General features: G+C 49.9%; 56 protein-coding genes, 1 other RNA gene and 1 pseudogene (1 of these 58 running past the window's edge). 34 read left to right on the forward strand and 24 right to left on the reverse strand.

Annotated features, from left to right (window positions below; genetic code table 11):
- Positions 1-185: 185 nt before the first annotated feature.
- The 3 genes from A8O25_RS22920 to A8O25_RS07880 all read left to right on the forward strand — a co-directional run bounded on the left by A8O25_RS22920 (position 186) and on the right by A8O25_RS07880 (position 2671).
- Positions 186-422 (forward strand): hypothetical protein, encoded by a 237-nt coding sequence (locus A8O25_RS22920; protein WP_153042645.1) that lies wholly within the window; start codon positions 186-188, stop codon positions 420-422.
- Between the two features lie 868 nt (positions 423-1290).
- Positions 1291-1626, forward strand: a complete 336-nt coding sequence (locus A8O25_RS07875; RefSeq protein ID WP_066833113.1) for a YbaB/EbfC family nucleoid-associated protein — start codon at positions 1291-1293, stop codon at positions 1624-1626.
- On the forward strand, positions 1616-2671 hold the full coding sequence (locus A8O25_RS07880) for a glycosyltransferase family 2 protein (protein ID WP_193788618.1): 1056 nt from the start codon (positions 1616-1618) through the stop codon (positions 2669-2671). The genes A8O25_RS07875 and A8O25_RS07880 overlap by 11 nt, the downstream gene beginning before the upstream one ends.
- Here A8O25_RS07880 and A8O25_RS22445 read toward each other — a convergent pair.
- Complete coding sequence (locus A8O25_RS22445) at positions 2636-2854, reverse strand: PspC domain-containing protein (RefSeq protein WP_074987952.1); 219 nt, start codon at positions 2852-2854, stop codon at positions 2636-2638. The two genes, A8O25_RS07880 and A8O25_RS22445, sit on opposite strands and share 36 nt — an antisense overlap.
- A gap of 113 nt (positions 2855-2967) precedes the next feature.
- Between A8O25_RS22445 and A8O25_RS07885 the strand changes: the two genes are divergently transcribed.
- The 3 genes from A8O25_RS07885 (at position 2968) to A8O25_RS07895 (ending at position 6445) form a co-directional block, all read left to right on the forward strand.
- Entirely contained in the window at positions 2968-4782 is a 1815-nt protein-coding gene (locus tag A8O25_RS07885; protein WP_153042646.1) for a tetratricopeptide repeat protein, read from the forward strand.
- Between the two features lie 143 nt (positions 4783-4925).
- A complete protein-coding gene (locus A8O25_RS07890; protein WP_066833117.1) occupies positions 4926-5909 on the forward strand; it encodes a pyruvate dehydrogenase complex E1 component subunit beta in 984 nt (327 codons plus the stop codon).
- Between the two features lie 113 nt (positions 5910-6022).
- Positions 6023-6445 (forward strand): hypothetical protein, encoded by a 423-nt coding sequence (locus A8O25_RS07895; protein ID WP_066833207.1) that lies wholly within the window; start codon positions 6023-6025, stop codon positions 6443-6445.
- A gap of 72 nt (positions 6446-6517) precedes the next feature.
- Here A8O25_RS07895 and A8O25_RS07900 read toward each other — a convergent pair whose 3' ends face one another.
- On the reverse strand, positions 6518-7225 hold the full coding sequence (locus A8O25_RS07900) for a class I SAM-dependent methyltransferase (protein WP_066833209.1): 708 nt from the start codon (positions 7223-7225) through the stop codon (positions 6518-6520).
- Between the two features lie 230 nt (positions 7226-7455).
- Here A8O25_RS07900 and A8O25_RS07905 point away from each other — a divergent pair, with 230 nt between their 5' ends.
- From A8O25_RS07905 to A8O25_RS07945, 9 genes are all read left to right on the forward strand, one after another.
- On the forward strand, positions 7456-8676 hold the full coding sequence (locus A8O25_RS07905) for a sensor histidine kinase (protein WP_066833212.1): 1221 nt from the start codon (positions 7456-7458) through the stop codon (positions 8674-8676).
- 94 nt (positions 8677-8770) lie between these two features.
- On the forward strand, positions 8771-10285 hold the full coding sequence (locus A8O25_RS07910; RefSeq protein ID WP_066833214.1) for a sensor histidine kinase: 1515 nt from the start codon (positions 8771-8773) through the stop codon (positions 10283-10285).
- Positions 10282-10995, forward strand: coding sequence for a sensor histidine kinase (locus A8O25_RS07915; RefSeq protein WP_066833218.1), 714 nt, complete (start codon positions 10282-10284; stop codon positions 10993-10995). Before A8O25_RS07910 ends, A8O25_RS07915 begins: the two co-directional genes overlap by 4 nt.
- Before the next feature lie 74 nt (positions 10996-11069).
- Entirely contained in the window at positions 11070-11483 is a 414-nt protein-coding gene (locus A8O25_RS07920; protein ID WP_066833221.1) for a response regulator, read from the forward strand.
- Between the two features lie 54 nt (positions 11484-11537).
- Positions 11538-11969 carry a response regulator gene (locus A8O25_RS07925; protein WP_066833225.1) on the forward strand — a complete coding sequence of 144 codons (432 nt, stop codon included), beginning with the start codon at positions 11538-11540 and terminating at the stop codon, positions 11967-11969.
- Between the two features lie 9 nt (positions 11970-11978).
- The gene (locus tag A8O25_RS07930; protein ID WP_066833228.1) at positions 11979-14324 is read left to right on the forward strand and encodes a hybrid sensor histidine kinase/response regulator; all 2346 of its coding nucleotides are present in this window, start codon (positions 11979-11981) and stop codon (positions 14322-14324) included.
- 462 nt (positions 14325-14786) lie between these two features.
- Positions 14787-15308, forward strand: a complete 522-nt coding sequence (locus A8O25_RS07935) for a DinB family protein (protein WP_066833231.1) — start codon at positions 14787-14789, stop codon at positions 15306-15308.
- 70 nt (positions 15309-15378) lie between these two features.
- Positions 15379-15864 (forward strand): nucleoside deaminase, encoded by a 486-nt coding sequence (locus tag A8O25_RS07940; protein ID WP_241498961.1) that lies wholly within the window; start codon positions 15379-15381, stop codon positions 15862-15864.
- A 419-nt stretch (positions 15865-16283) separates the two neighbouring features.
- A complete protein-coding gene (locus tag A8O25_RS07945) occupies positions 16284-17045 on the forward strand; it encodes an OBAP family protein (protein WP_066833245.1) in 762 nt (253 codons plus the stop codon).
- Positions 17046-17688: 643 nt separating this feature from the next.
- Here the strand turns inward: A8O25_RS07945 and ffh are convergent.
- Entirely contained in the window at positions 17689-19026 is a 1338-nt protein-coding gene (gene ffh / locus A8O25_RS07950) for a signal recognition particle protein (protein WP_066833250.1), read from the reverse strand.
- 244 nt (positions 19027-19270) lie between these two features.
- Here ffh and A8O25_RS23765 point away from each other — a divergent pair, with 244 nt between their 5' ends.
- The 6 genes from A8O25_RS23765 to A8O25_RS07975 all read left to right on the forward strand — a co-directional run bounded on the left by A8O25_RS23765 (position 19271) and on the right by A8O25_RS07975 (position 26705).
- Positions 19271-19408 carry a hypothetical protein gene (locus A8O25_RS23765; RefSeq protein ID WP_241498962.1) on the forward strand — a complete coding sequence of 46 codons (138 nt, stop codon included), beginning with the start codon at positions 19271-19273 and terminating at the stop codon, positions 19406-19408.
- Positions 19405-20589 (forward strand): glycosyltransferase, encoded by a 1185-nt coding sequence (locus A8O25_RS07955; RefSeq protein ID WP_241498963.1) that lies wholly within the window; start codon positions 19405-19407, stop codon positions 20587-20589. The genes A8O25_RS23765 and A8O25_RS07955 overlap by 4 nt, the downstream gene beginning before the upstream one ends.
- Positions 20590-21052: 463 nt before the next feature.
- Positions 21053-22201: a DUF7033 domain-containing protein gene (locus A8O25_RS07960; protein WP_066833253.1), complete on the forward strand. Its 1149-nt coding sequence runs from the start codon at positions 21053-21055 to the stop codon at positions 22199-22201.
- The gene (locus tag A8O25_RS07965; RefSeq protein WP_066833256.1) at positions 22177-22377 is read left to right on the forward strand and encodes a hypothetical protein; all 201 of its coding nucleotides are present in this window, start codon (positions 22177-22179) and stop codon (positions 22375-22377) included. Before A8O25_RS07960 ends, A8O25_RS07965 begins: the two co-directional genes overlap by 25 nt.
- A 126-nt stretch (positions 22378-22503) precedes the next feature.
- Positions 22504-23997 (forward strand): lipopolysaccharide biosynthesis protein, encoded by a 1494-nt coding sequence (locus A8O25_RS07970; RefSeq protein WP_066833265.1) that lies wholly within the window; start codon positions 22504-22506, stop codon positions 23995-23997.
- 77 nt (positions 23998-24074) lie between these two features.
- Positions 24075-26705: a LamG-like jellyroll fold domain-containing protein gene (locus tag A8O25_RS07975; protein ID WP_066833268.1), complete on the forward strand. Its 2631-nt coding sequence runs from the start codon at positions 24075-24077 to the stop codon at positions 26703-26705.
- Positions 26706-26718: 13 nt separating this feature from the next.
- Here the strand turns inward: A8O25_RS07975 and A8O25_RS07980 are convergent, their stop codons facing one another.
- The 4 genes from A8O25_RS07980 to A8O25_RS07995 form a co-directional block, all read right to left on the reverse strand.
- Positions 26719-27720 carry a glycosyltransferase family 4 protein gene (locus A8O25_RS07980; RefSeq protein ID WP_161947717.1) on the reverse strand — a complete coding sequence of 334 codons (1002 nt, stop codon included), beginning with the start codon at positions 27718-27720 and terminating at the stop codon, positions 26719-26721.
- Positions 27721-27820: 100 nt separating this feature from the next.
- The gene (locus A8O25_RS07985) at positions 27821-28717 is read right to left on the reverse strand and encodes an FkbM family methyltransferase (protein ID WP_066833270.1); all 897 of its coding nucleotides are present in this window, start codon (positions 28715-28717) and stop codon (positions 27821-27823) included.
- 23 nt (positions 28718-28740) lie between these two features.
- Complete coding sequence (locus tag A8O25_RS07990) at positions 28741-29760, reverse strand: Gfo/Idh/MocA family protein (protein ID WP_066833272.1); 1020 nt, start codon at positions 29758-29760, stop codon at positions 28741-28743.
- A 79-nt stretch (positions 29761-29839) separates the two neighbouring features.
- Positions 29840-30991: a DegT/DnrJ/EryC1/StrS family aminotransferase gene (locus tag A8O25_RS07995; protein ID WP_338152738.1), complete on the reverse strand. Its 1152-nt coding sequence runs from the start codon at positions 30989-30991 to the stop codon at positions 29840-29842.
- 204 nt (positions 30992-31195) lie between these two features.
- Here A8O25_RS07995 and A8O25_RS08000 point away from each other — a divergent pair, with 204 nt between their 5' ends.
- Positions 31196-32098, forward strand: coding sequence for a DUF6565 domain-containing protein (locus A8O25_RS08000; RefSeq protein ID WP_066833276.1), 903 nt, complete (start codon positions 31196-31198; stop codon positions 32096-32098).
- A 93-nt stretch (positions 32099-32191) separates the two neighbouring features.
- Here the strand turns inward: A8O25_RS08000 and A8O25_RS08005 are convergent, their stop codons facing one another.
- The 6 genes from A8O25_RS08005 to A8O25_RS08035 form a co-directional block, all read right to left on the reverse strand.
- Positions 32192-33091, reverse strand: coding sequence for a glycosyltransferase family 2 protein (locus A8O25_RS08005; RefSeq protein WP_066833279.1), 900 nt, complete (start codon positions 33089-33091; stop codon positions 32192-32194).
- Positions 33081-33794: a cell division ATP-binding protein FtsE gene (locus tag A8O25_RS08010; RefSeq protein WP_066833281.1), complete on the reverse strand. Its 714-nt coding sequence runs from the start codon at positions 33792-33794 to the stop codon at positions 33081-33083. Before A8O25_RS08010 ends, A8O25_RS08005 begins: the two co-directional genes overlap by 11 nt.
- 3 nt (positions 33795-33797) lie before the next feature.
- Complete coding sequence (locus A8O25_RS08015; protein ID WP_066833283.1) at positions 33798-34001, reverse strand: fructose-6-phosphate aldolase; 204 nt, start codon at positions 33999-34001, stop codon at positions 33798-33800.
- 91 nt (positions 34002-34092) lie between these two features.
- On the reverse strand, positions 34093-34749 hold the full coding sequence (gene fsa / locus A8O25_RS08020) for a fructose-6-phosphate aldolase (protein ID WP_066833286.1): 657 nt from the start codon (positions 34747-34749) through the stop codon (positions 34093-34095).
- Positions 34750-36047: 1298 nt separating this feature from the next.
- Positions 36048-36147, reverse strand: an RNA gene (gene ffs / locus A8O25_RS08030) — signal recognition particle sRNA small type.
- 452 nt (positions 36148-36599) lie between these two features.
- Positions 36600-37256: a hypothetical protein gene (locus A8O25_RS08035; RefSeq protein ID WP_153042647.1), complete on the reverse strand. Its 657-nt coding sequence runs from the start codon at positions 37254-37256 to the stop codon at positions 36600-36602.
- Between the two features lie 468 nt (positions 37257-37724).
- On the opposite strand from A8O25_RS08035, the gene guaA reads away from it, so the two are divergent.
- The 4 genes and pseudogenes from guaA (at position 37725) to A8O25_RS08055 (ending at position 43000) form a co-directional block, all read left to right on the forward strand.
- Positions 37725-39254, forward strand: coding sequence for a glutamine-hydrolyzing GMP synthase (gene guaA, locus A8O25_RS08040; RefSeq protein ID WP_066833303.1), 1530 nt, complete (start codon positions 37725-37727; stop codon positions 39252-39254).
- Positions 39255-39281: 27 nt separating this feature from the next.
- Positions 39282-40970, forward strand: coding sequence for an ABC transporter substrate-binding protein (locus A8O25_RS08045; protein ID WP_153042648.1), 1689 nt, complete (start codon positions 39282-39284; stop codon positions 40968-40970).
- A gap of 153 nt (positions 40971-41123) precedes the next feature.
- A pseudogene (hemL, locus tag A8O25_RS08050) lies at positions 41124-42418 on the forward strand (glutamate-1-semialdehyde 2,1-aminomutase).
- Positions 42419-42595: 177 nt separating this feature from the next.
- Positions 42596-43000: an acyl-CoA thioesterase gene (locus tag A8O25_RS08055; RefSeq protein WP_066833305.1), complete on the forward strand. Its 405-nt coding sequence runs from the start codon at positions 42596-42598 to the stop codon at positions 42998-43000.
- 159 nt (positions 43001-43159) lie between these two features.
- On the opposite strand, the gene A8O25_RS08060 is transcribed toward A8O25_RS08055, so the two are convergent.
- Positions 43160-44149, reverse strand: coding sequence for a GlxA family transcriptional regulator (locus A8O25_RS08060; protein ID WP_066833308.1), 990 nt, complete (start codon positions 44147-44149; stop codon positions 43160-43162).
- Between the two features lie 283 nt (positions 44150-44432).
- On the opposite strand from A8O25_RS08060, the gene A8O25_RS08065 reads away from it, so the two are divergent.
- From A8O25_RS08065 to A8O25_RS08095, 7 genes are all read left to right on the forward strand, one after another.
- The gene (locus A8O25_RS08065) at positions 44433-44693 is read left to right on the forward strand and encodes a hypothetical protein (RefSeq protein ID WP_066833310.1); all 261 of its coding nucleotides are present in this window, start codon (positions 44433-44435) and stop codon (positions 44691-44693) included.
- 90 nt (positions 44694-44783) lie between these two features.
- Positions 44784-45320, forward strand: a complete 537-nt coding sequence (locus tag A8O25_RS08070; protein ID WP_206598668.1) for an SRPBCC family protein — start codon at positions 44784-44786, stop codon at positions 45318-45320.
- A gap of 9 nt (positions 45321-45329) precedes the next feature.
- A complete protein-coding gene (locus A8O25_RS08075) occupies positions 45330-45758 on the forward strand; it encodes a VOC family protein (protein WP_066833316.1) in 429 nt (142 codons plus the stop codon).
- A 73-nt stretch (positions 45759-45831) separates the two neighbouring features.
- Positions 45832-46338, forward strand: coding sequence for an SRPBCC family protein (locus A8O25_RS08080; protein WP_066833319.1), 507 nt, complete (start codon positions 45832-45834; stop codon positions 46336-46338).
- Between the two features lie 193 nt (positions 46339-46531).
- Positions 46532-46966 carry a VOC family protein gene (locus A8O25_RS08085; RefSeq protein WP_066833320.1) on the forward strand — a complete coding sequence of 145 codons (435 nt, stop codon included), beginning with the start codon at positions 46532-46534 and terminating at the stop codon, positions 46964-46966.
- Positions 46967-47056: 90 nt separating this feature from the next.
- Positions 47057-47473: a DoxX family protein gene (locus A8O25_RS08090; protein WP_066833325.1), complete on the forward strand. Its 417-nt coding sequence runs from the start codon at positions 47057-47059 to the stop codon at positions 47471-47473.
- A 59-nt stretch (positions 47474-47532) separates the two neighbouring features.
- On the forward strand, positions 47533-47721 hold the full coding sequence (locus A8O25_RS08095) for a hypothetical protein (protein WP_241498964.1): 189 nt from the start codon (positions 47533-47535) through the stop codon (positions 47719-47721).
- A 118-nt stretch (positions 47722-47839) separates the two neighbouring features.
- Here A8O25_RS08095 and A8O25_RS08100 read toward each other — a convergent pair whose 3' ends face one another.
- Both A8O25_RS08100 and A8O25_RS08105 read right to left on the reverse strand, forming a co-directional pair.
- Positions 47840-48532: a hypothetical protein gene (locus tag A8O25_RS08100; RefSeq protein WP_066833331.1), complete on the reverse strand. Its 693-nt coding sequence runs from the start codon at positions 48530-48532 to the stop codon at positions 47840-47842.
- A 413-nt stretch (positions 48533-48945) separates the two neighbouring features.
- Positions 48946-49701, reverse strand: coding sequence for a hypothetical protein (locus tag A8O25_RS08105; RefSeq protein WP_066833338.1), 756 nt, complete (start codon positions 49699-49701; stop codon positions 48946-48948).
- A 332-nt stretch (positions 49702-50033) separates the two neighbouring features.
- On the opposite strand from A8O25_RS08105, the gene A8O25_RS08110 reads away from it, so the two are divergent.
- Positions 50034-50693, forward strand: a complete 660-nt coding sequence (locus tag A8O25_RS08110) for a hypothetical protein (protein WP_161947718.1) — start codon at positions 50034-50036, stop codon at positions 50691-50693.
- 99 nt (positions 50694-50792) lie between these two features.
- Here A8O25_RS08110 and aroF read toward each other — a convergent pair whose 3' ends face one another.
- The 8 genes from aroF to A8O25_RS08150 form a co-directional block, all read right to left on the reverse strand.
- Positions 50793-51806 (reverse strand): 3-deoxy-7-phosphoheptulonate synthase, encoded by a 1014-nt coding sequence (gene aroF, locus A8O25_RS08115; RefSeq protein ID WP_066833344.1) that lies wholly within the window; start codon positions 51804-51806, stop codon positions 50793-50795.
- A gap of 174 nt (positions 51807-51980) precedes the next feature.
- Positions 51981-52778, reverse strand: a complete 798-nt coding sequence (gene trpA, locus A8O25_RS08120; protein WP_066833347.1) for a tryptophan synthase subunit alpha — start codon at positions 52776-52778, stop codon at positions 51981-51983.
- Positions 52765-53967 (reverse strand): tryptophan synthase subunit beta, encoded by a 1203-nt coding sequence (trpB, locus tag A8O25_RS08125; protein ID WP_066833350.1) that lies wholly within the window; start codon positions 53965-53967, stop codon positions 52765-52767. The genes trpA and trpB overlap by 14 nt, the downstream gene beginning before the upstream one ends.
- A gap of 401 nt (positions 53968-54368) precedes the next feature.
- Positions 54369-55004, reverse strand: a complete 636-nt coding sequence (locus A8O25_RS08130; RefSeq protein WP_241498965.1) for a phosphoribosylanthranilate isomerase — start codon at positions 55002-55004, stop codon at positions 54369-54371.
- A gap of 40 nt (positions 55005-55044) precedes the next feature.
- Entirely contained in the window at positions 55045-55866 is an 822-nt protein-coding gene (trpC, locus tag A8O25_RS08135) for an indole-3-glycerol phosphate synthase TrpC (protein ID WP_066833353.1), read from the reverse strand.
- Entirely contained in the window at positions 55850-56860 is a 1011-nt protein-coding gene (gene trpD, locus A8O25_RS08140) for an anthranilate phosphoribosyltransferase (RefSeq protein WP_066833355.1), read from the reverse strand. Before trpD ends, trpC begins: the two co-directional genes overlap by 17 nt.
- A complete protein-coding gene (locus A8O25_RS08145; protein ID WP_066833357.1) occupies positions 56857-57480 on the reverse strand; it encodes an anthranilate synthase component II in 624 nt (207 codons plus the stop codon). The genes trpD and A8O25_RS08145 overlap by 4 nt, the downstream gene beginning before the upstream one ends.
- Before the next feature lie 107 nt (positions 57481-57587).
- A protein-coding gene (locus tag A8O25_RS08150) for an anthranilate synthase component I family protein (RefSeq protein WP_066833359.1) crosses the window boundary here: on the reverse strand, positions 57588-57671 show its end. Its footprint extends 1329 nt past the window's final position; the window shows 84 of its 1413 coding nt (coding positions 1330-1413); its start codon lies beyond the right edge, outside the window; the stop codon is at positions 57588-57590.

Here is a 57671-nt window from a genome sequence, read left to right on the forward strand (position 1 = left end):
GTTAGACAGGCTTACAAGGGCCTTATTGTATAATAAATCTTGTTCCTTCCTTTCTTCTCTTTTATACAAGTTAATTAGTTTTTACAAACATAGGATTGTATAAAAGTCATCTCGGCCGACGGCCTTCGCCGTCTTTTACACGAGGCCGTTAGGTCTAATTTTAAACATGAAGAACCGTTATCGCTTTGCAGAAAAAAGAATCAGCACGAGTAGCGGAAGCGGAAAAAAAGAATCAGCTAAACCTGGAAATTAGCTTAGCAGAAGTCAGTGAACGCACCCCGACTTTGACCAGCAGAAGTCGCAGAAGAGGAATTGACGTGGCTTTTGCGCAAAAAGAATTTATCTTCAGTGCGCGCAGCCCGACTTCAGAAATGCGTTTCTGGCCTCGTTTTCGGAAATCAGGGCAAAAACGGACGGACTGAAGAAACAGAATGAAAAAAAGATGATTGCGCTCGGCTGGCTGTTTTCGGGCTCTTTTCGCAAAAACAGGCCAAAAACAGAAAAGACGTGCGGTCATTGCAGAGAAAAAACTAGACCTAACATGTGTAAACGCCAGCTAGGCCGACGGCCGTCGCCGTCGCTTACACAAGTACGTTATGTGCAATTGTAAATAGAAGTTCTCGCGGCGGCAAGCAAAAAATCAGCAGAAGCCCACGAAAAATCGGGAATTGCTGCAAAAGTGAACCGGCAAAACGTTAGATTACCTTAGCAAAAGAAATGGAGCGCCGCCCGACTTTGACCAACTGATGTTGCAAAAGTCGCAGAAGAGGAGTTGACGCAGCATGCGTGCAAAGAATTTATCGGCAATGCGCGCAAACCGACGGACTAGATTGCGTATTCGGCCCGCTTTCTGGAAATTAAGCCAAAACGGGACGGATAAAGAATTTGTCTAACTCTTCGCTTTTCTGTTTTCGGGCTGTTTTCCTAAAAGTAGGTCAAAAACAGATAAGAAAATAAGCGCGTGGCAACTTAACAAAAAAGGCCTCCGCCCAACAAGGCATAAACGGCAGCCTTCGGCCAAGGGCTATGCACGACTCATGCACGAGATCATTCCAATATAAAAATACAATGGGGTTCTAAGGGAGAAGATTTTTAGAAGCAGAACCCGTCAGAGCGTTAAAACCATATTGAACGTCAAAGTCTGGTAGACGATAACACTACCAGCGTCTCCCCTACCAGCATTGCGTGAAATCCCTTACTTTTGGGAGCGCGAACAGAAACCTGAGGCAAGTATCTTCTGCCGGGGTTTCAGCGTTATGTTGTAAAGAACTTACTAGAAAGGAGAAATATATGTTTGACATGTTTGGGATGATGAACAAGGTGAAGGAAATGCAGGCCAAGATGAAAGAGGCGCAGGAAAAGCTGAAACACATCACGGTCTCATCAGAAGCCGGAGGCGGCATGGTCAAAGCCACTGTGAACGGGGAGCGGCGGCTACTAAAGCTGGAGTTTGACGAGACGCTCATGAACCCCGGGGACAAAGAAATGCTGGCCGACCTGGTGGTGGCGGCCGTAAACAAAGCCATGGACGAAGCCGGTGAAAAAGCCAAAGAAGAACTCAAGAAAAACACAGAGGGCATGCTCCCCAACATTCCCGGCCTAGACCTCAGCAACTTTGGACTTTAATTCCCAGCCCACGGTGGCGGTTGTCATCCTGAACTGGAACGGACGCCGCTGGTTAGAACAGTTCCTGCCGGGGGTGATCCTGCACAGTGCAGGGGCTGACGTATTCGTGGCCGACAACGCTTCTACAGATGACTCTGTAGATTTTCTGCAGCAGTATTTTCCGGAGGTTAAACAAATTGCCCTGCAGGAGAATTTCGGATTCTGCGAGGGCTACAACCAGGCGCTCCGGCAGGTGCAGGCAGATTATTATGTACTGCTCAATTCAGATGTGGAGGTGACGGCCGGTTGGCTTTCCCCGTTGGTCCACCTGCTAGAGACAAACCCACAAATTGCGGCCTGTCAGCCCAAGATCAAGTCGTTTCACCAGCGCACCCACTTTGAGTACGCCGGTGCGGCGGGTGGTTTTTTAGACGCCTACGGCTATCCCTTCTGCCGCGGCAGGCTGTTTGACACCCTGGAGGAAGACCGGGGGCAGTATGATGAGGCGCGGCCGGTGTTCTGGGCCACCGGGGCCTGCCTCTTTATCAGGGCCAGCGCCTACTGGCAGGCGGGCGGACTTGAAAAGGAATTCTTCGCCCACATGGAAGAGATAGACCTTTGCTGGCGACTGCAGAACCTGGGCTACCAGATTTTCTACCACGGTCAAAGCACGGTCTACCACGTGGGCGGTGGCACCTTGCCTAAAGCCAATCCCAGAAAAACATTCCTTAATTTCAGGAACGGGGCAGCGTTGCTGTACAAAAATCTATCTGATCAGGAGTTAAACCGTATCCTGTACACCCGCTTGGTTTTAGACGGAGTGGCGGCGGCCCAGTATTTCCTGAAAGGGCAATGGCAAGAGGTAGCGGCAATCTGGCGTGCGCACCGGGCATTCTTTGCAATGAGGAAAACTCTGGATGCAGCCCGGCAGGGCCAGCCGCATAAAAAGCCAACGGCTCAGCTCACCGGTTGGTACCCCCAAAGCGTAGTGTGGCAGTATTTTGGAAAAGGCAAGAAGAAGTTTACGCAGCTAGACGTCCCAGACAGTGCTTCGCTCCCGGCGTAAATGTTTGCGCACGTTCAGCCAAAAGGCCAGGATCAGGTACACCAATACCGGAGACCCAAACGTTAGGAAGGAGAGATAAATAAAAGAAAGCCGGATGCTGCTAGAAGCAAAACCCAGTTTTTCGCCCAGATTGGAGCAAACCCCAAACGCTTGGCTTTCCAGGAAATATTGTAGTTGCTTCATGACTCACAGGAATTTAGAAGCCTAAGTTAAATAAATTTACGTTCACCGTCAACTTTTCAAACCCTTGAAAGGCCAATCCAGTACTTGATGACAGTGTTGGCGCTTTTATACGTATGATTCCAGTTTTAGATATGCCCTATTCCCTTCCTCGTCTTCTTAACCTACGGCTTCTCCCCTTCTTGTTCCTGCTCCTCCTTTTTTCTGGCTGCACCCTCTCCCGCCTGGCCAAAAAAGCCGAGCGCGGGCAAAAGCTCTGGGCGCAGCCTGAAGTACTGATGGTGCGGGGCCGGCAGGTACCCGTAGAAGTCACGGCCCAACTGCCTAAAAATCTGCTGCGGGATGACTATCAATACGGCATCAGGGTGTATTACAAAGCAGACAAAGGCGTAGAAGACCATATTGGCTCGCTGGCGTTTGACTTCGGGAACTACAACTTTGTAGAGGGCAGGCCTACCATGTCAAGTTCTTTCACCCTGCCCTATACCCCTTCTAAAATTACCGGGAAACTGTATGCCCAGGGCGTGGTGACCAGCCCCAAAGGGCGGAAAAAATACCTGAAACCAGTGGTGCTGGCCCCCGGCATCAGAACCACGCCGTACCTGGTGCAGCACGTGCATTCCCCGGCCTATGTCTCAGATTCAGCTAAAAAGGAGAAACCGGGCCCGCTCAAAATCCCCATTTTCTTTGACCAGGCGCTGGCTACGCTGCGCACCGGCTTAGGGACCAACCTGCAGCTGCTGGACCAGTTCCTGACTTCTAACCAAAAGACCAAGCAAATAGAGATTCTGGCTACCCACTCTCCAGACTCTTTAGAAACCACCACGCGCAACTTGGCATCAAGAAGGGCCGTGGCGGTAGAGAATTTCATTAAGAAGAAAATAGACACAGAGTCTTATACCAACACCGTTTCCTCTGTCAGGTTTAACCTGCGCACCATCCAGAAGAACTGGCAGGCGTTTCTGGGGCGGGTCCAGAATTCGGCGCTGCCGGAAGAGCAGATCCAGCAGATCCTGGACATTGTAAACGGCCCCGGCTCTTTTATAGAGAAAGAGCGCAAGCTGCAGGAACTTGCCTCTTATGAATATATTGAAATGTACGTGTACCCGGTACTCCGTTACGCCGAGGTAACCATTGACTACCAGCCCAACCTGCGCCGTGATTACGAGGTTTACCTGCTGGCCAAGAAGATTGTAGAGAACCGCGCCAACGCTGATGCCCTTAACGCCGAGGAAATGCAGTACGCCGCGGGTCTCACCCCACTGCTCGCCGAAAAGAAAAAGATCTATGAAAGCGCCATAGAAAACTACATGACGTGGCAGGCCCTGAACAACCTGGGCATGGTCTACTTTGAGCAGGCGCAGAAAGAACTGAAACCGGCGGCCCGGCAGCATCTGCTGGAGAGTGCCATCCTTAACTTCCGGTACGCCGCCCACCGGCAGCCCACCGCGCAGCTCTTTTATAACCTGGGGGTAGCCCACCACCAGCACGGTGATGCCCTGGAGGCGCTGCAAAGCTTTGACTATGCCGTAAAACTGGGCGGGCCTCTGCCTGTACTGCAGCAACTGTTCACAGACAAGGCCGCCCTGGAACTGGAAGTGGGCCAGTATGATGATGCCGCCCGCAGCCTGGCCTACGCCGGCTCTGGCTACGCCGCCCAGTTCAACCGTACCATGCTGTACCTGCTCAAGGAGAACTATGACGGTGCCGCCCAGCTGGGCCAGAAGCTGCTGGAGACCTTTCCGGCAGATGCCAGCACCCACTACCTCATGGCCATCATCTACGCCCGCAGCCAGCAGGAGGCCCAGATGGCAGACCACCTGAAGAAAGCGGTGGCGGCCAAACCGGCCCTGGCCCAGAAAGCCATTGAAGACCTGGAGTTTCAGCGGTACCACCAGTCAGCGGCCTTTGCCGGGGCCCTAAAGATTTAAAGGCTCCTGTTTCTGGCCTGTTTTTGCCAAAACAGGCCAGAAACAGGAATATACTCCCCCACCCGCCCTCCTTCTGCCCCCTGGCGTTTTTTTATTTGTGGCGCATGTCTTAATTTTACCGGACTGATAAGAAAATTCTTACTATGCGAACCATACAATTCAGAGAGGCTCTGCGTGAGGCAATGAGCGAGGAAATGCGCCGCGACCCAAAGGTGTTCCTGATGGGCGAGGAAGTTGCCCAGTACAACGGTGCCTACAAAGTGAGCCAGGGCATGCTGGACGAGTTTGGTCCAGACCGCGTGATTGACACCCCTATTGCCGAGCTTGGTTTTGCCGGTATTGGCGTGGGGGCCGCCATGAACGGGCTCCGTCCTATCATTGAGTTCATGACCTTCAACTTCTCACTGGTGGCCATTGACCAGGTGATCAACTCGGCTGCCAAGATGATGTCTATGTCTGGTGGCCAGTACTCTTGCCCCATGGTGTTCAGAGGCCCCACCGGCAACGCCGGCATGCTTTCCAGCCAGCACTCTCAGAACTTTGAGAACTGGTTCGCCAACACCCCTGGCCTGAAAGTGGTGGTTCCGTCAAACCCGTATGACGCCAAAGGCCTGATGAAAACGGCCATCAGAGACAATGACCCGGTGATTTTCATGGAGTCTGAGCTGATGTACGGTGACAAAGGTGAGGTGCCGGAAGAAGAATATTTAATTCCCATCGGCGTAGCCGACACCAAACGCAAGGGGAAAGACGTCACCATTGTTTCTTTTGGAAAGATGATGAAGGTTGCCCTGCAGGCGGCAGAGGAGCTGGCCAAAGACGGCGTAGACGCCGAGGTAATTGATCTGCGCTCTGTACGGCCCATTGATTATAAAGCCATTGTAGAGTCTGTGAAACGCACCAACCGCCTGGTGGTGGTAGAAGAGGCGTGGCCGCTGGCTTCCCTCTCCTCAGAAATTGCCTTCCATGTGCAGCACCAGGCGTTTGACTACCTGGATGCCCCGGTGAAGCGCGTGACCTGCCGTGACGTTCCGCTACCATATGCCCCAACGCTGATTGAGGCTTCGCTGCCTAACGTGAAGCGGGTGATTGATGCCGTGAAAGAAGTAACCTACGCCAAAGCGTAAGACTATATATACCAATTACAAGAGCCGGCCGTTTCATGATGGACGGCTCTTGCTTTTTCAGGCGTTTTGGGCCTGTTTTTCAAAAAGTAGCTTAAAAACAGAGATACCTGCAAATGAACCTTAAACCCGTTGTATGGGGCGCGGTGCTCAGCCTGGCCGCCTTTACGGCCTGTGATAAAACCTCAGAACTGTTTGAGGTAGAAATGCCTTTGGCCGTCTCTGACACCAGGAACTTCCCTGAAAGGCCCGTGCGCGTAGACACCACCATCACCCTGCAGGCGTTGTTCACCCCGGAGAATGGCTGCGGCAGACGCTCCAGAATAGACACCGCCACGGTTAGCCGCGTCTTTACCATGAAGCTCTACGTGAAGTACCCGGAGGAAGGCTCAGATGTGGTTTGCACAGACGTTGCCCGGCCGCTGTACCACACCATTTCGTTCCGGCCCAAAGAGACCGGTAAATATGAGTTCAGGTTCTGGAAAAGTGATACAGAATATCTTACCAAAACCATTGAGGTAGTGCCCATAAAGAAGTAGTGCCTATCAAGGCAGTTTCTGTTTTGGGGCTGTTTTTCTGAAAACAGCCCCAAAACAGAAATATCAAGAAGGTTAGGCAACGGTGAGGCGGGCCAGGTAGTGCGCGTCTTCCTCCTGTAACAGCAGTTCAGCCTTCAGGCCTGCCTCCTGCGCATATTGCTCCAGCAGACTATAGTCAATGAACAACCAGTCAAACGGCTGGCTCCGCTCCTGCTGGTACTCCATCACATAAGTGAGTTCGCCGTAATAGGCGCCATTCAGATCCAGCAGCACAGAACCGTCTTCTTCTTCATAGAGATATAAAATATCTGAGGACTCCAGCAGGATCTGTCCGCCGGGGGCAAGCCACCGTTTGCAGATGTCAAGAAACTGCGGCAATTGCTCCAGGGTGCCCGCTATGCCAATCCCGTTCATGAGCAGCAGCACCGTGTCAAAAGAAGGGGTTGGGGGCAATTGGAACATGTCTCCCACCACCACCTGTTGCACACCCCGGGCTTTTTGCACTTGCGCCGCTTTCTCAGAGATTTCCAGGGCCGTCACCTCCAGCCCTTTTTGCTGCAGGGCCACGGCATGAGAGCCCGCCCCTGCCCCTACGTCTAAAACCCGTCCCGTACAGAGCGAGAGGGCAAACTGCTCCCGCTCCGGCATCTCCTCTTCTTTCCTGAACAGGTAATGCACGGGCAACTCATCTGGGTCAACCTGGTCTGTGTACACCTGTATGACGGCTTTCTTGTTTCCTTCCCAATACGCTTTGATGGCGGCACCTAACGGATCTGACATACCTGTTTTTGTTCTTGTTTTGGCTTACGGAGACAAAGATAAGCAGCCACCCGTTGAAACAACTTCCCTGGCCGAATTTGTCATGCCCGCACCATTAGCGGTCTTTACCGTGCAGAACCTCCCCTTCATCGAAATATACCATTCTGCCCAGACAGATAAATTAATTTTGGAATAGGCTCAGGAATGAAAACGTACCGGGCCGTAAAGAACTATCCCCCTTAAAATTATATATGCAAAATCAAGGCAATGAGCGTTTATTTGAGTTAGAAGATGAGCGCCTCAGAGTTTTATATGATTACCAGATATTAGACACGGCACCAGAAGAGAAATACAATGCCCTCCTCAACCTGGCCGTCTCTATTTTCAGGGTTTCTATAGCTACTATCGCTTTTATAGACAGAGACCGCACCTGGTTTAAAGCGCGGGTGGGGGTGCCGGTGCCTGAGATTGAACGGGCCAACACTCTCTGCCACCTCACTATCCAATCAGATTCTATCCTGGAGATACCAGACATTGCGGCCACAGAATATTTCACCACCATTCCCATGACCGCCCAGATGGGTGTTAGGTTTTATGCCGCCGCGCCCATTGTCAACGCCTATGGCATCCGGCTGGGCACCATCTGCCTTTTCTCAGATGAGCCCAGGCAGCTAACCCCGCAGGAGCGGCAAATGCTGCACACCCTGGCCCAGCAGGTCATGGCACTGGTAGAGCTAGACGCTCAGAAAAGAAAACTGGAGGCCGAAAACCAAAAAGCAGCCGCCAGCGCCCAGCGGCTGGCAGCCTATAAAGCTGAATTAAACCAGTTGTCTTATACCTTATCACACGAATTGAAAACCCCGCTCAGGGCAATCCATAACCTGGCTGAATGGATCTCTGAAGACCTTACAGAGGAAAGCCATGAACAGGTGAGACAGAATCTGGCGTTGCTGCGCGGCAGGGCGCAGCGTTTGGAGAACCTGTTCAACGGGCTTATCACCTACTCAAGGGCCCGCGAAGTAACTGCCCCCTTAGAGACGGTAGCTACCTCCCTCATGCTCCAACAGCTATGTGACACGTTGAGAGAAGACCATCTGGTAACTGTTACCTTGGCTACTGACCTGCCTGTCATTAGAACAGAGCGCCCGGTGCTGGAGACCATTTTTTCCCAGCTCCTGGAAAACGCCATTCTTCACAACCCGGGCCGTGCTGTAGAGATAGAAGTGGGATGGCGGCAGCAAACGCCGTTCCTGCTGGAGTTTTATGTACAGGACAACGGCGTAGGTATAGCCCCAGTGTTCCATGAGAAAATTTTTGGCATGTTCAAGACCCTTTCCTCAAAACACGAGCAAGAGCGAAATGGAGTAGGTTTGGCTTATATCAAGAAATTATTGAATGAAAGACAAGCAACAATATGGGTAGATTCCATTCCTGAACAAGGCTGCCGCTTCTCTTTCACATGGCCTTGCTAAAAATTATGCAAAAAGGAATAATTCATGGCTATATACCTTATCTTTGAGATCGTCAACTGTGGCTGAATACACTCCAGGCGCAGGTACCAGATCCATGAAAATTATCACCACCATTCATCTTGCCATAGGTTTTATACTGGCCATGTTTTGCATTGTGACTTTTGGTTATATCAAGCAGACCCAACGGGTGCAGAAGAGCGTGGAGGCGGTGCTGGCGACCTCTGATGTGATCAGGGAAGGCGAGTCGGCCCAGAAAATGCTCCTTGACCTTGAGACCGGCATGAGAGGGTACCTTTTAACCGGGAGGCAGACTTTTCTTTCGCCTTACAACAAAGGGCAGGTGATTTTTGCCAGAACTGTACGGCGCCTGGATTCCCTTACAGAGGCCTATCCCTCCCAAAACCAGTTGGTGCACCTCATTGAACAGGATGCCCAGGAATGGATTATCAATTTCTCTGAACCCCTGATTGCTGCCCGGGCCAAGGTCCACCTGAGCTCTTCGCACAAACAATACTATGATTCTCTTTTCAATGCCACCGCCCAAAAAGCGAAGGGGAAGCTCATCATTGACCGGGCGCGCAAGAAGTTTGAGCTCATTGAGGCCGAAGAAGAGATCATCAAAAGGGCCAAAGTACGGGAAATGAATGACTCCCTGATGCAGACTAATGATATTGCGCTCGGGTTGACCCTGCTGGCAATCCTGGCGGGGAGCCTTACCGCCTATCTGCTGGGCAAAACCATCAGGAAGCGTTTCATGAAAATGACTGCTTTGGCCAACAGCATTGCCAATGGCAATTACCAGGTAACGCTCACTGACACCCGCCATGATGAAATCAGCAGCCTGACCCACTCTCTTAATAGAATGGCGCATAAACTTCAGCAGAGCTTTGACCATTTGACTAAGATGAACCGGGAACTGGACCAGTTCGCCTATGTAGTTTCACATGACCTGAAAGCCCCTCTCAGAGCCATCAACAACCTGGCTGAGTGGATTGCAGAGGACCTGGATAGCCAGGAGCCGGAAATCACCAACAACCTCACCATTTTACGGGGGCGGGTACAGCGCATGGAGAACCTGATCAACGGTATTTTAGAATACGCCCGGGTAGGGAGAAAAGAGATCAAAAAATCTACCTTTTCAGTTAACAGCGTTCTGAAGGAGGCATTAGAGAATCTGTCTCCACCAGCTTCGTTTCAGGTGAAAATTGCGGCAGATATGCCTACCCTCACCGCTGAGAAGACCTTGGTCTATCAGGTTTTCTCAAACCTGCTGAGCAATGCCTTTAAATACCACCACACCCAGAACGGCTGTGTAGAGGTACGCGCCAAAGAGCTGGAAAACATGTATCAATTTGAGGTGCAGGATGATGGCCCGGGCATCCCGAAGGAATACCACCAAAAAGTATTCGGGATTTTCCAAACTATGGAGGCCCGTGACGTAAAAGAAAGTACTGGCATAGGCCTGGCTATCGTTAAGAAGATTATTGAGGAAAAAGGAGGCAGCATCTGGATTGAGTCTGACAAAGGGCAGGGAACTACTTTTGTATTCACCTGGCCTAAGGAAAAAAAAGACTTGCCTGTGCTTCTTGAAACCGCCTATGTATCATGAAGGAACACGCGCACACCTGCCAAGAACAGTTAAAACAGCTACAGACTGAATTTGACGAGTTTGCTTATATTGTGTCACATGACCTAAAGGCACCGCTCAGAGCTATCAGCAACCTGTCTGGCTGGATCAAAGAAGATCTGGGGGAAGCCCTGGAGCCTGATATTGCCCATAACATTCATCTTCTCCAGAACCGGACAGAGCGAATGGAGCGCATGATTTCAGCCCTCTTGTCATTTTCCAGAGTAGGCAGGCAAGACTTAGAGGTAAGGGAAGTGGCCGTGCAGGAACTGATAGAAAAAATTGCGGCCCCGTTTCAGGAGAAATCAGGCTTAAAGGTTCATCTTTCGCAGCTGCCTACCCTTACTACCTATTGTAGAAAACTGGAGACGGTGTTTTGCCACCTCCTGCAGAATGCGGTGCAGTTTAATGAGCAGGAAACGCCAGAGGTATGGATTTCTGCGAAGCAACTCCCAACGCATTTTCTTTTCTCTGTCAGAGACAACGGCATTGGGATTCCGGCAGACTCATTGGGAAAGATATTCAAGATGTTTTACACCGTGCAGCCCAAAGACCGGCAAGAGAGTTTAGGGGCAGGGTTAACCATAGTACACAAGATAGTAAGATTTGCGGGCGGTACCATTGAGGCAAAATCAGACTTGAACCAGGGAACCGAGATGCTTTTCACCTGGCCCCTTTCCCTTACTGCTTGATTGTTTCACCTTACAATACCCTCGCCGCCTACAAAAGTATGGCAGACGCCGAACCAAGAAGATAACTTACACCCATGGAAGAAAGAGTAGTACCCATTTTATTAGTGGAAGACGATGAAGTGGATATCATGAATGTGCAACGGGCATTTAAGAAGAACAACATAAATAACCCGCTTTACATTGCCAATAATGGTTTAGAGGCCTTGGAGATGCTGCGCTCTGACGCCCTGCCGCAAACCCCCATCATCATCCTGGACATCAACATGCCCAAAATGAATGGCATAGAGTTCCTGCAGGAGTTGAGAAAAGATCCGGCACTGAACCACATCAGTGTCTTTGTCATGACTACCTCTAATGAGGACAGCGACAAGTTCAACGCATACAACCTCAATGTGGCCGGCTATATCTTAAAGCCGTTATCCTTTGAGAAGTTCATCACCGCCGTTGGCACCCTTGACCGCTACTGGAAGTTATGTGAACGGCCCTAACAAGGGCTGAAAAGAGAAGATTACGTTTGATTCTATGTTTATCCCACCAATCCATTGAAAAATAAGCAGACCCACATCTTACTCGTGGAAGATAATCCACTGGATGTAGCCAATATTCTGCGGGCGTTTAAAGCCCAGGGGATTGAGAACCCTGTACATGTGGCAGGCACTGGCAAAGACGCTCTGTCTATGTTGCTGGGCACCGGCAACACCAATGCCTTGGTGCCCACCCCTAAAATAATCCTGCTTGATCTCAATTTACCAGGCATGGGTGGGTTAGACTTCTTAAAAGCGTTAAGACAGGAAGAATCATTAAAAGCCTGCAGCGTATTTGTAATGACAGCCTCAGATACCACCAAAGACGTGGTAGAGGCCTATGATCTCAACGTGGCCGGCTATCTGGTTAAACCAATACAGTATGAATCACTCCTTGAGATGATCTCTGTGCTTAATTCTTTCTGGGATTTAATTGAGTTACCAAATTAACATTGTAGTATGGTACTAGACCAGGTGGTGAAGTTGCTCATTGTAGATGATGATGAGGTAGATCAAATGATCATTAAGCGGTCCTTGCGCACCGCACAAATGAAGGCAGAGGTACGTACGGCGTCTATGGGGGTAGAGGCTCTGGAGGCCCTGCAGCAGCACGTATTTGATTTTATCTTTATAGATTTCATCCTGCCCGACATGAATGGGCTGGAATTACTTCAGAAAATAAGGGAGCAGGGCATTACCACGCCGGTGCAGGTTGTGACCTCCCAGGGAGATGAGCGCATTGCCGTGGAGGCAATCAAGACCGGGGCCTCAGATTACCTGCCCAAAACCCTGCTTACCCCAGAAGGCATTTCCCAGAGCATACGCAGTGCCATTCGCCTGCACAAAATTGAACAGGAGCGTCTACATACCCAGGAGCAACTCTGGCGCACCCAGAAGCAATTAGACACGGTGGTGAACAGCGCCCCCATTATTTTGTGGGCCATTGACAAAGACGGCATCTTTAACATGTCCCGCGGCAAAGGCCTCTCTCTCATAGGCAGAATTGACAACCAGTCTGTGGGACTGTCTATCTTTGAGGCTTATCAGGAGAATCCACAAATCATTGCCGGGGTAAAAAAAGCGCTGAGCGGCACAGAGGCAAAATGTACCGTTGACGTAAATGGGGTCTGGTTTGACTGCCTGTACCTGCCTATGAAAGATGACCTGGGGAACGTAACCGGAGCCATTGGCGTGGGGTATGACATTACTGAACGGGTCCTGGTGGAAGAGGAACTTAAAAAGGCCAAAGACACCGCCCTCAGTATGGCGCAGGTGAAAGAGCAGTTTCTGGCCAATATGAGCCATGAAATCAGAACTCCCATGAATGGGATTCTGGGCTTAACAGAAGTGTTGGCCAAAACGCAACTGAATGACCACCAGCGGGATTTTCTGAAAGCCATCAATACCTCTGCCAACAACCTCATGGTCATCATCAATGACCTGCTAGACTTCTCAAAAATTGAAGCTGGCAAAATCACCCTGGAAATTATCCCCTTTGACCTGAGGCAACTGATCAAACAACTTTTAGACATTCTGGAGATCAGAGCCAAAGAACGTAAAAACACCTTAAAACTGCTGCTGGACGAAGAAATTCCGCAGTTTGTGATGGGTGACCCGTTCCGGCTGAGCCAGATTCTGAACAACCTGATAGGCAACGCGATCAAGTTCACTGAAAACGGTGTGATTAAACTGAGCGTGGAGGTGATCAATGTACAGAATGGTCAATATCTGCTGGAAATGACGGTAAAAGACACGGGCATAGGCATTCCAGCGGAGAAATTGGGAACCATCTTTGACAAATTCACCCAAGGCAGCAGTGATACTACCCGTAAGTTTGGCGGCACCGGCCTGGGCCTTTCCATTGCCCGGGAGTTGATTGAAGTACAAAACGGCAACATACAGGTTGAAAGTCAGGTGGGCCAGGGCAGCACTTTCCGTTTTCAGCTTCCGTTCAAGAAAGCCGACAGGAAACCAGAAGTACCCGCAGTAGCCGCAGAGTCTTCCGCTGATCAGTTTAAGCACCTGCAACATGCCTCTATTCTGCTGGCCGAAGACAACCCCATTAACCAGTTGCTGGTGAAAAAGGTGTTGGGGGACCATGAAATTCTGTTGGAGGTGGCTAATAATGGCCAGGAAGCGGTTGACCTTCTGGCCCAGAAGACCTATGACTTGGTGCTCATGGACATGCAGATGCCTGAAATGGACGGGTATGAGGCCATGCAGTACATCAGGCAGCACATGCCAGAACGGAAAAGCATCCCTATTATAGCCTTGACTGCCCACGCCTCACAAGGCGAGGCAGACAAGTGCTTAGCCGCCGGCGCAGACTCTTATGTGTCAAAACCTTTCCAGGCGGAAACATTATTGAAGGAGATTGCCCGCTTTTTACCTAAAACCGCAGCAGAAGAACAAGCAGCAGCTGCTACCCTGCCAGAGGAGGCTTTAGAGATCAACCTCTCTTACCTGGCACAGTTTGCCAACGGCAATGCAGAGTTCATGACAGACATTCTGAAGATGTTCATTGACCAGACGCCAGGACAGGTGCAGGAAATGACCAGAGCCGTTTCTTTCTCCAACTGGGCCGAAACCAGAACCATTGCCCATAAAATAAAACCGTCTCTGGCCTTGGTGGGCATTTCTAAAATTGAAGAGATTAATTCAAAAATTGAGCAGTATGCCCTGCACCGGAAAAACACTGAGCAGCTTCCCTCTTTGGTTCAGCAAATGGTGACCCTGGTAGAAAAAGCCGTTGATCAATTGCAGAATGAGCTGAAAACCTTAAAAGAAAAATCAGCAGTAAGGTAACAGCCATCCTATCTAGAGCTATTTTACCTTCTACTCGTAGTCCTCACGGCGTGTAGAAGCTGCCTAGCCGCCCCTCGCTTAGCGTAAACTTTTTGATATGCTAGCAAGGCAGGATAGAGTCTGTTTCTGGGCTGTTTTTTGAAAAACAGCCCAGAAACAGCAGCTCAAGCAATTGCTTTGGCCATAGAGAAAAGGAAGCACCGCCCCAAATTTAAAGAAGAAGATACCAGCCAACTACTTGTTTAGAAAGCACGTTTTTAGAGCATGTTTAAGGGGTGATTGTACCGGCGAAGAGTGTCCGCGAAAGGTTCTGTGTTCACAGTTTAAGAGCCGCCTTGCAGCGTAAAGGGCTAGAAGATGTAACCGCAGGTTCTTCTTCAGGGCTTTTTGCAGGATTAAACGCTGTTTTAAACTTAGTTTAGAGCCTCTTTTACCAAAACAGCTTATAAAGATATCTTTCTCATGGAGCCAGTACTACATCCCCTTTTTCAGCAGTTAGAAGAGCAGCGGCAGTTTCTAAGCCAGTGGGTGAGTGCCGCCTCCCCTGCCAAACAGGAAACCAACCCCGCACCAGATAAATGGTCGGCGGCCCAGGTGCTCTACCACATTGGGTTTATTGAGCAGAAGGTATTGGAGGAGCTCCAAAGACGCCTGGCCTCCCAAAAGCCTCTACGGCCCACCTCCCTTAAAACGTGGTACAGGTCAGTGGTGTTAAAGCTGTTCCTGCGCCTTCCCCTTAAGTTCAAAGCCCCCCAAGTAGTTCGTGAGGTGCCCTCCGTGGCGCACGTACCGGCAGTACTGGAGCAGTGGCAAAAGACCCGGGTACAGCTCAGGGCCCTGCTGGAACAATTTCCCGTGGATTTGTTAAACAAGGAGATTTTTTTTCACCCCATTGCCGGCATGCTTACCTTGCCCCAAACGCTCGCCTTTCTGCACCAACACCACCGCCACCACATTCCTCAGTTGAAGAAGCTGTTGCATTAACAGGACTCCCACGCGTTTTCTGTACATTTGCATCCTTTTTACGTAAACCAACTGATTTAACTGTAAGAGAATGTCATCGCCAGAATCCAGGAGAAAAGAATACATGCGGGAAGCCATCAGGCTTTCAATTGAGAAGATGAAGGAAGGCAAAGGCGGTCCTTTTGGGGCGGTGGTAGTAAAGAACGGCGAAATCATTGCCCGCGGGTTTAACAACGTAACATCCAGCAACGACCCAACAGCCCACGCAGAGGTAGACGCCATCCGGAAAGCCTGCCAGACGCTGGGCACCTTCCAACTCACCGGCTGTGAGCTCTACACCAGCTGTGAACCCTGCCCCATGTGCCTGGGAGCCATCTACTGGGCCCGCCCAGACAAAGTGTATTATGGCAACACCAAAGCAGATGCCGCCGCCATTGGCTTTGATGATGCTTTTATTTACGAAGAATTAGAAAAACCCCTGCCCCACCGCCACCTGCCCATGGAGCAGTTCCTGCGGGAAGAAGCCCTGGAAGGATTCAAGGAGTGGGAAAAGCTGGAAGGCAAAACTGAATACTAAATAGTCTAGGTTTCGGTTTGCTGAAGCAGTTGTAACCCACCCCTACCCCTCCTAGGACGGGAATTATCTGCTAAAGACTCAAGTTCCACGAAAGCTCGTCCTAAGCCTCCGCTATTCGAGATTTGAAATCCCGAATAACAAAGGAAAGATAACAGTTAAGCGTTCTACATCCTTGTTAGTATCCATAATGAGTTAACTGCTTCAATAAACTGCAACAAGGGTTAACTAATATTCCTCAGTCGCTTCTATTAATCTACGTCCCGTTTTTGGCCTGTTTTCTGGAAAGTAGGCCAAAAACGGGACGTATTTATTCTGCATCGGTGCAGCCGAAAACAAAGTTTGTGATAAGATCTGAGGCAGCGCATTCAGCCGTCGTCTTTAAAAGTCCGTAGAAAAATCAGCACCTATTCTGTTGAACCATGGAAAAAAGATGGACTGGCCGGTTTCTGTATTGCCTTGGGTTCTCACTCCTATCCGCCTGCGGCGGAAAAAACACCGACTCTTACGTAGAGGCCCCTGGCGCAGAGAAAACAACCAAAACCAAAGTCCTGGAGACGGGCGCTGATCTGCTGCAAGACAAAACCCCGCTGTCAAAAGTAAATGCCTACCTCAACGGTTTCCATTTCTACAACGGCAACCTGCAAGGCCAGATGGAGGCGCACCATTACGTCACGCAGCTCAATGAGGATCTGCACCAAGCCATCATGTATGACGGAAACGGCCCAGACGCCAAACTCATGGGCGTAGAGTACATTATATCTGAGCGCCTGTTCAAGAAGCTGCCCCCAGAGGAACGTAAACTCTGGCACAGCCATCACTACGAAGTCAAATCTGGGGAGCTGATTGCCCCCGGCATCCCAGACGTGGCAGAGCATGAACTCATGGAAAAGCTGGTGAGCACTTACGGCAAGATCATCCATACCTGGCATACAGACCGTGATCTGGAGTTGCCGCTGGGTAGCCCCATGGTCATGATGGGCTTTACCAAAGACGGGCAGCTCCACCCAGAACTGGTGCAAGACCGGGACCAGCGGTTTAATGTCTCAACCGCAGAGAAGCGCAGACAGCGCGAAGACATACCTATGCCAAAGGTGATAGAAGGAGCCAATGCCTGGGAAAAAGGCGAGGTTAGACAGTTGCAAATCACCAACCACTATGAGGCGCCTGAGCACCAGCACTAGAGGAGAATTAAGAATTGAGAATGGGGAATTAGGAATTTTATGGTGCAATGTGGAACTCTGCTTTCTTTTCTATTCTCTTCATGCTTTTTCCCGCTCTTCCGGAGTTCTACTCCGGAAGCAATCTGCCGGGGAGTTCTACTCCCCTTTTTTTCTGTAGTTCCTGGCGGAGTAGAACTCCGCAGCAGGCAAGTTCGGGAGTAGAACTCCCGAACAGCTGAGCAGCTGAGGTAGTTGGGCTACACCTTTTCTCTTTTGCAATCCTAAAAGGAACTTGGTGGTGAACAGCAATAGTATTTCCCCCTTGCACTTCCGGAGTTCTATTCCCGACCAGCTGGAAACTCCTTGCTCTTCCGGAGTTCTACTCCCCTTCTTTGCTCGTGGTTCCCGGCGGAGTAGAACTCCGCAGCAGGCAAGTTCAGGAGTAGAACTCCCGAACAGCAAGTAACTCCAAACAGCAAATGGCCCACGAACAGCAAGTACAACAAGTACAGCTAATCAACACCTTATAAGCATGTTTCAACATTTCTTGCCACTCCTGTTTTTGGCCTGTTTTCGCAAAAACAGGCCAAAAACAGCAATGCCCGAACCGTAGAGGTTCGGGCATTGCTCTAAAATAGAAGAACTAATATCTAACAACGAAGAGCTACCGCCGGCCCATCATGCTGCCCAACTTGGCCAGCCCTCCTTTAGTGCCCGCCATTTTGTTCATGCTGCGCATCATTTTCCGCATGTCATTGAACTGCTTCATCAGGTTGTTCACCTGCTGAATGGTAGTTCCAGAACCTTTGGCAATGCGGTTGCGGCGGCTTCCGCTGATCATGTCAGGGTTGAGGCGCTCTTCCTTGGTCATGGATTTGATAATGGCCTCAATGGGTTTGAAAGCGCTTTCATCAATCTCCACGTCCTTCAGCATTTTGCTCACGCCCGGGATCATGCCTACCAGGTCTTTGATATCACCCATGCGTTTGATCTGCTCCAGCTGAGACAGGAAGTCGTCAAAGTTGAACTGGTTCTTGCGGATGTTCTTGTTGATCCGCTTGGCCTCTTCCTCGTCAAAAGTCTGCTGTGCGCGCTCCACCAGGGAGATCACGTCGCCCATGCCCAGAATACGCTGTGCCATCCGGTCTGGGTAGAACAGGTCCAGGGCTTCCATCTTCTCACCGGTGGAGATGAACTTGATGGGTTTCTCTACCACAGCCCTGATGGATAGGGCGGCCCCACCTCTTGAGTCACCGTCTAACTTAGTCAGCACCACGCCGTCAAAGTTAATGCGCTCGTTGAAGGTTTTAGCGGTGTTCACGGCATCCTGACCGGTCATGGAGTCTACCACAAACAGGGTCTCGGTGGGTTTAATGGCCTCTTTGATGTTGTAGATCTCCTGCATCATGGCCTCATCCACGGCCAGACGGCCGGCGGTGTCAATGATGACAACTTTCTTGCCGGTGCGCTTGGCATGCTCTACGGCGTTTCTGGCAATCTGCACCGGGTCTTTAGATTCGCGCTCCGCATAAAACTCAACGCCCACCTGCTCGGCCAGAACATTCAGCTGGTCAATTGCCGCGGGGCGGTACACGTCACAGGCTGCCACCATGACGCCTTTGCCTTGCTTTTTCAGAAAACTGGCCAGTTTACCGGTGAACGTGGTTTTACCAGATCCCTGCAGACCGGCAATCAGAACAATGGCGGGTGAGCCGTTGAGGCTGATGTCTTTTTTCTCGCCGCCCATGAGTTCAGTGAGCTCCTCATGCACAATCTTCACCATCAACTGGCCCGGTGACACGGCAATCAACACGTCACGGCCCATGGCCTCGTCTTTGATCTTGTCGGTCACGGTTTTGGCCACCTTGTAGTTCACGTCTGCGTCTACCAGGGCGCGGCGCACCTCTTTAATGGTTTGGGCTACGTTGATCTCAGTGATGCTGCCTTGGCCTTTCAGGGTTTTAAAGGCGCGGTCCAGCTTATTACTTAAATTCTCAAACATGTGGTTTGTATGGCTGAGTTAGGTTCTGTTCAGGTTAAATCGTTCCTTGTTTCTGTAGGAACTATTTACAAAAATACGCAGAAATTTGGCAAGTTCACCATATTTTAGCCTAAGCTCCGTATATTGGAACGAGCCGTACATTTCGGCACCGCCGCTGTTTTAGGGCTACTTTTGCAAAAACAGCCCCAAAACGGCAACCGACAGAGATAAGACCTTACCACCGTACAATAGAAGAAGAGTACTTTTGGAATCAAGAACACACACCACCCAACCCAATACCCTATTCATCACCTACTACTGGCCCCCGTCTGGCGGCGCCGGCGTGCAGCGATGTCTCAAATTTGTGAAGCACCTGCCCGAGTTTGGGGTGCAGCCACCGTGATCACCGTAGATGAGAGGCAGGCCTCTTATCCTGTGATAGACGCCACCTTAGAGGCCGAGGTGCCGGCCTCTGTGCAGGTCATCAGGACCAGAACCCGGGAGCCGTTTGAGTTTTACAAGAAGCTCACCGGCAAGAAAGACATTCCGTTTGGCGGCTTTGCAAACACCGGGAACGAGAGCTGGAAGCAGAAGCTTTTCAAATTCCTGCGCGGCAACCTGTTCATTCCTGACCCGCGCGTAGGCTGGAACCGTTTTGCCCTGGACGCCGCCACCAAGGTCATGAAGCGGAAGGAGATGCACGCCGTGGTCACCTCCAGCCCGCCCCACTCTACCCAACTGATTGGCCTGAAGCTCAAAAAACAGTTCGGGTTGAAGTGGATTGCCGATTTGCGCGACCCCTGGACCGATATTTATTATTATCAGGACTTGAACCACACCGCGCTGGCGCAGAAGATTGATGCCAAATACGAGCAGGAGGTGCTGGAAAACGCAGACGCCATTCTGGTGGTGAGTGCCGACATGAAACGCCTGTTCCTGAACAAATCCACCACCCTGGACCCTAACAAGATCCATGTCATCCCCAACGGATATGATGAGGCAGATTTCGTGCACCCCTCTGCCCCGTCAAAAGAGGAATTCACCATCACCTACACCGGCACCATTACAGAGGCTTATAACGTGGAGGGGTTCTTCCAGGCGCTTTGTGACACCATGACCAAAAACCCGCTCATCAGGTACAAGCTCCGGTTTGTGGGCAAGGTTTCTGCAGAAGTGAAGCGGCAGGTAGAGGCGGCGGGGTTGGCCTTGATCACAGAGTACATTGACTATGTGCCGCATGATGTGTCTATTCAATACCTCATGTCCAGCACCGTCTTGTTCATGGCCATACCAGACGTGCCCAACAACTTCGGGATATTGACGGGTAAGCTGTTTGAGTACCTGGCCGCCAACAAACCCATTATGTGCATTGGCCCCATACACGGCGATGCTGATAGAATCATTGATGAATGCGGTGCCGGACGGGTCTTTCACTACACCGGCTATGACTTGATGCTGGACCAGCTCATGCAGTTCAGCAAAGCCTGGAAAGTAAACCCCAACCTGGACCTGCCCATCATCAACTATACCCAATACTCCCGCCGTGCCCTCACTGAGAAACTGGCGGAATTGCTGGTGTCTTAGCATTTCTGTTTTGGGGCTGTTTTCTGAAAAACAGCCCCAAAACAGAAACGCCTTGTGCGGCTAAAGCTTCCCCTTACCTTCTGTTACCCTTCTGAAAGGGGTTTAGAAGCGAGCACCAACAGCGGTTACCTCTCAGTTACCCTGTTGCGTCTTTTCCCTTCCCTAGCTTTCTGAAGAATGCTGTTTAGGGTTTTGAACCTGGCGGGAAAGGATGGCATTGCAAAATTCCTTACCATTCCAGGGTTTCTGTTTTAGGGCTGTTTTTTTGAAATCAGCCCCAAAACGGAAACCCTGGCACCATTACCCAAGGACTTTCTTTCAACACTTGAAACAGCTGCCGGAATAGAAATGGCTTTCATTATAAAATGAAAAGAAGTAGAATGTTCCAGAAACGTGCAGAACCTTTTAGTTCTTCTTACCTTTATTCTTAAGCCATAGACTCACCGCATTACTTCTAGCCGCCTTGCAACGCCTCCTGGATTACGTACTCTTCCATTTCAAGCGGGTTTACCATCTGCCGGAGCCGCTGGAAATCAGCTATGGCCTGGACGGCCGCAGCCGGGTGCAAGTCTTGCCCGCTGAAGGCAGTTTCTTTGAGAGCGAACTGCCCAGGCCAGACCAGGTGGGTAAAAAAGACTGGAAAGGCACCTCTCTCCCTCTCTTTTTCCAGAGTACTACTACGCAAGAATGGTTTACCCCGCAGACAGACGGGCAAGTACAGGTGCACTATGACCTGGTGGCCAGTGCCTTCTTTCTGTTGAGTGGCTGGCAGGAGTACTATAGCCCTGAGCGGGATCAGTTTGGGAGGTTTCCCTACCGCGCCTCTCTTCAGGCAGAAGAAGGTTTTGTTACCATACCTGTGGTGAACTACTACTTTGAGATCCTGAAAGAAGCGGTAGAGATAGCGTATGGTCAGAAAATTCAGCCCCGGCTCTGGCAAGGGAAACCGTTTGCCACCTGCCTCACCCATGACGTTGACTACCTGCAGAGTGCCTGGAAAGTAGCCGGAATTTCCGCATTGCGGAAAGGGAACATTCTCCGGTTGGTGCGCCTGGCCTACCAGAAGCTAGCCCAGAATGACGCGTGGTTCAATCTGTTGCAGGTAGAGCAGGAGCTTGAAAAACTTCAGGCAAGGGCCACTTTCTTTTTTTTAACGGAGTCTGCCAAATCTGAGGGGCACCCTAACGCTGACTATGACATCGCCTCGGCGGCTGTTCAAGCAGAAATCAGCCGCCTGGTCTCCGCCGGACATGAAATTGCGCTGCACGGCAGCCACGGCACCGGCACCTCTGCCGCGCAGCTTCTGGGGGAGCGGGAGAAAATACCCGCCCCCGTACAAGGGAACCGCTTTCACTATCTGCGCTTTGATCCGGGTGCCTCTCCAGCGGTGCTGCTCTCCTCCGGCATCACCTATGACAGCAGCCTCGGCTTTCCGGAAAACTACGGGTTCCGGCACAGCTACTGCCACCCCTTTCGGTTGTTCAGTTTTAAAGAGCGCGCCATGCAGGAGACGTGGGAGCTGCCCCTGAACCTGATGGACATCACCCTGCACCACCCCCGTTACCTCCAGCTGCGCCCCGGCACGTTATGCCTGCCGTTACCCCCCTGCTGAACGAAATTATCAGGTTTCATGGGGTCTTTACCCTGCTCTGGCACAATGAGAACTTTACGCCCTACGCTCTTCCGCAAGGGGTCCAGATCTTCAGAGACCTCACCCGCTACTGCTCCAGGGCCGGAACGGCTTTCCTAACAGCGTCAGAAGCCGTTGCCCACGCCTCTATCTCTTAAATTTACCCGCTGTCTATTTTCAAAGCATAGTTAAAGCCTCAGCAGAAGCTGTTATTTTTGCGCCTTCACCCGTGCTGTTTTTGACCTGATTTCAGAAAAACAGCCCTAAAACGCCGCCCTCCTTTCATGGATGTCATCCGCAAGCAGAGTTACCTGAACACCTTGATTTCTACCGTGGGCATGGTGGTAGGGTACCTGAACACGGTTCTGGTGCTCCCCCACTTCCTGAATGACCCTGACAAGGTGGGGTTAACCCGTTTTCTGATCAGCGTAGCCCCGGTGTTCGCCCAGTTTGCCGCGCTGGGGTTTACCAATACCAGCGCCCGCTTTTTCCCTTATTTCCGGGACCGGGACAAGCAGCACAACGGGTTCCTGTTTCTCATGCTGGTGATCCCGCTGGCGGGGTTTGTGGTGGTAACGGCGCTGTTCCTGCTCCTGAAGCCTGCGGTGATAGACTACTTTGGAAAAAACTCGCCTCTGGCGGTGGAGTACTACTACTATATTATTCCGCTGAGCTTCTTCACTCTGCTGTTTCTGTTGCTGGACGCTTACCTGCGGGCGCTCTACAAAAGTGTGGTCCAGACGTTTCTGCAGGATTTCTTGGTGCGAATGCTAACCATGGTAACGGCAGCCCTGTATCTTTTTGGGTGGGTAGATTTCCAGTGGTTTGTGATTCTGTTCATTGCCGCCAATTCAAGCAGTGCCCTCATCTGCATTGTGTATCTGCTCTGGCTCCGGCAGTTTTTTGTTCGGCCCGGCCGAAACATGTTTCAGATTGTACCCATCAAGGAGGTGGTGCAGTACGGCTTTTACTCGTTTTTAGGAGGGATTTCCAGTACGGTCATTACGTTTACAGATTCAGCCATGATTATGGCCATGTCCCCCCGCGGCCTCGCTGATGTAGCGTTTTATACCACGGGGTATTTTATCACCAGTGCTATATTGGTGCCGTACCGCAGCATGAACAAAGTTCTGACCGCCCAGGTGGCTGACCTTTTCAAGCTGGGCGATTTCCCGGCGCTGGGGCACCTGTACAAGCGCATGACCCGGGTAAACCTGGTGATTGGGTTGCTGCTGTTTCTGGGCATCTGGTGCAACGTTGACAATATCTTCTCCTTTATGCCGCCAGAGTACAGCGCCGGCCGGTACGTCATCCTGTTCATGGGCATTGCCCGTATCTTTGAGTTAGGCACGGGCCTGAACGCCATGATCCTGATCACGTCCCACAGATACCGCTATGACCTGATCCTGAACATTCTGATGGTTGCCCTGGTCATCACCACCAATTATCTGTTGATTCCGCCGTTCGGGATCAATGGAGCCGCCTTTGCTTCTATGCTGGTCTTTGTGGCCGTGAATATGCTGCGGGTAGCCTTTGTCGCTTTCTTTTTCAAAATGCAACCGTTTGGGTGGGACTCCCTGGCCCTGCTGGCTATTGCCGCGGTGGCTTTTGTTGCTTCCTGGCTACTGCCCCGCCTGCCCCACGTACTGCTGGATATTGCCGTGCGTTCTGCCTTGATCACCGGTATTTATGCAGGCTTGGTGCTGATGAGCAAGGTGTCACCGGAGGTCAATGAAGGTATGAAAAAGACAGTAGCAAAACTTAATATGAATCTTTAGAGAATAACCTTATAGGAAGATAAATTTTTATTTATCTTCAGCTTCCTAAAAACATAAAAGTATACAAATAAATTATTGTGAAATATATTTATCATTTCCTCGTTTTCTTTATTTTCTTAAATTATACAGCTTATTCTCAAACGTTTACAGACAAACTAATTGCTCACTATCCTCTTGATGGTAACGCAAATGATGTCAGTGGACATGGCTATCATGGTTTTGTGAATGGGGCCGTTCTGACTACAGACAGGTTTAACAACCCCAACAGTGCCTATTACTTTGATGGGATCAATGATAATATAATCATACCTAACAGTTTTGACCTTTTACCTAAAACCATAAGCTTCTGGTTCAATGCGCAAACCATAGATTCTAATTCCAGGGTTGTATATGTCTCTGATAATCCTAATCTTAACTACGGCATTACAGCTATAGTTATAAAAACTATAAGTGGAAAACCTACCATATCTACCCATATAACATCTTCAAGAGACACGGCACTTATTATGCCTAATGCCTGGTACAATTTTATCATTACAGTCAATTCAGACTCTACTCATTTTTATATCAATGGAACTAAGTTAAAAAGCAGAAAAATAACTGGCTTTCCAAAATCAAACACTGGTGAAAATAAAACCTTTTTGGGTTCTCATAGACAAGGCAATACTACAAGTATCTATTTTAACGGTAAAATAGATGATGTAAAGATTTATAATAGAGAATTCACTAAGGAAGAAATTAAAGCTCCTTTTATCAATCCCATGCCTTTAAATCTAGGCAAAGATTTTTGTTTAAAAGCAGGACAGACATCCTCTATATCCATTCCTGGATTTGACAGTTACTCGTGGAGCAATGGTTCTACAGGATCTACATTATTAATCAATAAACCAGGGACTTATAGTTTAAGTGCAGTTGAGAGCAATGGGAACAGATATTTTGGTTCAATTACAGTTACGGCTTGTCCTGTACCTGATTTCACCTACACGTTTGACTGTTTAACTAATACCTATTTACTTCAGACCAATATTAGTTTTCCTTATGATCAATTTCACTGGAAATATGAAGGTTTGTTGGTGTATAATAAGCACAAAGAAACAGTTCAATTTCTTAATGAAGGAATCAACCGTGTCACACTAAATGTTTATAAAAACGGGGAAGAGTTTACCATTACTAAAATCATTGACTTTACCAAGAGTGTAACACCTCACCTTGGCCGCGACACCTCTCTATGTTCTGGACAGACGCTTTTACTCCAACCAGCTACTCTTCCTGGAACTACTTTAAAATGGTCTGACGGCTCAATTGGTCCATCAATGACAGTCTACTCTGCTGGGAACTATTGGGTAGAAGCCACTAGAGGAAACTGTACTATTAAAGATGAAATAGCTGTTACTTATACTCCTTCATTTACAGTTATGTTAGGCAATGATGTAGCATTATGTACAGGATCATCTGTAACACTAAAACCTTCGGCACCTAATGGGGTTAAGTGGAAATGGTCTGATGGCTCTAGTAATTCTTCCTTAACGGTACAACAGCCTGGGGTATATTGGGTAGAGGCTACTTTAGGAAACTGTACAGAAAGGGATGAAATAGTAGTCACCCAATTACCTGTACCTTCTGTCAATTTAGGGGTTGATAAAGCGGTCTGTACAGGAGAAATAGTACAGTTAGACGCCTCCTTTCCCAATGCTACTTACCGTTGGCAGGATGGTTCTACCAGCCCTACCTATCTTGTTTCTAAATCTGGAATATATCAAGTTACTGTCACCAATGAAAACGGATGCTCCACATCTGATGCTGTCGAGATAACTTTTAAACCAATTCCTATAGTTAATTTGGGAACAGACCAAATAGTATGTGAAGGGGATACAGTGATTATTGGTCAAACATATAATGGTGCTTCCTATAAATGGCAGGATGGTTCCAGCAATGCAAAATTAGCAGTAAATAAGACAGGGCTTTACACACAAGAAGTTTCTATGAATGGTTGTACTTCAAGTGATGACATCTTTATAAGATTTGAGCCTCTACCATATGTAAATTTAGGGAAAGATACCACCCTATGTATTGGACAAACCTTATCTTTAGATGTTACAATACCAAATGCAAGTTATCGTTGGCAAGATGGCTCAACAGCTGCTACATTTACAGTATCCAAGGAAGGTGTTTATTGGGTTGAGGTAACTAATGAATTGAACTGTACTTTACGAGATGAAATACAAATATTTTATCTTACACCACCAGCCATTGAACTAGGGAAGGATACAACATTATGTTATGGGGAAACACTTGCAATTGGTCAAATCCTTCCCGGAGTCACATATATGTGGCAAGATGGCTCCACTGAACCGCTATACAAGGTATCTAAGCCCGGAATTTACAAAGTTATTGCTTCTCTGGAGCAATGTGGAGAGGGTGATGCTATCACTGTTACATTCAAAGATTGTAAGGAAGGAATTTTCATTCCCAATATTATTACCCCTAATGGTGATGCCTTAAACGATCAGTTTTACATCCATGGTCTTACTATGTCTGATAAATGGGAGCTTACTATTTATGATAGGTGGGGAAAGAGACTTTTATATATGAATGATTACAAAAATAATTGGGATGGGACATCTCTTCCTGAAGGAACTTACTATTATCACTTAGTAAATTTAAATACTCATAAAGCTTTTAAAGGATGGGTGGAATTGATACGCTGAAAAGAAGCTAATATTAATTTTTAATCTTATTCAATGCTTTTAACAGGTTAAAAAGCTTTTCTTCTCTTGCTTCTTCAGTAAAATTAGAGGCAACAACATCTCTGGCAAGATTACCTAACAACTTGTAATCTGATGTAATAGCATTCAGGAGTACTTCCCGTAATTGATTCACATCACGCTTCTCCAAGATGAAACCACATTTACCAATTATTTCAGGCATCCCGCCAACCTTACTCACTACTGGTATACAGCCACAAAGCATGCTTTCACTTAGGGCATTGGGGAATCCTTCTGACATTGAAAGCTGCAAATAGAATTCATGAGCACTATACACCTCTTTTAAATTACTTATAGGGATCTTTGGTAACACTTGCACGTTTTCTGGTTTATCACGGAACTTGAAACCAGTAGGCGCTCCTACTATAGTAAATGATGCATCAGGTAATTGAGAAGCAACTTCTAAAATCAAATCTACACCTTTTAACCGCTGGGTGAATTGCATATCCAAACCAGCACAAACTGTCAAAAATGATAGGGGCTTTCTTATTATAGTCTCTATAGGTTTCCAAAAATCAGCATTATACCCGTTATAAATAACTGTATAAGGAGTCTTTAAATCTGGGCAATGGTATTTGAAACCTTGATATGGATAATCATCTGGCTGGTATTTATACTCCTGCCATACTAGCTTTTCATGTACTGGGGAAATGTGTGCGGCCATCTGGTAAGACCAACGGGTAAATTTAGAAAGGAGAGGTTTGGCAAAGCATCCATACCCGATACTAGGAAACGACACGCAATCTGTTCCTCCCGCTACAATCAAACAGGGCCTATTAAATAATTTTCCTAAAAGGGCAGGTAGAAAGGAATGGTAACCAGAGAACATGCAAACTATAATTTTGGCTTGCCATATTTGCTTCATCAAAAAGAGAGCCTGTTGAAGCCACACGAAAGGTGTCTGCCATTTCTTCTTAGGAAGAAACCCTTTATGCCTCACCTCGTATTCCTGCTCCATTAACGCAAGATCCTTTATTACAAAGGAAGAAAGCGCAGGATAAAAATATAAAAGGACCGGCCTCCTGTTCTGCATGTTGCGGTTGATTCAGTTGTACCCGTTACCGAAGGATATATTTTTCAATCAGGGACAATTTCTCTGGATGTACAAAGAAACAGTTCTTTGCTCCGTTGTCATTTTCGCGGGCCAAGGTTGAGACGTGCACCAAGCCGTCATTCAGATGCAGGTAAAAGCCGTAGCCATACTGCTTCATGGCCTCTTCCAGTTCATTTTCTATGAGTCCAAAGAGGATTTCGCAGACAATGATGGGCTTATGTTTTCTGATGGTAGCATCCATCCCTTTGATGATACTGGGTTCGGCTCCTTCGGCATCAATCTTCACAAAGTCTACCTGCAGGTCAGACTGGCCCGGCTCCTGCAGAAGCGCGTCCAGGGTATAGCTGTGCACACTATACTTTGAAAATTGCCTTGGCTTCACAAAAAGGCTGGAAGAACCACCTAGGTTGTACTGGAGGTAACCGTACTTCTCACTTTTCACCTCAAAGAATTCCAGTTCGCCCACCTGATCTGAGAGAGCAGATTTAAAAGTCTTTACCCGGCTGTTCAACCCGTTCAACTGTACATTTCTGTTCAGGAAATGATGAGAGGCGTTAGAAGGGTCAAAAGCCAGCACGTTGATAGTTGGATTGACAGTGGCAGCTACCAAAGAGAAAAGCCCGGCATTGGCGCCTATATCAACAAACCCTTTACAGTTTTGGATGATCTCTTCAAAGATCCCCAGGTATTCATAGGAATAAACCCCGTTCCAGAAGATCAGGTAACCTACATAATCTGTCTGGTTCGTTTCAAGCTTTATCTTCTCCCCATTTTTAAGCGTGATATCTAAGATGCCAGAAACCGGTAGCTTAAATTTGGGGAAAAGCAGCTTGTTTACATTCCGGAGGAAGTAATTCACCTGTGGTTGGTAAACCACTTTATAAAGAGGGGTTAAGTTCATGGTGGGGCAGAGATAATGCTGGCTTACGCTTTGTTCTTCAGTTCATAAATTCGCTCAATGATCTCCACCACCTTCAGTCCTTCCAGCGCATTGGTAGTGGCAAAGGTCTTGCCCTTGAGCGTGTCAATCACGTTCTCAAAAATGAAGTGGTGGTTGGCGGCACTCCCTTTGTAGTGGCCGTAGTCATTGGCCGGGCTGCTGGGCGGCAGCTCAGGCATGGTGTAGCCCTGCACGTGGCAATATTCCACCTCGTTCATGTACTGGCCACCCACTTTGATACTGCCTTTCTCGCCAATAATGGTCATGCTGCTCTCCAGGTTGGTATCCCAAACGGCAGTGCTGTAGTTCAGGCACCCGTTTCCGCCGTTCATAAACTCAAACTGTATCAGGCCGCTGTCTTCAAAATCTGTGAGCGTGGCGTGGTTGAAGTCCATGAACCGGCCTGTTATATTTTTGATATCCCCGAAGAGCCAGTACATGATATCAATAAAATGGCTGAACTGGGTGAACAAGGTGCCTCCATCCAGCGCCTGGTTTCCTTTCCAGGTACCGGCTTTGTAGTAGCGTTCATCCCGGTTCCAGTAGCAATTGATCTGCACCATGAAAATCTGCCCCAGCCGCTTCTCAGAAATCATCTCCTTTAACCACAAAGACGGCGGACTGTAGCGGTTCTGCATGACACAAAACACCAGTTTAGAAGTCTGCAGTGATTTATAGATGATGCGCTCACAGTCTGCTTTACTGAGGGCCATGGGTTTTTCACAGACCACATGGCTCCCGTTCTCCAGCGCCAGCATGGCCTGCTCAGCATGATAGCCGTTAGGGGTGCACACGCAGATGACATCGGCCTTGGGGCCGGAAGCCAGGTATTCTTCCATGCTCAGGAAGAAAGGAACGCCATAGTCCTCCACTTCCGCTCTACGGGCGGGGTCTGAATCTACCATGGCTATCAGCTCCCCTTCCGGATGGCGCTGTACCATGGTGGCGTGGCGTTTGCCAATATGGCCGGCCCCTATGACCGCAAAAGTTATTTTCTCTGACATGAACTGCCTGTTGTGCGTTTTTGGCCTGTTTTCAGAAAAGTAGCCCGAAAACAGGAAATCTTAACTCTATTTTGTTGCTCTATTTCCGCAGAAACTCTATTACTGCGTTGGCAATGTATTGCTGTTGTTCCTGGGTAAGTTCTGTGTGCATGGGCAGGGAAAGTACAGTATGGCAGAGGCCTTCCGCCACCGGGAAGTCTCCCGCTTGGTAGCCCAGGTAGGCATAGGCGTCGTGGAGGTGCAGCGGCACCGGATAATACACCATGCTGGGGATGCCCTGCTCCTGCAGGTGGGCCTTTAAGGCGTCACGCTTCCCGGCAGAGACCTGCACGGTGTACTGGTGGAACACGTGCGAGCTGTAAGGGGCCAGGGTTGGGATTTTGATGCCCTCCACTTCGGCAAACGCCGAATCATAATTCATGGCTGCTTTCTGCCGGCGCTGAATAAAATCATCCAGGTGCTGCAGTTTTACATCTAGCAGGGCGGCCTGCAGAGTATCTAACCTGGAGTTCACCCCTACCCTGGAGTAATGGTATTTCTTGTGCTGCCCATGGTTGGCAATCTGCTGAAGCACTACTGCCAGCTCCTCGTCCTGGGTGAAAATAGCACCGCCGTCTCCCATGCACCCCAGGTTCTTTGACGGAAAGAAAGACGTGGTGCCCACATGCCCAATAGTGCCTGCAAACGAGGTGCCCCCCTCTGCGTCTATGTATTCTGCCCCAATGGCCTGGGCATTGTCTTCAATCACAAACAGTTCCTGCGCAATGGCCAGATCCATGATTTCCTCCATAAGGGCACATTGCCCGAACAGGTGCACCGGCATAATGGCCACTGTTTTATCTGTGATGGCGGCTCTTACGCGGTCTGGGTCCAGGCAGAACGTATCTGGCAGAACATCTACAAAAACCGGCTTGAGCCCCAGGAGCGCAATCACTTCGGCGGTAGCCACATAATTGAAGGCAGGCACAATTACCTCGCCCCCGGCGGGAAGATCCAGCGCCATGAGCGCAATCTGGAGGGCATCTGTACCGTTGGCGCAGGGAATGACATGGTTGGCCTGCAGGTACTGGGCCAGGTGCTGGGAGAATTCCTTTACCTGTGGGCCGTTGATAAAAGCTGTACTGTCTACCACAGCCTGCATGGCTGCGTCAATCTGAGGTTTAAGGCGTTGGTACTGACCTTTCAGGTCTACCATCTGCAGTTGGTTCATGCACACAAATATAACAGGCAAATATAGGAACTGTTGCTGGTAATCTCTTTACCGGCAGTCACTATAATTCAACAGACAAGCAATCAACCTATACCAATACTATCTTTATAATATTCAATTAAAAAACCAGAACCACCAATATATAATGCAAAATGCAACCTCAGTTACAGCACCCCGTTAAATAACCCATATTGAACTTTGAATAAAAGGCAAAACCACACAACTATGAAAAAGCCAAATTTCTTTAAAAAACATATTTTTATCTATGGGGCGGTTCTGACCATGGGTTTCACGCAAGTGGCGTGTAACAGCACTGACCGCACTACTGCCACCAACACAGAGGCTTCTGGCACCAGTGACCAGGCCTATAATGATTACAAGAGTTATGTCACTACGTATGAGTCTGACGTAAACGGCGGCTGGGACAGCACCGAGACTGACTGGGATTCTCGCATGACCAGAGACCGCCAGCGGTATGACTCCCTGGAGTACGCGGTTTCAGGGTTTGAAAGCACCCTTGATGAAAACCAGAAAGCAGAATACGCCGAGTACCGCAGCCGCTACCAAAATGCGTGGCAGCAGCGGGAAGGCCAGTACAGCGCCTGGATGAACAACAACCAAAGCACCAGTGCCAGCTCAACCAACCGTAGCGCCGGTATGAGTTCAGAGGTTGACATGTCTTCTATGAACACAGAAAAGATCCCGTCTTATACCGCCCGTGACATCAGGGAAGCGTATGAGTCGTTTGTGTCACATGTAGAAAGCAACAAGTCAAACTACAGCAATGACGACTGGAAAACTGTTGAAATGTACTGGAACAAACTGGATGACCGTAAAAACGCCATCCAGAGCGAACTGAGTGACAAAGACAAGTGGGAAATCGCCAAGGCGAAAACCAAGTACATTGCCATGAAGAATGCCAGTAAAGCCGGTAATACCGCCAGCAATGTGGGCTCCAGCCTGAAAGAAACCGGTAAAGATGTTTCTAACAGCAAAGTGGGCGAGAACGTGAAAGACGCCGGGCAAGCCGTTGGCTCTGGTGCAAAAAAAGCCGGGAAAGCCGTAGGCAACACCGTGAAGAAAGGTGCCAATAAAGTAGAAGACGCTTTTGACGGCGATGATAATTAATCTTTGGTTTCTTCTTGTAGAAACGTAAAAAGCCCTGCCGCTTTGGCAGGGCTTTTTTGTGCCTGTTTTAGGGCTGTTTTCAGAAAAACAGCCCTAAAACAGGTTTTGTTTCTGCAGGTAACGGGTTAGCAAGAGCAGCCGGTACAGGTCAAAACACCACAGGCGGGGGTTCTGGCTTAGGAGTTGCTGCTTAAGCATGGGAAGCAACCAGGTATTGCTCTGCTGGAGCAGTGGCACAGCCCCCCATTTCTTCGCCTTACAATACACCTGAAACAACCGGCTGTCTTTGCCCAACTGCAGCTGCCGGTGCAACCGCGCCAGGTTGTACACCGCCTGGTCTGCCTTAAGAAGGAAAAGCGGGCCAGGTTCAAGCCCCAGGTGCACCACCGGGTTCTCCAGATGCTGTACCGGCAGGCCTTTTTCCTGCAGCCGCCAGGCAAAGAGCGTGTCTTCATGCCCATACCCCTGCACCTGCGCCGCCAGAAAGTTCTCCAGGAACAGCGTTTTAGAAACGAGCATGTTACTGAAGAACAGGCGCTGGTAAGGGTTCTTCTGCCGCTCCGCACTGGTGGCCTGCTCTCTTGCCCTCCCATATTTCCACCGGAGAACCGCCTCTGCCGGATAGGTATCTGCATACGTAACCCCGCCCGCTACCACGGGCGCCTGCCCTTGCTGCACGTACTTTTGAAGGAAAAACAGGGAGGCCGGTAAGACATCATTGTCCAGGAAAAGCAGCGTGTGGAAAGCGGCCTCTGTGGCCAGTTGGTACCTGATCTGGGACCGGCCTACGTTTTGGGGCAGTTCCAGGTAAGTTACCTCCGGCAAGTTGCGGCACGCCCGGTTCTGTTTTTTAATTTCCTGGTTAGAGCCGTCATCATAAACCCTCACCTCAAAGGGAATGGTAAGAGACCTTGCCTGCTGCAGCAGCGCCTCAACCAGTGCAATAACCGGCTGGTTATAAACGGGAATGAGAACAGAAAGCTCAGATACCATCTACCAGCGAGAATTCTTCGCGGGCAGAATCAAGTACCCTGCCCCGTTCACACTTCAAGATGCGGCGCGGGTACCGTTGCAAGGTCTGGTGGTTGTGGGTAGCCATGAGTATAGCCGTCCCGCTGTTGTTGATCTCCTGAAACAGGCGCAAGATACTGTCAGTCACCTCGGGGTCCAGGTTGCCGGTGGGCTCATCTGCAAACAGAATGAGCGGTTCATTGAGCAGGGCGCGGGCAATCACTACCCGCTGCTGCTCCCCCCCGGAAAGCTGGTGGGGCATTTTATTGGCCGCAGAGTCCAGGCCCACCCGCATGAGCACCTCTGAAATCCGGTTTTTGATTTTAGACTTGTCGCTCCAGCCGGTTGCTTTCAACACAAACTTGAGGTTGTCTGCCACACTGCGGTCAAACAGCAGCTGGAAATCTTGAAAGACAATCCCAATCTTGCGACGCAGAAATGGAACCTGCTTCCAGGTGACGCTGTGAATGTTAAACCCGGCCACCTGGGCGGTGCCCACTTTCAGTGGAAGATCAGCGTACAGGGTTTTAAGCAAGGAGCTTTTCCCGCTTCCGGTTCTGCCTACCAGGTACACAAACTCCCCTTTCTCAATGGCAAAGCTCACCTCGCTCAAGATGGTGTTCACATCTTGAAAAATAGAGACTCTGTTTAAGACCACCACCGGGTTAGAGGAGAAATCTGCCATAGGTTATATTTCCAGTTTCTGTAATTTCCCGAACTCCAGGCCTTCTATCACGGCAGCCAAGGCTTCTTCCTTGCCTGCCAGGCCGTATCGGTCAATGTTTTTCAAAGGCCGGTCAGCCCGGAAATACGCAATCAGCACGAAGTTCTCATCGCGCAGCTGAATATAATCTGGAATCTTGGCCTTGCCTTTTACTTTGATGATGTACACCTTTTTTTAATTAGGGATTAGGAATTAAGAATTAGAAATGCACGAAAACACCTTCCAATTCTTAATTCCTAATTCTAAATTCTTAATTTATTTACCCGTTTGCTTTTTTATGGTCTGCCAGGAATTTAGCCAGACCAATGTCGGTCAACGGGTGGTTCAGCAAACCGGTGATCACATTCAACGGGCAGGTCACCACATCAGCGCCAATCTCAGCACACTGCACCAGGTGCATCACGTGCCGAACGGAAGCCGCCAACACCTCTGTGGGGTATCCGTAGTTCTGATAAATCTGCACAATCTGCTCAATCAGGTTCAACCCGTCTGTAGAGATGTCATCTAAACGGCCCACAAACGGAGACACATAGGTAGCACCGGCTTTGGCGGCCAGCAATGCCTGTCCGGCTGAGAAAACGAGGGTACAGTTGGTTTTAATGCCTTTGTCTGTGAAATACTTGATGGCTTTTACACCGTCTTTGGTCATGGGCACTTTCACCACAATATTGGGGTGCAGTTGCGCCAGCTCCTCCCCCTCTTTCACCATGGTCTCAAAATCTGTGGCAATCACCTCCGCACTGATGTCACCGTCTACAATTTCGCAAATGGCTTTGTAGTGCTTCATCACATTATCATAGCCAACAATGCCTTCTTTGGCCATCAATGACGGATTGGTAGTCACGCCGTCCAGTACGCCAAGGTCATAGGCTTCACGGATTTCATTCAGGTTTGCGGTGTCAATGAAAAATTTCATAGCAGATGGGTTTTGAAACACAAATCTACTTTAAAGCATTTTTAAAAGCGAACTGACAAGGGAAGTATTTTCTCATGGCTTTTACAGAAATAAAGGAAGGGTATTTGGTTGATTAGATGCTGGAGCAATTACCGTGGCAGCAGTGGTGCGTGATATGCAGTTCCCCTGGCGGTAGCGGTTGGTGCGGTAGTGCCTAAGTGATACACTTTTTTCAAAGCCCCTGTTGCTGGAGTTAGAATGTGGAGCGTAGTCTGCTGATTCCTTGGCAGCGGCAGTTGGATGCAGTGCTGTTGTTTTAGGAATACGTGGACTGCTGTTCCCTTGGCTCTCCCGTTTGCTCCGGTGCGAAATCCCATTGCTGTTGCATTGTCTCCGGTAAGTGCTCACGGCCGCGGGGCCCCGTCCTGGCGGTGAGCACTGCTGTTAAAACTAGGCCCTCCGGCCTTGCCGCTGGAGCGGCACCGTAGTAACAGGCGCTCACCCCCAGAACTGGTTTCGGTTCCTCTCCTGTTACTGCTTGTGCTGTTATGTCTGCTTCAGTAGGTAATGGTTGCTGTTCCGCTAGCCTATGGCGAGCCCGTGCTGCGCACATCAGCCAGGGGTATGGTTGATTGTCTATTGCTGATTGCTATAGGTCTGGTTCAGACGTTTCGTAGAATGGTAGAGACCAGGCACCGCCTTGTCTGCCACGCATACCTGATACTCCCCCTTGAAGGGGGCGAAGGGGGATGTTTACACAGGAGGACACGCATGCCAGATCAATCCCCATGTCGGCACATATCGTTGAGCCCTGCCTAGCATCGCGCTCTTCCGGATTTGCAATCCGGAAGCTAGTACACGGTGATTTGCAATCCCCGTGGCAGCACGTTTGATCTGCAGGCGCCGCGGATTACAAATCCGCAGGCACTGTGTCCGGGATGGCAAATCCCGGACAGACGAGGCCATTTCAGAGGCAGGGGCATATTGCATACAACCTACGCATTCCAGATCACTCCCCTCTCGGGAGGGGTAGGGGTGGGTTTTACATACGGCTAAACTCCCCGCGGTTCCCGTCGGCTCTGGAGACTCGCCCCATGCCATGCACGAAACCAGAGTCTCGCGCCAGTGCCAGCAACCAACCTAGCAACAACAAACCATCAGCCATTCTTATAATTCCCCGTAGCGTCTAGAGGATATAAGAGCGGCTGGGCCAATAGCTGTTTACGGGCTATTTTTCCCAAAACAGCGCTAAACCAGAAAATAAAACGTGTGAGGTGGAGGCAGTGCCGGAAGTGGCATCTGTTGGGGTATGGGCAAAAAAAAGCGGCAAACCGAGTATCGCGCCGCTCAACCACCTACCCTTGCTCCCTTCCGGGCCTGGGGGAGTTCAGCAGGAGCTGGCCGTACCGATTTGCCGTTGCAAAGATACGCAACCATTTCTTCAGCGCAAGCTGTTTTTCGTTTATTTTTCAAAAAACAGCCCGAAAACAGAAAAGTAACGGCAAACGGCAAGACAACTGCATCTGGGTCAACGGGAAAGCAACAGGGACTAAAAAGCCAGAAGTGGCGCATGCTCCTTACGCATCACCCCCTCCACAATGGCCCTTCTCCATATATCATCTGAAAGACCAATAAGTGAGGGAAGATATAAGAGCATGTTTTTGCACAGTAAAGCGGCCTCAAGGTTGCCTCGTACGTTAGCGCTGCTATGCGGCTCTAAAGACTATAGTGAAGAGCCTCTTGCTCCCCCATTCCCCTTGTAAACCAAAACGAAAACCTGCTCCAAAAAAATAATACTGTTTTGAAGCTGTTTTCTGAAAAACGGCTCCAAAACAGGATGGCCCAACCCTTCACAGGGAAGGAGAATGCAACTACATTTGGCGCAGCTTTGCGTTCTTGAATGATAGGTTTACATGACGGGTTGAGCCGCTGGTGCTCAGGAACAGGCCCGTATGGTTAGGGAAAGCATAAGACGGCACAAAGTAGCCAATCCCGAATTTCAGGTTAGTGACAGCTCCGCTCAACACGCGGGTGTCTTGGTCATACGTCAGGGAAATGGAACCGTCCAGCACCGTGGTGCAACCGGGAGACATAGCCATGCTGCCATCTTTGAACTGTTGTCCGTCTTCCACGCAAACCACCGCGGTATCTTTTAAAGAGACATGGGCTGGTAGGTTTTTTACACTCCGGTTCTTGAAAGTGAAAGAAAGCCACGGCTGCTCTTTCCCCTGTGAAGCATCTTTCACGTACAAGGTTAAACCTTCCTGGTCTTCATAATAATATACCTCAGACTGGTTCTGTGAAGTCACCAGGTAGGTCTTATCGTTCATAGAAGCATAGAAATCTGGATACGCCAACTGATACGCAGCAGAGACTTTCATGCTGTCTACCAAAGCAAACTGCGTTTCAAGCGGGGCGGCCAGCGGAGTGGGTTCTTCAGAGGTTTCAGTTTCACAGGCCGCCAGCAAGGTGGCGGCCAGTAGTACCGTACTTGCGTTGCGGAGCAAAGAGAGTAAAGTTTTTAACATAGAATATCGTTACTAAAGGATAGCAGGCGGTATAAGTGGTGCCAGACCGTCAAGTCTCAGCCCCGTTTTCTGTTACAAGATACCAACAAAAGCCGTGCCTATTTAGAATCGTTCTTTAAATTAATTTCGAATGCTGGGAACCGCCTCCCCTACCTTAAGAAGCGGGTTAGGGTTTACTCGTTTTATTGCCGTTTTACACCGCCGCTGCCCCTGGCATGGCACACGCTCCTGCATGCGCCTGCGTTTTTGGCCTAATTTCCCAAAAACAGCCCGGAAACAGAAACTCACTTCCTCTCAAAGCACAAGCGCAGGCCTCGCTTGTGCTTTGAACAAAAAAAGCTAAACAGCTTCTAAGGGAAACCCACCATTAGGCTGCCCTCCCTCATCTTTAGACAGCACCGGGGTTCTTCTCCCCTACACTTCTATAATTTCATTTTCAAGTTTTAACTCCTGCGTGTACCTTTGCGCATGCCAGAAAAAATTCTCATTCTCGATTTCGGGTCCCAGTACACCCAACTGATTGCCCGTCGCGTGCGCGAACTCAACGTTTACTGTGAAATTCACCCGTTCAACAAGATCCCGGAAATCACCTCAGACCTGAAAGGGGTCATCCTCTCCGGCAGCCCTTGTTCTGTGCGGGAAGAGAACTACCCCAACCCAGACCTTTCGGCTTTCTTAGGCAACCTGCCCGTTTTAGGGGTTTGCTACGGCGCCCAGTTGATGGCACAGGAAGGCGGCGGCGAAGTGATTGCCTCTACCATTAGAGAATACGGAAGGGCAAAACTGAGCCACGTTGACCAGCACAGCCGTTTGCTCAAGGAAATCACCATTGACTCCCAGGTCTGGATGAGCCACGGGGACACCATCAAGCACATTCCGGATTCTTTTGAAATCATTGCCAGCACTGACTCTGTGCAGGTGGCCGCCTATAAGGTGAAAAACCAGGAAACCTACGGCATCCAGTTCCACCCAGAGGTGACCCACTCTACAGAGGGCAAGCGCCTGTTGAGAAACTTTGTGGTGCATATCTGCGGCTGCGCCCAGGACTGGACCCCAGACCAGTTCATTGAAAGCACCGTGGCTGAGCTGCGGGAGCAGATTGGAGAGGATAAAGTGATCCTGGGCCTTTCAGGCGGGGTTGACTCCTCTGTGGCGGCCATGCTCATTCACCAGGCCATTGGCAAAAACCTGTACTGCATCTTTGTTGACAACGGCCTGTTGCGCAAGAACGAGTTTGAAGACGTGCTCCACTCTTACAAAGACATGGGCTTGAACGTGAAAGGCGTTGATGCCAAGGAGCAGTTTTATTCGGCGTTAGCCGGCTTAACTGACCCGGAGGCCAAACGCAAAGCCATTGGCAAAGTTTTCATAGACGTGTTTGACCAGGAGTCGCACCAGGTGGAAGACGCCAAATGGCTGGGCCAGGGCACTATTTACCCAGATGTGATTGAGTCGGTGTCAGTGAAAGGGCCTTCGGCCACCATTAAATCCCACCACAATGTGGGCGGACTACCAGATTTCATGAAACTGAAGGTGGTGGAGCCGCTCAAAACCTTGTTCAAAGACGAGGTGAGGCTGGTGGGCAAAACCCTGGGAATTGCTGAGACCATCATAGGACGTCATCCGTTCCCGGGCCCCGGCCTGGCCATCCGGATCCTGGGCGACATCACCCCGGAGAAAGTAGCGATTTTGCAGGAGGTGGACCATATCTTCATTTCCTCGTTAAAGAAAAGCGGCCTCTATGACCAGGTTTGGCAGGCGGGGGCAATGCTGCTGCCTATCCAGAGCGTGGGCGTAATGGGCGATGAGCGCACGTATGAGCGCGTGGTGGCCCTCAGGGCCGTGACCAGCGTAGACGGCATGACCGCCGACTGGTGCCATTTGCCGTATGAGTTCCTGGCAGATGTCTCCAACGAGATCATCAATAAGGTACGGGGCGTGAACCGCGTAGTCTATGACATCAGCTCTAAACCACCGGCTACCATTGAGTGGGAGTAATTGCGTTTCTGGCTTACTTTTCTGAAAATGATGAAAAAACAATGTTTTCTTGCGGTACTGGCGGGGCTTTCGCTGGGTTTTCAAGTGCAGGCCCAGTCCAGTGCAGACCTGAACACGCGTCTGCAAAATGGAAAGGTACTGGTAGACCAGCAGAAGTATGAGCTGGCCATGGCAGAGCTGTTGCCCCTGACCAGCAGTGCCACCGGCAAAACCTTTGCGGCAGATGCGGCCTATTTGTACAGTGTGGCGGCGGCTAAGCAGAAAAAATGGGCCGAGGCCGATAAAATGCTCACGCAGCTTACCGCAGAACACCCTGCCTGGGGTGGCCTGCCAGATGCGCAGTACCTGCACGGGCACGTTCTGTTTGAGAAGAAGGAATACCTGCGCGCCTTGAAAGCATTGGCCCCAATACAGGGAATGCAGGAGGAGGTGGCCAACATCAAGCGGCATTACATGATGCTGCTCCCTGACAAGGCAACCTTCCAGTACCTCATGCGTCAGTTTTCTGAAGATGCCACTCTGGCCAAAGCCTACGCAGATAAACTGGCCAGCGGTTGGTACACGGCCCAGGACAGAAGTCAGCTGGAAGACCTGGTGCGGAAGTTCAACCTGGACCGCAGCTACCTGCAGCGCACCGAGGCGGTCAAGAAGAACGAGTACAACATTGCGGTGCTCCTCCCCTTCAACCAGCCGGAGAACAGGGTGCAGGTAGATAAGAAAAACCTGTTTGTCACTGACTTTTACGCCGGCATGGCCGCCGCCCAGGATTCCCTGCAGAAACAGGGCATACGGGTCAACCTTTTCCCTTATGACACCCGCAATGACACCGCCCAGGTGCGAAAGATCATGACCATGCCTGAACTAGGGACCATGGACCTGGTGGTGGGGCCTATCTACAAGAACAACAGTACCCTGGCCGCTAAAATTGCCCAGGAGCGCAGCCTCAACATGGTAAACCCGTTTTCAGATGACCAGGAAATCCTGAAAGGCAACCCATACCTTTACCTGATGGAAACGTCTGTGGCCACGCAGGGGCAACGGGCTGCTGCTTTTGCCTACCAGACGTTTCCTAAGAAAACCGCGGTGATTATCTACGGCAGTGACAAAGACGACACCGTTTTTGCCAGCAGCTTCAGAAACACCTATATTTCACTGGGCGGCAAAGTACTCACGTACCACCGGTTCAACCCCAAATTGGGTTCTGGCATTTCAGGGGCTTTGGCTACCACCAACCTCAAGGATCTTGGGGTATTGGTAGTGAAATCCAATGCCTTGAATGTGGCCACCGGCACCATTGGCTACCTGGAGCAGCGCGCTTCTAAAGTACCGGTCATGGTACCGCAGGCCTGGCTGGAACACCCACAGATAGGTATGTCCCAGCTAGATTTCCTGGAGATGTACTTTTTGGCGCCCAAATACGTGGATCTGGAAAACCCCACCGTGCAGCGGTTCAGGAAAAACTATAGCTCCAGATACAATCTGCCCCCTTCCAGCTTCACCTTTTCCGGGTTTGAACTCCTCATGTACTATGGCAAACAGTTGCAGCAGAACGGCTACGCAGTTCCCTTGAGATTAAGCGGAGTGCAGCCGGGTGTCTTCTACCAGGGGGTGGGGTATATGAACAATGCCTCTGCCAAGCAAACCCAGGACAACCAGTACCTTCCTATCCTGAAACTGGAGAATGGCCGTTTTCTAGTAGTGAACCCTGTTTTTTAAGCACATGACTGTTGGGAGAAGAGAGAGTTCTAACAAACCAGGCAACAGAGACAGGAATCTTTCCCTTTTGCCCTCCAGCTTTGGAACCCGTTGCTTTACACCCTCCCCTACTCTGTCATCTGCATATTTCATCCACTAATCCTTTGAACCAACATGCTTACCCATATAACCAGCAAAGAACTATTTGAGCGGGCCCAACAGTTTATTCCCGGCGGGGTGAATTCACCGGTGCGGGCATTCAGGGCGGTGGGCGGTCAGCCCCTGTTCCTGAAATCTGCCAAGGGTGCGTTTCTCTATGACGAAGACGGCAACCAGTACCTGGACCTGATCAACTCCTGGGGCCCAATGATCCTGGGCCACGCCCATGAGGTGGTGGAGAAAGCGGTGCGGGATGCCCTGCCCGGTTCCCTTTCCTTTGGGGCCCCTACCCGCCGCGAGATTGAAATGGCCGAGCTTATCACCAGCATGATCCCCAGCGTGGAGAAGGTGCGCATGGTAAACTCCGGCACTGAGGCCACCATGAGTGCCATACGCGTGGCACGCGGCTACACCGGCCGTGACAAAATGATCAAGTTTGAAGGCTGCTACCACGGGCACGGTGACTCATTCCTGATTGCCGCCGGCAGCGGGGCCGTTACCCTGGGGGTACCAGACAGCCCCGGCGTAACCAAAGGTGTGGCCAATGATACCCTTACCGCCCCCTTCAATGACTTAGCCGCCGTGCAAACGCTGGTAGAAGCCAACCCGGGGCAGATAGCCGCCATCATTCTGGAACCGGTGGTAGGCAACATGGGCCTGGTGCCACCGGCAGAAGGCTTTCTGCAGGGGCTTCGGGATTTATGTACCAAAGAAGGCATTGTGCTCATTTTTGACGAGGTGATGACGGGATTCCGGCTAGCCAAAGGCGGGGCGCAGGAGTTGTTCGGCGTAAGCCCAGACATGACCACCCTGGGCAAAATCATTGGCGGCGGCATGCCCGTGGGCGCCTACGGCGGAAAAAAGGAGATCATGAACGCAGTAGCCCCGGCCGGCCAGTGTACCAGGCAGGTACTTTGTCAGGCAATCCCATTGCTATGTCGGCAGGTTTGGCGGCATTGACGTACCTGAACGAGCATCCTGAGGTGTACACGCACCTGCAGCAGATCACTGACAAGTTGGTGAACGGTACCAGACAGAACCTGCAGCAACTGGGCTTGCACTACACCCTTAACCAGGTGGGCTCCATGTTCAGCATCTTCTTCACAGAGCAACCGGTTACAGATTTTGCCTCGGCCAAAACGTCAGACCTGCAGCTGTTCGGGAAGTATTTCCATGAGATGCTGCAGCGGGGAATCTACCTGGCCCCTTCCCAGTTTGAGACTCTGTTTGTCTCCCATGCCCTCACAGATGAACTGGCAGATCACTACCTGGCAGCTAACCTGGAAGCTTTAAAAGCCATACACCCTTAGAAAGAATAGCTCAAAAGAAGCGGCGCCTGAACCTAACCAAGGCACCGCTTCCTTTTTTTAAGCACCTGTTTTTTTCACTTTATGATATTCCTGTTTTGGGGCTGTTTTTCAGAAATCAGCCCCAAAACAGAACGTCCGCCTTATCTTCTCCCCTCAATTTTACGTTCAGCCCTTAGAATGAAACCTCAGGAGCACGCCGGCAAGTTTTCAATTGAGATCAGGGTCACCCCGCAAGAAATTGATGCGTTGGGCCATGTGAACAACGTGGTGTATCTGAGGTGGGTGCAGGAGGTGTCAGCGGCGCACTGGGCGCAGGTGGCACCGCCCAGAGTGCAGGAAAAATTCCTGTGGGTGGTGCTTCGGCACGAAATTGATTTTCACAAACCTGCTTTCCTGCAAGACACCGTGACGGGTTATACCTGGGTAGGGGAACACCAGGGGGCAAAATTTGAGCGGTTTGTGAGCCTGTACAGAACAGCCACCGGTGAACTGCTGGCCGCCGCAAAGACCGTCTGGTGTCTGTTAGACGCCCAGACCCTACGCCCCAGAAGGATTGAGCAGGAGCTTCTCCGTCTGCTGTAGAAGCCGCCCTTTTTTCATGCCGCCTAGGTGCCCACTCCATTTCATTGGAACGAGAAGAATGCCTCCTTTCCTGAATTATTTTCAGGGGAGTTTTTTCTGTTTTGGGGCTGTTTGGCCAAAACAGCCCCAAAACAGAAAAAGTAGCTCAACCTGCTGCTGCTAATTCACCTGGAGCGCACCGGCTACTTTGTTGTATTTGTTCCGGTATTCAAGCGGTGACAAACCCGTGATTTTCTTAAACGTGGCCCTGAATGCTTTTGGATCTGAATACCCAACGGTAAACATCACCTCGTTCACATTGTCCTGGGAGGATTCAAAGCGCATCTTGGCCGCCTCCATCTTCACCCGCTGTATGTACTCCAGCACGGTATTGCAGGTGGCTTTCTTGAACCGGCGTTCCAGGTTTCTCCGGCCTAGATAGAAATTACTGGCCAGGTCGTCTACGGAGATTTTTTCCTGGTAATTGGCTTCAATGAACTCCTGGGCCTGTTTGATGAGGTCGTCTTCATGGTCTTTCTGCCCCTGGAAAATCACGAACGGGCTCTGGCTGCGCCGGTCAATGTCAATCTGGAACGCCTTAGACATGACTACGGCAATCTCGCGCCCCGCAAATTTCTCAAGGAGGTAGAGCACCAGGTTGAGGTAGGAGAACGCGCCGCCGCTGGAGTAGATGCGGTGCTCGTCGGTGATGATGCTGTCTTCCACCAGTTCCACCTCTGGGAACATCTTCCTGAAGGCATTGGCGGCCATCCAGTGGGTGGCGCACTTGCGGCCGTTGACCAATCCGGTAGAGGCTAGCAGGAAAGCGCCCACGCAGAGACTCGCCACTTCGGCCCCGGTCTGGTACTGTTGCACAATCCAGGGCATGAATTCGGCATTGGCTTGTACGGCCTTGGCCAAATCACCGTCCAGCGCCGGAATCAACACCAAATCAGTGTGGGGAACGTCATGAATGGTGGCATCTGTATAGACAGTGTAAATGCCGCCGGCCGCCTTCACTTCCCTTGTAAGCCCCACCAGCTGAATCTTGAAAAGCGCCGGTTTGCCCATGCCTAAGAGCAGTTTATTGGCCTCTGTCAGCACCTGTCGGGGGCCTTCCACGCTACCCAGAATAGCGCCTTCAGGAACAAGAAGCGTGATGTGTTTCATCTCTAAAATATTTTTGGTTATTTAAGGCATTCTTTTCCTTCTGCCCTATCTATCACTCTCATTCTTAAGCATTATACCGGCGGCCGGTGTAGTTGCTTTGGTTTTCAAGGTACATAATTTTCTTGCTTCCTGATTCTATAACCTGGTCAATTTTGAGGCTTTCCTTTCAGCTTCAGGCGTACTGGGGAAAATGTCGGAATCACCCCGTTTAATGCCGTATTCCCCCCCGTTCCATCCTTTTAAAGAAGTCTATGTTTGCAAGGTCAATATGAAGGAAAGAACTATGACTCCATACGCCCTGGCAGCCTATACAGAACCCCGCGTTAAGCGCCACTCTGCCCAGCACTTGGCGGTCATCAAAACGCAGGTGGCCCTACCGCAGATTCACCGGCACCTGCCTCCGCTTTTGCCAGAAGTTCAGGCGTGGCTGGCCGCATGCCCGGTAGCCGCGGCGCAGCAGGAGCTGGCTGCCTTTATCAAAGGAAATGTCTTCGCTATTGAAACGCACCCCACCGGCCCCGCCAACAAGCCAAACCCGGAATAAATGGCAAACCAAAATTCTGCTCATGGTGAAGCCTGCTACTACCCTTGTCACTATTTAAACCAATCATCTCTCTTTTTATCCATGAAAACCTTGAAAAAAATCTTACTCGGCGTAGCCGCTTTTGTAGTGCTGCCTCTGGTAGTGGCGCTGTTCGTGCAAAACGACTTTAAAGTGGAACGGCAGATTGTCATCAACAAGCCCCAGCCAGAGGTGTTTGCCTACCTCAAGCACCTCAAAAACCAGGAAAACTTTAGCAAATGGGTCATGGCTGACCCGAACATGAAAAAAGCATTCAGGGGCACCGACGGCACCGTGGGGTTTGTGTACGCCTGGAACGGCAATGACCAAGCCGGTGAAGGCGAGCAGGAAATCAAGCACCTGGACGGACAGAACATTGACATTGAAGTCAGGTTTAAACGCCCCATGGAAAGCATGGCACAAGCCCCATTCCACACCCAAGCCCTCTCTGACAACCAGACCAAAGTCACGTGGGGCATGCAAGGTTCTTCGCCTTACCCATTCAACCTCATGAATTTATTTACAGACAAAATGCTGGGCGGTGACTTAGAAGCCAGTTTGACCAACCTGAAAGGAATTTTAGAAAAAGAAACCATTTCCAAAAAATAACCTAACGCTATGCTCACCATTCATCCTTACGTCAATTTCCCGGGCAACACCGAAGAAGCCTTCCGGTTCTACCAATCTGTCTTCGGCGGCAATTTCAAAGCGCTCATAAGGTTCAAAGACACGCCAGAGGCGGAAAGAATGTCACCCGAAGACCAGGAGAAAATCATGCACATTTGCCTCCCAATTGGCGATTCTGTGCTGTTGATGGGCACCGATGCGCTGGACTCTATGGGCCACACCCTCACCATGGGCAACAACTTCTTTCTCACCATTACCCCAACTTCCAGACATGAGGCAGATGAGGTATTTGCCAAACTGTCAGCGGGCGGAAAGGCGTCTCTGCCCATGCATGAAAGTTCGTGGAACTCCTACTTTGGTATGTTCACAGACAAGTTCGGGCTGCAATGGATGATTGACCTGGATTTAAGCCAGCAATAGCACCGCATGTAAGGAATGTCCTTCGCTTATTCACCTGAAAAAGAATCTTCCCATCACCTTATCTGAAATCGCCATGGCAGCAAATGAAATCTTACAAGAACCTGCGTTAGACACGCTCCACCTGCATCGTATTTTCAACGCGCCCCGGGAACTGGTTTGGCAAGCCTGGACCACTCCCGCTTTGCTCATGCGTTGGCACGGTCCCAAAGACTTTACGGCTCCGGTTTGCCATGTAGACCTGCGGATGGGCGGTATAACGCACCTCTGCATGCGTTCGCCCGAGGGGCAGGATTTCTGGAGCAAGGGCACGTACCGTGAGATAGATGCCCCGCACCGGATGGTGGTGACCGATTCCTTTTCAGATGAGCAAGGGAACATTATCTCGGCCGCCAACTTGGGCATGGGCCATGATTGGCCGCTGGAACTGCTGGTGACGCTCACGTTTGAGGAAAAAGACGGCAAAACCCATTTCCACCTGCAACATGAAGGGCTGCCCACCGGTGAAATGCTGGATTTGTGCCGCGCCGGCTGGAGTGAGTCGTTAGACAAGCTGGAGAACCTGTTGCAGCAACTTCAATAAAAAGCGGGAAGAATTTAGAGTTTTCAGTTTACCCTTAGCAACAGCGTCCGCCTGGGTCTTACGGTAGATTAGTTTCCTGTTTTGGGGCTGTTTTCAGAAAAACAGCCCCAAAACAGGGGCACAAGCTGGCCCTTGCGCCCTCTAACCTCTCCGCCTCTAGAACACAGCATGTATCACTTTAAAAAATTAGAAAATGGCAAAGCAAATTTTTGTAAACCTTCCGGTGAAAGACCTGAACCGTTCTGTTGAGTTTTTAACCAAACTGGGCTTCACCTTCAACCCGGAGTTCACCAATGAAGACGCCACCTGCATGATTGTGGGCGAGAATATTTTTGTCATGCTGCTGGTAGAAAAGTTCTTCCAGGGCTTCACCAAGAAACCCATCGCCGATGCCTCCAAAACCACCGAGGTACTGGTTTGCCTTTCGGCGGAAAGCCGGGAAGAAATAGATTCTTTGGTGGAAAAGGCCGTGGCCGCCGGTGGGGCCGCGCCCAATGACAAGCAAGACCACGGCTTTATGTACGGCTGGGGCTTTGAAGATTTAGACGGCCACCTCTGGGAATTCAGTTACATGGAGGCCATGCCCGAAACCCAAGCTGCCGCTGCCCAACCGGAAACTATGGCGTAAAAAATTTCCTGTTTTGGGGCTGTTTTTCTAAAAACAGCAAAACAGGAAATCCTTCACAATTCACTATCAAAATTTCATCTCTTCTAACAAATGAAAAAGACTAAAATTCTCTACTGGGCTTTCACCGGAATCATGGCGCTCATGCTGGGCTTCGGGTCGGTGTTCAACGTCATGTCCTCACCCGAATCGGTGGAGCTTTTCAACTGGCTAGGTTACCCGTTGTACCTGTTGCCGTTCCTGGGGGTGGCGAAGTTGTTGGGGATTTTCGCCATTCTGGTGCCTGGTTTTAACCGGGTGAAAGAGTGGGCGTATGCCGGCCTCATCTTTGATTTGGTGGGCGCCATGTATTCGCTGATGTCTATTGGCGAACCGGTTTCTGTGTATTTGCCACTTTTTCTGCCCATTCTGCTGGTGGCGCTTTCTTATTACTTCCACCACAAGCTACTGAAAGCGGCGGCGCACCGTGTTCCAGAAAAAACGCCAGACCTTTCTCTAGCCGTTTCCTAAGCGTTTCATTTTATTTATCAGGCGAAGTCATGCACCCCGTTGAAGTATTTAAAACCAATGTGGCAAGAGTTTCCCAAGCCCATGCGCTGGCGCAACTACTCACGCAACAGCTGCCAGGCTGTAAGATTAGCTTTGACCTTGACGACTGTGACCGGATTCTGAGAGTGGAAGGCAACGGCTGTCCGCCTGAGCTGGTCATTGAACTGGTGCAGGAAAATGGCTTTTTTTGCCAGGTGCTGGAAGAATAGAGTTGGTTCTGTTTTCGCTGTTTTTCAGAAAACAGCCCGAAAGCAGAACCCGCGGGTACAAGCTTTAGCTTGTACCATGCCATGATCAGTCGCTATCTATTACTTTAGAAAAAGGACACTAATTTAAGGAATTATAGTATGTAACTAGTTTGGCTAAGTCTTCATCCTCTTTAAAGCTCAAATTATTATTTTCAGCGAATTTGGCTATTTCAGTGGATTTATCTTTTAAAACTGCTAGTATTCCCTTTTTATCTTTCCTTACTTTAACAAGTCCAGTTGGTGTTGTCATATAGTACCTCACTGTAGGTTTAATCTGTTTAGTAGCAAAAGTGGCCCCTGGAGCCCTTTCTTCTACAATGTCTTTAGAAGTCCGTTTGAGCAATTGGTACTTACCATCCGCCAGTACTTCATAATACGATTTCTCATTGTTACCATCTACAGCAGGAAAACCATTTCTAAAAATCCTTCCATGTGCGACAGCTTTGTCATTCCCCTCTATAATGGTAAATTCTTTTACGGGGTACATAAAAGCTTTAGCATGATTTTTATCTAAACTGAATATTAATTCATCTTTAATCAGATCATACTTTAGGTTCAAGCCTTGGTATAAGGTCCCATCTTGCAATTTGACGCTCCCTTGAGACCAATCTTCAGACAAATATGGAGAACCTGTTGCACCATTATACATTTTACCCACTACCCCTACACCAATTGGATCTACTGAAAGGTTAACCCCTTGCCCATTTACCTTGGCATTAAAAGAAAAAAAAGCGTAAAGACTCAAAAAAGTCAGTTTCATTAAATTTTTCATTCTTCTTAAGAATTCTAAGTTGAAATTTTAAGAAATATAAGAATTTACTTAGCAATAATCCATACCACTTTTCCTTTTTTATTATTTTAACTTATTCTTATTTGCCTTCGTGAAACGTTTTCTAAAAGTTTATATGGGTAAATTTGAAATTTATGATAAAAATAGTCTAGCAACTTAAAGGTTAACTTGTGCTACCTCATTAGGCATACTTTCAGAAAACATTTACGAAAAATAGTGTTATTCTATTCTATAAGAGCAAAGGCGGAGGTTCGAAACTCTGATAAAACATTAAACTTTAAAGAGTAATTAATTATGACCAAAACAAACCACTCTTTATTTACAGACCATATAAATCTTATTTAAAGTTTTCGGGCTGTTTTTCAGAAAACAGCCCGAAAGCAGAACTTCCATTTTTACCCCGCTACTAACTGCAACTCCGCCGGCAGCTCCACCACCGGCACGCCATCTTTCTCCAGTTGGGTCACCAAATTGGTCAGGTCAGCCAACTGCTCCAGCACGAAGTACCTTTCGGCCACTTCCTTTTCTTTGTGAGGCATGGCTAACATTTCTGCCAAATCCAATGGTTGCCAGCTGTTCTCTTTGCGCATGGCCGCCTCGCCCTCCGGGGCGTTGGAAAGCAAAGCCGCCCCGAAAAGCATCACTTTCCCTTCCTCATTTCTAAGCAAGCCGTTGCTTAAAACATGCTGCGCCAACCGCCACAACAGCTCAATGCCCTCCGGCGATTTCTGTTCTTTAGACAAAACGCCCAACCGCTGCATGAAACCCGCTACTTCTGGCTGCAGCAACCACGGCAACTGGCAGAACACGTGGGTAAACATGTCTTGCCCGCCCTGCAGACGCATATCAGCGTCTGGGTGCAACCGAAGTGAGGTCAGCGCCGGGAATTTGCACTTCGCCCAGCGGGCGAGGAGTTGCCGCGGGGTCATGGGTTCCTCAACGGCCACTACCTCCCAGCCAATCTGCCGCTTGAGCAGAAAGTTCAGCTCCTGGAAATCAGGAATCATATACGCCTTCAGTTCCAGCGCCTTCACGCCTTCCCAGAAGGGTGCCGCGACCTGATTAGCCAACGTCTCCACACGCTTGGTGTACAAGATGTTCCAAATCTGCTGTTCTTGAATGGTGTACTGATGATACTGTTGCTGGTACATAACGGTTAAAATGAAAAAGGCCTGATTCCGAAGCGGAACCAGGCCTTTTATGGTGATTGATGTTCTTAGTCTTTATCCATCAAAAATTCACCCATATTGTCCCGGCTCCGAAGGCGCATGTGCGCTTCGCAGAATTGACAATAATCATATATAGGGCAAAGTTTTGCATAACTGGGACTAATATAAGAGTCCTGTTTTATATTTCCAAATGTTTAAACGCTTTTTTCAGTTTTTTTCTAGAAAGGATGCAACCATAGTTCTATACAGATGCTCTTACCTTTAAAGGCATCATCATTCCTATAGAAAAAGCGTTTAGCATTTTATTACAGTTTGTGGCGCAAACATCTGTTTGTTCCTTCAGGAGAAGAAAGTCTCTGTTTCCGGGCTGTTTTTTGGAAAGTAGCCCCGAAACGGAAACACCGGCAATCGTGTTTGCCATGCCAGGGTCAGCCAAGATCTATCAAGATAGTAAAAGGAAAAAACTTAAAACAGCTTCAGTAAACTCTCCAACATCTACTAACTCTATTATGAAAAGACTTATTTCTCTACTGCTGGTTTTCATTGTTTTCGCGCAGACAGGCTGTGATAAAACAGACGATGAACCTACTTCCCCTTTTCAAAGAAAGACTACCTCTATCAAGGCCACAGCTGTTGTTGGCGAGTGGAAGTATGTGAAGAGGGTTTGGCTATCACAAATAGCTGGTAAACCCGAACCCTATGTCACTCCCGCCGAATTTGAAGAGGTTATCACCTTTTATACAGATAACACCTATACCAGGTCAACATCTGGCACAGTTACTACCGGAACCTATAGAGTACATGAATTGACAGCCCCAGAATGGGTAGTCATTTTAGAAAACAACCAAACCTCCAGAAGCACTTCTCTATCTACAGGAGACAGCAATTTCTTAATTGAAGACCACACCCCCTCTGACGGCCCCATGTACTACTTCCAGAAGGTGACCAGTAGCACTGGAACCACCCCCAGGTAATAGACCAACTGAATGCACTTTTGTTCCGGAATGCCTGTTTCCGGGCTGTTTTTCCCAAAACAGCCCGGAAACAGATGTTCTGCAAGGAGTTTTTGGGTATTATACCAATTCTTTCCTGAGTTCAAACGTCTTGCGCATCTTCTGAATCATACGGGCAGACTCCGCAAAACTTAAGGTTTGGGCCCCGTCAGAGGCGGCTTCCTCTGGTTTCTCGTGGGTTTCATAGATAATGCCATCGGCACCGGCCATGATGGCGGCCAAAGCCATGGGCTCCACATAGTCCCTGATGCCGATGCCGTGCGAAGGGTCAACAATCACCGGCAGGTGCGTTTTCTCTTTCAGGATTGGAATGGCGTTCAGGTCTAAGGTATTGCGGCTGGCGGTTTCATAGGTCCTGATGCCGCGCTCGCAGAGCATGAGCTTCTCGTTTCCGCCGGAGAAAATGTATTCAGCGGAGTACAGCAGTTCATCAATGGTGCCGGAGATGCCACGCTTCAACAGCACCGGTTTGTCTACTTTGCCCAGTTCGTCCAGCAGGTTAAAGTTCTGGGTATTGCGGGCGCCAACCTGAAACACATCAGTATACGGTTCCATGGGCGCAATCTGCGACACCTGCATCACCTCAGTCACAATCTTGATGCCGTTGGCGCGGCAGAGTTGGTAGAACATTTTCAGACCTTCCAAACCCAACCCTCTGAACGAATACGGCGAACTGCGGGGCTTGAACACGCCGCCGCGCATGAAGCGAACGCCCTGGCTCACCAAATGCGCAATGGTTTTCTCAATTTGTTCCTCGTTCTCAATGGAGCAAGGCCCGGCCATGAGGGTCAACTCCCCTTCCTTCACCTGCAGCCCATCCCCGAAGTCAATGACCGTGGGATTCACTTTCCATTTGCGTGACACCAGTTTGTAGTCATCAGAGACCATGTGAATGTCCTTGATACCGGGTAAATGCCCGATGGTGCGCACGTCAAATTCGGCTTTGCCGGTACCTACCAGATAATGACCTGCCTGGGTGATGACCTCAGTAGTTTTGTAATTGAGTTCTTTGGCTTTGTCCTGAATGGCAGTCTTCTGGTCAGGACGTATATTAGCTTGTAGCTGGATCAGCATGTTTTTAAATTTGAAAGTTCACTTCTCTTTTGTCATCCTGAAAGGATCTTGTGAGCGAACGGTAGTAGCGGTTAATAAATGCCGTTCTAGCTCGCCCACAAGATCTTTCCAAGATGACAAAGGGGGGTGTATACTCTTGAAAATAAGAGCTTGTATTTCGAATTATGTCGTCGTTCATGCTTGTACGGTTGGCTCTGATTTAATAGACTTCAAGAAACTCCTTACATTCTCCCGTACCTCCGCCGCGTTTTGCAACGCTTTGATAAAAGCGCTGCCAATAATGGCGCCATGAGCTGTTTGGCAGGCCAGCTCAAAGGAGTTCTTATCTGAAATCCCGAAGCCAATCAGCAGCGGGTTCTTCAAACCCAGATTCCGCACGCGGGAGAAATAGGCCTGCTGAGCGTCATTGGTCTGCACCTGGCTGCCAGTGGTGCTGGCGCTGGATACCATGTAGATAAAGGAGTTGGTCAGGTTGTCAATTTGCCGGATTCTTGTATCTGAAGTTTGCGGCGTAATCAGGAAGATAAGGCTGAGGCCATGCTTCTCCAGAATGGGTTTGTACTCTTCCTCGTACTCGGCAAACGGAAGGTCTGGCAGAATAAGACCATCTACCCCTACCCTGGCAGCATCTTCGCAGAAGCGTTCAAAGCCGTACTGCATCACCGGGTTCAGGTACCCCATTAAAATGATGGGCAGCGTCACTTTCTCCCGCACGCCTTCCAATTGCTTTAACAGCACTTTCAGGGACATGCCGTTGTCCAGCGCGACCATGTTGCTGGCTTGTATGGTAGGTCCGTCGGCCAAGGGGTCAGAGAAAGGCATGCCAATCTCCACCAAATCAGCGCCGGAGGCTTCCAGTTCCTCCAGAATGGTCACGGTGTCTTCCAGTTTAGGGTAACCGGCGGTGAAATACACGTTGAGCAGGTTGCCGGTCTTCTCCCGGAAAAGTTGAGTGAGTCTATTGTTGGGCATCTTGTTGTTCAAAGTAGGTGAGAATGGTGTTCAGGTCTTTGTCGCCGCGGCCGGAAAGGTTCAGTACCACCACATCTTCTGGTCCGGCATTGATTTCTTTCAGAGCCGCCAGTGCGTGTGACGATTCAATGGCCGGGATAATGCCTTCCAGACGGCTCAATTCGCGCAGCGCTTCCATGGCATCAGCGTCTGTGATGGCAATGAATTGGGCTCTGCCCGATTGGGCCAAGTGCGCGTGCAACGGCCCCACCCCCGGGTAATCCAGCCCCGCCGAAATGGAATAGGGTTCAGTTATCTGTCCGTCTTCGGTTTGCATGAGCAAGGTTTTGCTGCCGTGAATGATACCGGTTTTGCCCAGCACCGACGTCGCCGCCGAATGCCCTGAATCTACACCCAAACCAGCGGCTTCTACTGCCACCAACTTCACGCTTTCCTCATCTAAGAAGTGATAGAACGCTCCGGCCGCATTGCTTCCGCCGCCCACGCAAGCCACCACATAATCAGGCAGTTCCCTTCCCTCTTTCTCCAGCAACTGATTCCTGATTTCTTCGGAAATAATAGCTTGAAAACGCGCCACCATGTCTGGGTACGGGTGCGGCCCTACCACCGAACCAATGATATAGTGCGTGTCTACGGGGTTGTTAATCCAGTCTCTGATGGCCTCATTGGTGGCGTCTTTCAAGGTTTGGCTGCCCGAGGTCACCGGCACCACAGTTGCCCCCAGCAGTTTCATTTTCTCCACGTTGGGCTTCTGGCGTTCGGTGTCAATCTTGCCCATGTAGACAATGCACTCCAACCCGGCCAAGGCGCAAACGGTGGCGGTGGCCACGCCATGCTGACCGGCTCCGGTTTCAGCGATGATGCGTTTTTTACCCAGCCGCTTCGCCATGAGAATCTGCCCCACCGTATTGTTGATTTTGTGAGCACCGGTGTGGTTCAGGTCTTCGCGCTTGAGGTAGATTTTGGTGTTGTACCTTTCAGAAAGACGCTTGGCGTGGTACAGCGGCGTGGGCCTGCCCACATAATCACGCAACAACAAATGCAGTTCTTCCTGAAACTCGGGCTCCTCTATAATTTGCACGTATTTCTCGCGCAGCTCCTCCACGTTGGGGTACAGCATCTCCGGGATAAATGCCCCGCCAAATTGCCCGTAATAGCCCCGCTCGCTTACTCCGTAATTCTTACTCATATTTTTATGTCTTTTTAGACGTTTAATCTTAGTTATTGCCTAGCTATTCTATTCTAAAACAGCTGGCTACTTATACAGTTTATCAATTTCACTTCACCTACCCATTTTCAATTAGCCCGCAGCTCTTCATTCTGCCTCCCTCTTTGTCCTTCTACCTTCTTTTCTATCCCCATTATGTCATTCTGGAAGAATCTCGGTGGCGAACTGTAGTAGCACTTGCTTTTCTAGTTTGCCAGCAAGATTCTTTCAGAATGGCAAAGAGAGACAGAATGACAAAAGAGAGAATTCATTAATTGAATTGGTTAGATAACCTCTCAACAGGGGTAACCTACTTCCTGTTTTTGACCTGTTTTGGCTAAAACAGGCCGAAAACGCACTTCCTTCTTTCGGCTGCGCCGATATTAGTCCCTTAGCTGGGTAAAGAACTCTTTCAGGCGCGTCACATCTTTCAACCCCGGCGAAACTTCAAACTTGCTGTTCAGGTCAATGCCGTAGAGCTGCGGGTGCCGGAGGGCTTTGATTTCCTCAATATGTTCCAGGTCAATGCCGCCGCTCAAGAAGAAAGGCACGTCTAAATTGTAGTTCTGCAGCAAGTTCCAGCTGAACCGCGTGCCGTTGCCGCCGGGCGAAGGGCCGCTGGCGTCAAACAGGAAGTAGTCACAGCAGCCGGCGTATTCCTGCAACTGAATAAAATTAAAGTCGTCGCCCACCCGGAAGGCTTTCATAACGGTGAGCCCGGCGTCTTTAAGTTCGGCGCAGAACTGCGGCGGTTCATGGCCGTGCAGCTGCACCAGGTCCAGCCCCAAATCGGTGACCTTCTGCAGAATGTTGACCACCAGCTCATCTACAAAAACCCCCACCTTCTCTACCCCGCTCCCCGCCGACGACGAGAAAACGGCCCATTGGGTGGTGATGAAGCGCGGCGATTTTTCATAAAAGATAAACCCTATGTAATCTGGCTGAAGCTGAAGCAGTTCTTCAATGTTCTCTGAATACTTCATGCCGCAGACTTTAATCTTCAGGTCGCGAGGGGCCATGGTTGCGTTTCTAAGCTGTTTTTCTGAAATGAGGCCAAAACTAGATGGTAAACGCGGGCGAAGCCGTCCGCAGTTTTTTCAGCTCGTCTATGAAGGCCGCGCAGGCTTTTTCCGGACGGCTGTTTTTCATGAACGTCTCCCCTATCAAAAAACCTTCAAAGCCGTATTGCCGAAGCTCCATGATGGTTTCTGCGGAGCTGATGCCGCTTTCAGACACTTTCACAAAGTCATCAGGAATCAAGTCCGCCAGTTCTTTAGATGTCTCCACGCTCAAGGTAAAATCATGCAGGTTGCGGTTGTTCACACCAATCAGGTCTACGTGCGACGTCACGGTTCTTTCCAGTTCTTCGCGGTCATGCACTTCCAGCAGCACCTCCAGCCCCAATGAATGCGCAAACTGCCCCAGTTGGGCCACTTCTTCCTTCGTCAAAATGGCGGCAATCAATAAGATAGCGTCTGCGCCGATGGATTTGGCCTCCAGAATCTGGTATTCGTCTATGACGAAATCTTTGCGCAGAATGGGGCAGAAATTGAATTTGCGGGCGGTAGTCAGGTCTTCGCTCTTGCCCCCAAAAAATGCAGAATCTGTAAGTACAGACAACGCCGAGGCCCCGGCCTGCATGTAGCCAATGGTAGTTCTTTCTACCGGCGCGTAAGCGTTCAGCATTCCTTTGGAAGGCGAGCGGCGTTTGAACTCGGCAATAATGCCGTTGAGGTCATCGCGCTGCACGTACTTTCGCAAAGACACTGGCTGCGACGGGAAATACAGGCTGCGCTCCAGCAATTTCACCGGCACAATGGTTTTGCGGTCGGCAACTTCCTGGCGTTTGTGCGCCACTATTTGGTCAAGAATGGTAGGCATAGGGTTGGGTCACTAAAAGCTGATTAAAAGTATGGAGCGCTTTGCCTGTCTCCAGCGTGTGCCGGGCTTTCTGAATGGCCTGCGCCACGGTGAGGGTTTCGTCTGAACAGTAAATACCCAGTCCGGCGTTGGCCACCACGGCGTCTTGCTGAGCCTGGGTGCCGCGGCCTTCCAGCACGTCCATGAAAATGCGGGCCGCATCCTCCACCGTCTCACCCCCGAATAAATCAGAGGCCTGGTACGTAGGGAACCCGAGGTCTGACGGCTGCAACATCTGTTCGCCCTGCGGCGTCACCATTTTGAAGGCACCGGTGAGGGAAACCTCGTCATAGCCGTCCAGCGAATGCAGCAGCACAAAGCGTTTGCCCGTCTTCTGATACAGGTACGTGTACAGGCGCATGAGTTCCAGACTGAACACACCCACCAGCTGGAAGTGCGGCTTCGCCGGATTAATCATAGGCCCCAACATGTTGAAGAAGGTTTTCACGCCCAATTCTTTCCTGATAGGCGCTACTTCTTTCATGGCCGGGTGGAACAGCGGCGCGTGCATGAAACAGAGGTTGGTTTTCTCCAACTGTTCGCGCAGTACCTCGCTGTCATTGGTGAAGTTGTAGCCCAAATGCCCCATCACGTTAGACGACCCGCAGATAGACGAAACACCCGTATTGCCGTGCTTGGCCACTTTGTACCCCGCGCCCGCCACCACAAAAGAAGACAGCGTGGAGATGTTGAACGTGTCTTTTCCATCGCCGCCGGTGCCGCAGAGGTCAATCACCTGGTCGGTGCCCAAATCTGGTTGTAAGCAGAGTTCCAGCATGGCTTCCCGAAAGCCTTCCAGCTCGTCAACGGTAATGTTGCGCATGAGGTACACGGTCATGAAAGCTGCCATTTGGCTGGCATTGGCCTGGCCGCGCGTAATATTGATGAGCACTTCCTTGGCGGTTTGTTTGCATAAGGTTTTGTGCTCAATCAGTTGTTGCAGAATTTGTTTCATAGGGTTAGGGAAGCGGCAAACGTGGTCCATTTCGTGATGCGGGTCTGGGGTTTTTCCAGCCAGTTGCGCATCATCTCTTTGCCGTAATCAGTTAAGATAGATTCTGGGTGGAACTGCACGCCGCACACGTCATACTCGCGGTGACGCAGCGCCAGCACCTCGCCGTTCTCATCAACGGCGGTCACTCTCAATTCTGAAGGCATGGAATCTGGCACCACCGTCCAGGAATGGTAGCGGGCCACCTGAAACGTTTGCGGCAGTGACTGGAACATGGGCTCGTGGTTGTTCACCACTCTTATAGTAGCTGACACGCCGTGGAAGACCTCTTTCATGTTCTCCAGCTCGCCCCCGAAGGCTTCGGCGATGGCCTGGTGGCCCAGGCACACGCCCATGATACGTTTGGTAGGCGCGTATTTCTTGATTAAGGCCGGCATGATACCCGCGTCTTCGGGCACGCCTGGCCCCGGCGACAGCACAATGGCATCATATTTCTCCACGTCTTCCAGGGTGATTTGGTCATTTCTGAAAACGTCTAGTTTATCGGCGTAGCCCAGTTCCCGGAGCAGTTGCACCAGGTTGTAGGTGAAGGAATCGTAATTGTCCAGAACTAAAATTTTCATGGTACTCTTGGGTTTAGTCGGGTTTGTCTGTATCGGTTTGGATTTTACGTTTCTGGCCTGTTTTTCAGAAAACAGCCCGAAAACAGAAATCTTTAATTCATAAGTTACTAAATAGTTGCGGCTTTTTCAAGCGCCTTCCGCAGGGCGGCCAATTTGTGGTGCACCTCATTCAGCTCGCTGTGAATGTCTGA

This window comes from Rufibacter ruber (assembly GCF_001647275.1).
Lineage (GTDB): Bacteria > Bacteroidota > Bacteroidia > Cytophagales > Hymenobacteraceae > Nibribacter > Nibribacter ruber_C.

Bases quoted from the DNA above. Each gene is read 5' to 3' on its own strand.
- A8O25_RS07875 (WP_066833113.1), top strand. From the start codon at position 1,291: ATGTTTGACATGTTTGGGATGATGAACAAGGTGAAGGAAATGCAGGCC.
- A8O25_RS22445 (WP_074987952.1), bottom strand. From the start codon at position 2,854: ATGAAGCAACTACAATATTTCCTGGAAAGCCAAGCGTTTGGGGTTTGC.
- A8O25_RS07885 (WP_153042646.1), top strand. From the start codon at position 2,968: ATGATTCCAGTTTTAGATATGCCCTATTCCCTTCCTCGTCTTCTTAAC.
- A8O25_RS07890 (WP_066833117.1), top strand. From the start codon at position 4,926: ATGCGAACCATACAATTCAGAGAGGCTCTGCGTGAGGCAATGAGCGAG.
- A8O25_RS07895 (WP_066833207.1), top strand. From the start codon at position 6,023: ATGAACCTTAAACCCGTTGTATGGGGCGCGGTGCTCAGCCTGGCCGCC.
- A8O25_RS07900 (WP_066833209.1), bottom strand. From the start codon at position 7,225: ATGTCAGATCCGTTAGGTGCCGCCATCAAAGCGTATTGGGAAGGAAAC.
- A8O25_RS07905 (WP_066833212.1), top strand. From the start codon at position 7,456: ATGCAAAATCAAGGCAATGAGCGTTTATTTGAGTTAGAAGATGAGCGC.
- A8O25_RS07910 (WP_066833214.1), top strand. From the start codon at position 8,771: ATGAAAATTATCACCACCATTCATCTTGCCATAGGTTTTATACTGGCC.
- A8O25_RS07915 (WP_066833218.1), top strand. From the start codon at position 10,282: ATGAAGGAACACGCGCACACCTGCCAAGAACAGTTAAAACAGCTACAG.
- A8O25_RS07920 (WP_066833221.1), top strand. From the start codon at position 11,070: ATGGAAGAAAGAGTAGTACCCATTTTATTAGTGGAAGACGATGAAGTG.
- A8O25_RS07930 (WP_066833228.1), top strand. From the start codon at position 11,979: ATGGTACTAGACCAGGTGGTGAAGTTGCTCATTGTAGATGATGATGAG.
- A8O25_RS07935 (WP_066833231.1), top strand. From the start codon at position 14,787: ATGGAGCCAGTACTACATCCCCTTTTTCAGCAGTTAGAAGAGCAGCGG.
- A8O25_RS07940 (WP_241498961.1), top strand. From the start codon at position 15,379: ATGTCATCGCCAGAATCCAGGAGAAAAGAATACATGCGGGAAGCCATC.
- A8O25_RS07945 (WP_066833245.1), top strand. From the start codon at position 16,284: ATGGAAAAAAGATGGACTGGCCGGTTTCTGTATTGCCTTGGGTTCTCA.
- ffh (WP_066833250.1), bottom strand. From the start codon at position 19,026: ATGTTTGAGAATTTAAGTAATAAGCTGGACCGCGCCTTTAAAACCCTG.
- A8O25_RS07965 (WP_066833256.1), top strand. From the start codon at position 22,177: ATGCCTGCCGTTACCCCCCTGCTGAACGAAATTATCAGGTTTCATGGG.
- A8O25_RS07970 (WP_066833265.1), top strand. From the start codon at position 22,504: ATGGATGTCATCCGCAAGCAGAGTTACCTGAACACCTTGATTTCTACC.
- A8O25_RS07980 (WP_161947717.1), bottom strand. From the start codon at position 27,720: ATGGAGCAGGAATACGAGGTGAGGCATAAAGGGTTTCTTCCTAAGAAG.
- A8O25_RS07985 (WP_066833270.1), bottom strand. From the start codon at position 28,717: ATGAACTTAACCCCTCTTTATAAAGTGGTTTACCAACCACAGGTGAAT.
- A8O25_RS07990 (WP_066833272.1), bottom strand. From the start codon at position 29,760: ATGTCAGAGAAAATAACTTTTGCGGTCATAGGGGCCGGCCATATTGGC.
- A8O25_RS08000 (WP_066833276.1), top strand. From the start codon at position 31,196: ATGAAAAAGCCAAATTTCTTTAAAAAACATATTTTTATCTATGGGGCG.
- A8O25_RS08005 (WP_066833279.1), bottom strand. From the start codon at position 33,091: ATGGTATCTGAGCTTTCTGTTCTCATTCCCGTTTATAACCAGCCGGTT.
- A8O25_RS08010 (WP_066833281.1), bottom strand. From the start codon at position 33,794: ATGGCAGATTTCTCCTCTAACCCGGTGGTGGTCTTAAACAGAGTCTCT.
- fsa (WP_066833286.1), bottom strand. From the start codon at position 34,749: ATGAAATTTTTCATTGACACCGCAAACCTGAATGAAATCCGTGAAGCC.
- A8O25_RS08035 (WP_153042647.1), bottom strand. From the start codon at position 37,256: ATGTTAAAAACTTTACTCTCTTTGCTCCGCAACGCAAGTACGGTACTA.
- guaA (WP_066833303.1), top strand. From the start codon at position 37,725: ATGCCAGAAAAAATTCTCATTCTCGATTTCGGGTCCCAGTACACCCAA.
- A8O25_RS08045 (WP_153042648.1), top strand. From the start codon at position 39,282: ATGATGAAAAAACAATGTTTTCTTGCGGTACTGGCGGGGCTTTCGCTG.
- A8O25_RS08055 (WP_066833305.1), top strand. From the start codon at position 42,596: ATGAAACCTCAGGAGCACGCCGGCAAGTTTTCAATTGAGATCAGGGTC.
- A8O25_RS08060 (WP_066833308.1), bottom strand. From the start codon at position 44,149: ATGAAACACATCACGCTTCTTGTTCCTGAAGGCGCTATTCTGGGTAGC.
- A8O25_RS08065 (WP_066833310.1), top strand. From the start codon at position 44,433: ATGACTCCATACGCCCTGGCAGCCTATACAGAACCCCGCGTTAAGCGC.
- A8O25_RS08075 (WP_066833316.1), top strand. From the start codon at position 45,330: ATGCTCACCATTCATCCTTACGTCAATTTCCCGGGCAACACCGAAGAA.
- A8O25_RS08080 (WP_066833319.1), top strand. From the start codon at position 45,832: ATGGCAGCAAATGAAATCTTACAAGAACCTGCGTTAGACACGCTCCAC.
- A8O25_RS08085 (WP_066833320.1), top strand. From the start codon at position 46,532: ATGGCAAAGCAAATTTTTGTAAACCTTCCGGTGAAAGACCTGAACCGT.
- A8O25_RS08090 (WP_066833325.1), top strand. From the start codon at position 47,057: ATGAAAAAGACTAAAATTCTCTACTGGGCTTTCACCGGAATCATGGCG.
- A8O25_RS08100 (WP_066833331.1), bottom strand. From the start codon at position 48,532: ATGAAAAATTTAATGAAACTGACTTTTTTGAGTCTTTACGCTTTTTTT.
- A8O25_RS08105 (WP_066833338.1), bottom strand. From the start codon at position 49,701: ATGTACCAGCAACAGTATCATCAGTACACCATTCAAGAACAGCAGATT.
- aroF (WP_066833344.1), bottom strand. From the start codon at position 51,806: ATGCTGATCCAGCTACAAGCTAATATACGTCCTGACCAGAAGACTGCC.
- trpA (WP_066833347.1), bottom strand. From the start codon at position 52,778: ATGCCCAACAATAGACTCACTCAACTTTTCCGGGAGAAGACCGGCAAC.
- trpB (WP_066833350.1), bottom strand. From the start codon at position 53,967: ATGAGTAAGAATTACGGAGTAAGCGAGCGGGGCTATTACGGGCAATTT.
- A8O25_RS08130 (WP_241498965.1), bottom strand. From the start codon at position 55,004: ATGGCCCCTCGCGACCTGAAGATTAAAGTCTGCGGCATGAAGTATTCA.
- trpC (WP_066833353.1), bottom strand. From the start codon at position 55,866: ATGCCTACCATTCTTGACCAAATAGTGGCGCACAAACGCCAGGAAGTT.
- trpD (WP_066833355.1), bottom strand. From the start codon at position 56,860: ATGAAACAAATTCTGCAACAACTGATTGAGCACAAAACCTTATGCAAA.
- A8O25_RS08145 (WP_066833357.1), bottom strand. From the start codon at position 57,480: ATGAAAATTTTAGTTCTGGACAATTACGATTCCTTCACCTACAACCTG.